At 48.1% G+C, this 57671-nt stretch carries 48 protein-coding genes and 1 tRNA gene (1 of these 49 running past the window's edge); 16 read left to right on the plus strand and 33 right to left on the minus strand.

Features of this window, described 5'->3' with window-relative positions:
• Positions 1–25: 25 nt before the first annotated feature.
• Positions 26–102 (minus strand) — tRNA-Arg (locus tag IYN85_RS06645).
• Between the two features lie 241 nt (positions 103–343).
• Between IYN85_RS06645 and IYN85_RS06650 the strand changes: the two genes are divergently transcribed.
• Positions 344–2977 carry an alpha-amylase family glycosyl hydrolase gene (locus IYN85_RS06650; protein ID WP_196158030.1) on the plus strand — a complete coding sequence of 878 codons (2634 nt, stop codon included), beginning with the start codon at positions 344–346 and terminating at the stop codon, positions 2975–2977.
• 89 nt (positions 2978–3066) lie between these two features.
• On the opposite strand, the gene IYN85_RS06655 is transcribed toward IYN85_RS06650, so the two are convergent.
• Positions 3067–3441 (minus strand): DoxX family protein, encoded by a 375-nt coding sequence (locus IYN85_RS06655; RefSeq protein ID WP_196158031.1) that lies wholly within the window; start codon positions 3439–3441, stop codon positions 3067–3069.
• A 109-nt stretch (positions 3442–3550) separates the two neighbouring features.
• On the opposite strand from IYN85_RS06655, the gene IYN85_RS06660 reads away from it, so the two are divergent.
• Positions 3551–4429, plus strand: coding sequence for a LysR family transcriptional regulator (locus tag IYN85_RS06660; RefSeq protein WP_196158032.1), 879 nt, complete (start codon positions 3551–3553; stop codon positions 4427–4429).
• Positions 4430–4559: 130 nt separating this feature from the next.
• Here the strand turns inward: IYN85_RS06660 and yghU are convergent, their stop codons facing one another.
• The 12 genes from yghU to groES all read right to left on the minus strand — a co-directional run bounded on the left by yghU (position 4560) and on the right by groES (position 21701).
• Positions 4560–5423 carry a glutathione-dependent disulfide-bond oxidoreductase gene (gene yghU, locus IYN85_RS06665; RefSeq protein ID WP_196158033.1) on the minus strand — a complete coding sequence of 288 codons (864 nt, stop codon included), beginning with the start codon at positions 5421–5423 and terminating at the stop codon, positions 4560–4562.
• Positions 5424–5561: 138 nt separating this feature from the next.
• Positions 5562–6896 carry a DUF1552 domain-containing protein gene (locus tag IYN85_RS06670; RefSeq protein WP_196158034.1) on the minus strand — a complete coding sequence of 445 codons (1335 nt, stop codon included), beginning with the start codon at positions 6894–6896 and terminating at the stop codon, positions 5562–5564.
• A 130-nt stretch (positions 6897–7026) separates the two neighbouring features.
• Complete coding sequence (locus tag IYN85_RS06675; protein WP_196158035.1) at positions 7027–8181, minus strand: DUF1592 domain-containing protein; 1155 nt, start codon at positions 8179–8181, stop codon at positions 7027–7029.
• Positions 8182–8204: 23 nt separating this feature from the next.
• Positions 8205–11003 (minus strand): c-type cytochrome, encoded by a 2799-nt coding sequence (locus tag IYN85_RS06680; RefSeq protein ID WP_196158036.1) that lies wholly within the window; start codon positions 11001–11003, stop codon positions 8205–8207.
• Positions 11004–11410: 407 nt separating this feature from the next.
• Complete coding sequence (adk, locus tag IYN85_RS06685; RefSeq protein ID WP_196158037.1) at positions 11411–12061, minus strand: adenylate kinase; 651 nt, start codon at positions 12059–12061, stop codon at positions 11411–11413.
• Positions 12062–12269: 208 nt separating this feature from the next.
• A complete protein-coding gene (gene ppc / locus IYN85_RS06690; protein ID WP_196158038.1) occupies positions 12270–14885 on the minus strand; it encodes a phosphoenolpyruvate carboxylase in 2616 nt (871 codons plus the stop codon).
• 96 nt (positions 14886–14981) lie between these two features.
• Positions 14982–15581 (minus strand): HAD family phosphatase, encoded by a 600-nt coding sequence (locus IYN85_RS06695; RefSeq protein ID WP_196158039.1) that lies wholly within the window; start codon positions 15579–15581, stop codon positions 14982–14984.
• 263 nt (positions 15582–15844) lie between these two features.
• A complete protein-coding gene (gene gspD / locus IYN85_RS06700) occupies positions 15845–17782 on the minus strand; it encodes a type II secretion system secretin GspD (protein WP_196158040.1) in 1938 nt (645 codons plus the stop codon).
• 13 nt (positions 17783–17795) lie between these two features.
• Positions 17796–18707: a type II secretion system protein N gene (locus IYN85_RS06705; RefSeq protein WP_255533668.1), complete on the minus strand. Its 912-nt coding sequence runs from the start codon at positions 18705–18707 to the stop codon at positions 17796–17798.
• Complete coding sequence (gene gspN / locus IYN85_RS06710; RefSeq protein WP_196158042.1) at positions 18707–19444, minus strand: type II secretion system protein N; 738 nt, start codon at positions 19442–19444, stop codon at positions 18707–18709. The genes IYN85_RS06705 and gspN overlap by 1 nt, the downstream gene beginning before the upstream one ends.
• A gap of 290 nt (positions 19445–19734) precedes the next feature.
• Complete coding sequence (gene groL, locus IYN85_RS06715) at positions 19735–21378, minus strand: chaperonin GroEL (RefSeq protein ID WP_196158043.1); 1644 nt, start codon at positions 21376–21378, stop codon at positions 19735–19737.
• Positions 21379–21413: 35 nt separating this feature from the next.
• On the minus strand, positions 21414–21701 hold the full coding sequence (groES, locus tag IYN85_RS06720; RefSeq protein ID WP_008047159.1) for a co-chaperone GroES: 288 nt from the start codon (positions 21699–21701) through the stop codon (positions 21414–21416).
• Positions 21702–22123: 422 nt separating this feature from the next.
• On the opposite strand from groES, the gene IYN85_RS06725 reads away from it, so the two are divergent.
• The 9 genes from IYN85_RS06725 to IYN85_RS06765 all read left to right on the plus strand — a co-directional run bounded on the left by IYN85_RS06725 (position 22124) and on the right by IYN85_RS06765 (position 32423).
• Positions 22124–23095: a response regulator gene (locus IYN85_RS06725; protein ID WP_196158044.1), complete on the plus strand. Its 972-nt coding sequence runs from the start codon at positions 22124–22126 to the stop codon at positions 23093–23095.
• A 184-nt stretch (positions 23096–23279) separates the two neighbouring features.
• Complete coding sequence (locus IYN85_RS06730; RefSeq protein WP_196158045.1) at positions 23280–24167, plus strand: ketopantoate reductase family protein; 888 nt, start codon at positions 23280–23282, stop codon at positions 24165–24167.
• Between the two features lie 38 nt (positions 24168–24205).
• The gene (locus tag IYN85_RS06735) at positions 24206–25846 is read left to right on the plus strand and encodes an ATP-binding protein (RefSeq protein WP_196158046.1); all 1641 of its coding nucleotides are present in this window, start codon (positions 24206–24208) and stop codon (positions 25844–25846) included.
• 71 nt (positions 25847–25917) lie between these two features.
• Positions 25918–26649, plus strand: a complete 732-nt coding sequence (locus IYN85_RS06740; protein WP_196158047.1) for an alpha/beta hydrolase — start codon at positions 25918–25920, stop codon at positions 26647–26649.
• A 200-nt stretch (positions 26650–26849) separates the two neighbouring features.
• Entirely contained in the window at positions 26850–27074 is a 225-nt protein-coding gene (locus IYN85_RS06745) for a hypothetical protein (protein WP_196158048.1), read from the plus strand.
• A gap of 323 nt (positions 27075–27397) precedes the next feature.
• Positions 27398–28489, plus strand: coding sequence for a glycine cleavage system aminomethyltransferase GcvT (gcvT, locus tag IYN85_RS06750; protein ID WP_196158049.1), 1092 nt, complete (start codon positions 27398–27400; stop codon positions 28487–28489).
• 30 nt (positions 28490–28519) lie between these two features.
• Positions 28520–28909, plus strand: a complete 390-nt coding sequence (gene gcvH, locus IYN85_RS06755; RefSeq protein WP_196158050.1) for a glycine cleavage system protein GcvH — start codon at positions 28520–28522, stop codon at positions 28907–28909.
• Between the two features lie 135 nt (positions 28910–29044).
• Positions 29045–31927: an aminomethyl-transferring glycine dehydrogenase gene (gcvP, locus tag IYN85_RS06760; protein WP_196158051.1), complete on the plus strand. Its 2883-nt coding sequence runs from the start codon at positions 29045–29047 to the stop codon at positions 31925–31927.
• A gap of 1 nt (position 31928) precedes the next feature.
• A complete protein-coding gene (locus IYN85_RS06765; protein WP_196158052.1) occupies positions 31929–32423 on the plus strand; it encodes a glycine cleavage system protein R in 495 nt (164 codons plus the stop codon).
• A 337-nt stretch (positions 32424–32760) separates the two neighbouring features.
• Here the strand turns inward: IYN85_RS06765 and IYN85_RS06770 are convergent, their stop codons facing one another.
• The 8 genes from IYN85_RS06770 to IYN85_RS26130 form a co-directional block, all read right to left on the minus strand.
• The gene (locus IYN85_RS06770; protein ID WP_196158053.1) at positions 32761–36213 is read right to left on the minus strand and encodes a PAS-domain containing protein; all 3453 of its coding nucleotides are present in this window, start codon (positions 36211–36213) and stop codon (positions 32761–32763) included.
• A complete protein-coding gene (locus IYN85_RS06775; RefSeq protein WP_196158054.1) occupies positions 36214–37851 on the minus strand; it encodes a long-chain fatty acid--CoA ligase in 1638 nt (545 codons plus the stop codon).
• A 176-nt stretch (positions 37852–38027) separates the two neighbouring features.
• Positions 38028–38474: a thioredoxin TrxC gene (gene trxC, locus IYN85_RS06780; protein WP_196158055.1), complete on the minus strand. Its 447-nt coding sequence runs from the start codon at positions 38472–38474 to the stop codon at positions 38028–38030.
• A 142-nt stretch (positions 38475–38616) separates the two neighbouring features.
• Positions 38617–39219 (minus strand): YitT family protein, encoded by a 603-nt coding sequence (locus IYN85_RS06785; protein WP_230390508.1) that lies wholly within the window; start codon positions 39217–39219, stop codon positions 38617–38619.
• Positions 39220–39355: 136 nt separating this feature from the next.
• Positions 39356–40459, minus strand: a complete 1104-nt coding sequence (locus IYN85_RS06790; protein ID WP_196158056.1) for an exo-alpha-sialidase — start codon at positions 40457–40459, stop codon at positions 39356–39358.
• A gap of 2 nt (positions 40460–40461) precedes the next feature.
• A complete protein-coding gene (locus tag IYN85_RS06795; protein ID WP_196158057.1) occupies positions 40462–40731 on the minus strand; it encodes a MoaD/ThiS family protein in 270 nt (89 codons plus the stop codon).
• 10 nt (positions 40732–40741) lie between these two features.
• Entirely contained in the window at positions 40742–41185 is a 444-nt protein-coding gene (locus IYN85_RS06800) for a methylglyoxal synthase (RefSeq protein ID WP_196158058.1), read from the minus strand.
• 16 nt (positions 41186–41201) lie between these two features.
• The gene (locus IYN85_RS26130) at positions 41202–41546 is read right to left on the minus strand and encodes a VanZ family protein (protein ID WP_196158059.1); all 345 of its coding nucleotides are present in this window, start codon (positions 41544–41546) and stop codon (positions 41202–41204) included.
• Positions 41547–41579: 33 nt separating this feature from the next.
• Here IYN85_RS26130 and IYN85_RS06810 point away from each other — a divergent pair, with 33 nt between their 5' ends.
• Positions 41580–43847 carry a CHASE2 domain-containing protein gene (locus tag IYN85_RS06810; protein ID WP_196158060.1) on the plus strand — a complete coding sequence of 756 codons (2268 nt, stop codon included), beginning with the start codon at positions 41580–41582 and terminating at the stop codon, positions 43845–43847.
• A gap of 17 nt (positions 43848–43864) precedes the next feature.
• Here the strand turns inward: IYN85_RS06810 and IYN85_RS06815 are convergent, their stop codons facing one another.
• Both IYN85_RS06815 and IYN85_RS06820 read right to left on the minus strand, forming a co-directional pair.
• Entirely contained in the window at positions 43865–44257 is a 393-nt protein-coding gene (locus IYN85_RS06815; protein WP_196158061.1) for a VOC family protein, read from the minus strand.
• Positions 44258–45370, minus strand: a complete 1113-nt coding sequence (locus IYN85_RS06820; RefSeq protein WP_196158062.1) for a 1-acyl-sn-glycerol-3-phosphate acyltransferase — start codon at positions 45368–45370, stop codon at positions 44258–44260.
• A 413-nt stretch (positions 45371–45783) separates the two neighbouring features.
• On the opposite strand from IYN85_RS06820, the gene IYN85_RS06825 reads away from it, so the two are divergent.
• Entirely contained in the window at positions 45784–46974 is a 1191-nt protein-coding gene (locus tag IYN85_RS06825) for an MFS transporter (RefSeq protein WP_196158063.1), read from the plus strand.
• A 62-nt stretch (positions 46975–47036) separates the two neighbouring features.
• Here IYN85_RS06825 and IYN85_RS06830 read toward each other — a convergent pair whose 3' ends face one another.
• The 4 genes from IYN85_RS06830 to IYN85_RS06845 are packed head-to-tail and all read right to left on the minus strand — an operon-like array spanning position 47037 to position 49145.
• Entirely contained in the window at positions 47037–47363 is a 327-nt protein-coding gene (locus tag IYN85_RS06830) for a hypothetical protein (RefSeq protein WP_196158064.1), read from the minus strand.
• Complete coding sequence (locus IYN85_RS06835; protein ID WP_196158065.1) at positions 47360–47761, minus strand: YiiD C-terminal domain-containing protein; 402 nt, start codon at positions 47759–47761, stop codon at positions 47360–47362. The genes IYN85_RS06830 and IYN85_RS06835 overlap by 4 nt, the downstream gene beginning before the upstream one ends.
• Positions 47758–48432: an HAD family phosphatase gene (locus IYN85_RS06840; protein WP_196158066.1), complete on the minus strand. Its 675-nt coding sequence runs from the start codon at positions 48430–48432 to the stop codon at positions 47758–47760. The genes IYN85_RS06835 and IYN85_RS06840 overlap by 4 nt, the downstream gene beginning before the upstream one ends.
• A gap of 17 nt (positions 48433–48449) precedes the next feature.
• On the minus strand, positions 48450–49145 hold the full coding sequence (locus tag IYN85_RS06845; protein WP_196158067.1) for an aspartate/glutamate racemase family protein: 696 nt from the start codon (positions 49143–49145) through the stop codon (positions 48450–48452).
• A 69-nt stretch (positions 49146–49214) separates the two neighbouring features.
• Between IYN85_RS06845 and pepQ the strand changes: the two genes are divergently transcribed.
• Positions 49215–50528 carry a Xaa-Pro dipeptidase gene (gene pepQ / locus IYN85_RS06850; RefSeq protein ID WP_196158068.1) on the plus strand — a complete coding sequence of 438 codons (1314 nt, stop codon included), beginning with the start codon at positions 49215–49217 and terminating at the stop codon, positions 50526–50528.
• A 76-nt stretch (positions 50529–50604) separates the two neighbouring features.
• Here pepQ and IYN85_RS06855 read toward each other — a convergent pair whose 3' ends face one another.
• The 5 genes from IYN85_RS06855 to IYN85_RS06875 form a co-directional block, all read right to left on the minus strand.
• Positions 50605–51546, minus strand: a complete 942-nt coding sequence (locus tag IYN85_RS06855) for a PEP-CTERM sorting domain-containing protein (protein ID WP_196158069.1) — start codon at positions 51544–51546, stop codon at positions 50605–50607.
• A gap of 165 nt (positions 51547–51711) precedes the next feature.
• Positions 51712–52506, minus strand: a complete 795-nt coding sequence (locus tag IYN85_RS06860) for a TSUP family transporter (RefSeq protein ID WP_196158070.1) — start codon at positions 52504–52506, stop codon at positions 51712–51714.
• 127 nt (positions 52507–52633) lie between these two features.
• Positions 52634–53848 (minus strand): DEAD/DEAH box helicase, encoded by a 1215-nt coding sequence (locus tag IYN85_RS06865; RefSeq protein ID WP_196158071.1) that lies wholly within the window; start codon positions 53846–53848, stop codon positions 52634–52636.
• 29 nt (positions 53849–53877) lie between these two features.
• Entirely contained in the window at positions 53878–54555 is a 678-nt protein-coding gene (locus IYN85_RS06870; RefSeq protein WP_196158072.1) for a hypothetical protein, read from the minus strand.
• Between the two features lie 198 nt (positions 54556–54753).
• Positions 54754–55629 (minus strand): hypothetical protein, encoded by an 876-nt coding sequence (locus IYN85_RS06875; RefSeq protein ID WP_196158073.1) that lies wholly within the window; start codon positions 55627–55629, stop codon positions 54754–54756.
• Positions 55630–55727: 98 nt separating this feature from the next.
• On the opposite strand from IYN85_RS06875, the gene IYN85_RS06880 reads away from it, so the two are divergent.
• Positions 55728–56456 carry a hypothetical protein gene (locus IYN85_RS06880; RefSeq protein WP_196158074.1) on the plus strand — a complete coding sequence of 243 codons (729 nt, stop codon included), beginning with the start codon at positions 55728–55730 and terminating at the stop codon, positions 56454–56456.
• A gap of 5 nt (positions 56457–56461) precedes the next feature.
• Positions 56462–57671, plus strand: partial view of a CHASE2 domain-containing protein gene (locus IYN85_RS06885; RefSeq protein ID WP_196158075.1) — the 5' portion only. 989 nt of this gene lie beyond the right edge of the window; only the first 1210 of its 2199 coding nucleotides appear in the window; its start codon is at positions 56462–56464; the stop codon falls past the right edge of the window.

Raw genomic sequence — 57671 nt, forward strand, 5'->3', positions numbered from 1 at the left:
AAATGAGATTTTACGAAATTCAAAATGGCGCGCCCGGAGAGATTCGAACTCCCGACCAAGTGGTTCGAAGCCACCTACTCTATCCAGCTGAGCTACGGGCGCACTAGGATTGTTCTGAACTGAACGGCGCACATTGTAATGTCGGCGCCACAATAATGTAAAGCAATTTACTGAAGAAATTCTCGCAAATATATGATTTAGCAGGTTTTTTTAGAGTGACTACTCCCAAGCGCTCAGGTTTGTATCCAGCGTCGTAAATTCCACCCGGCGTCAATATCACATCACAGGGGAGAAATATAAAGCGCCATAATGCCCCAAAATAACAAAACCAACAGGATGTACGATGCCTTTGAAAACTCAAAAGCAGGCTCTGTCTGCGTTTAAATTAGCCACACTTTCGGCAGCCATCACTCTTACCGGTTGCAGTCTGTTGCCTTTGGCGAACAGGGCCCCGGAGCCGGTACTGCATGTTCCTTCGCCAGACTGGAGTGAACAGATTATTTATTTTGTCATGCCGGACCGGTTTGACGACGGTGACCCAAGCAACAACGATCAGGGGGCTGGTGAATATGACCCGGCCGACCACCGTCGTTACAGCGGTGGCGATATTAAAGGTATCGAGAATCGTCTCGACTACATTGAAGGGCTGGGTGCGACCGCAATTTGGTCAACTCCCTTGGTTGCCAATCAGTGGTACGACAATTACGTTGATTACAGTGGCTATCACGGCTATTGGGCCCGTGATTTTAAAGCGGTCGATGAGCACTACGGTACATTGGCAGATTTACAATCTTTGTCCCGAAGCCTGCATGGCCGCGGTATGTATTTGATTCAAGACATCGTTTTGAATCACACCGGCAATTTCTTCAATTATGTGGATAACGACTACAACCCTGAAAACCCATGCGAGTTTTTTGAACTGAATATTGGGAATCCGCCGACGGATGCGCCAACCCAACCGTTGCTGACACTTAACGACGCCTGTAACCCAGAACATCGCGAAGCGGGTATTTATCATTTCACACCGGTCATTCGCGACTTTGAGAACGAACAGCAAGTGTTGAATTACCAGCTGTCGGATCTCGATGATTTAAACACTGATAACCCGGTCGTCAGAGACATGTTGAAAGACAGTTATGCGTACTGGATTAAAGAAGTCGGGGTAGATGCGTTCCGGGTCGATACCGCGAAATACGTCTCACACGACTTCTTCAATGATTTTTTTCATTCTGAAGACGGCATCAACGCCGCCGCCAAAGCAACCGGACGCGACGATTTCTTTTCCTTTGGTGAGATTTTCGATTATTCCGCGCCCTATTCCGATGCCGGTGATGTCAAAGTCGCTTCATTCAAAGGGTCTGAATCCAAACCTGAACTGTCCAGTGTGATCAATTTCCCGCTGCAAGGCTCTATGCGCGCCGTATTCGCTACGGGCTACCCAACGGCAGAACTGGGGTATCGATTGGAAACCATGGGCAAGATTCACGGTGACACCACGCGGCTGGTGAACTTTTTGGATAACCACGACATGGACCGTTTTGTGAAAGTGGGCTCGCCTGCTGCGTTCCGACAAGCGCTGACGTCGCTGATGACGTTACCAGGCATCCCGGTTATTTATCAGGGTACGGAGCATTTGTTTACGGGTCAGCGGGATTCCATGTTCGCCGGCGGTTACGGCAGTGATGGCATTAACCACTTTGATAACACCGATGGGATGTATCAGTTTATTGCGCGATTGTCGCAGTTGCGCAAACAGCATCCTGCCCTTACGCGCGGGGAATTGAAGGTTGTCGCCAAGAACACCGAACGGGCGGGTATTTTTGCCTATACCCGAACCTTTAAAAACGAAAACCTATTGGTTCTATTTAACACTGCCAGTCACGGGCTGCTCAGCACCGGCTTAGATCTGGGACTCGACAGCGGCCTTTCAATGCCGGTCCTGTTTTCAACCCACGATGCTGCTCAAGCCTATCAAACCGATAAGAACGGTAAGCTTGCCGTTGCATTGCCGGCGAATTCTGCGCTGGTGTTGGATATCTCTGGCAAGGGTGGTAAGAATTCTCTAGCCCTGGGCTTCGCCAGTTTCGGCTTTTTAGCCAACAAACCGATAACGGCTGACCTGGCGTTCAAAGGTACGATCGCGTCACCTGACATCAGCGAATTACTGCTGGTAATTGATGGTAATCTGGACAAAGCACTGCCCGTTAACATCGCACCTTCCGGTAAAAATTTCACGGCTACGTTACCCATTGACTATTTCCCAGTGGGCGAAACCAATCACACCTACTCTATTTATTCGCCGGAACTGGGCACAGCAACCAACGATTTGCCGTTTACGTCCTTCGTTGAAATCAGTGCTGAAGAAACCATTTCGCACGTTGATGATGCGGAAGGTGACGATACCGGTGCTGGCTACCCACTGGACACAACCTTTGCCGACCGGCAAATGGATATTCTGTCCGTCACCGTTGCCCGCAGTGATCTCTATGTAGACGTGACCATTCAACCGAAAGCGACAACTGTATATTGGTCCCCCACCAATAAATTTGACCACGTTCGCTTCCATTTAATGTTTGATCTGCCAAATATGGATTACAACGCGACTGTCATGCCGTTTGTACAGGCTGACATGCCCGCTGGCACCAGTTGGGACCTAATGGCTTCTGTGGATGGATGGAGTAATGCAGCCTATTGGGCAAAAGACAGCGGTCCTGAGGCTTTTGGTACGGCCGCCAGTCCGGCACCTGCGATTAAAGTCGATGCAAAAACCGGTGAAATAAAATTACGTTTTGATGCATCTCTTTTCGGCAAAACAAAGAATATTGCGGGTGGCAAGTTGTATGTGACGACTTGGGACTACGATGGCGTAGGTGGCCTTTATCGTTCCATTTCACCAGAAGGGGGTCAATACACCATGCAAGGCGATGACCCAAATGCACCGTTAATTATGGACGATGTAATACTGACGATTGACTAAATAGCCACTGCTACCGAGTCGATAGAAGTCAAACCAATCCATTTAAAGGTTTTATCCAAGATATACAAAGGGCTTAACTTAAGCCCTTTTTACTGCGCCACAAGTCCTTTTAAACCTGCGGTTTGCTTACGGTGACTGGCAGCAATCAGAGCTGCAAACACACCAAGAACCACGGCGGGAACCGCACTCGGCTGTTGGTAAACCAGATGGTAATAAGTCGCGCCGATCATAATGATCGAAAGACCCGCCCCGGCCCAAGTAGCCAGCTTTTTAAACCAAATCCCTATGCCTCCGGCAATCTCAGCCGCGCCGATGAAATAGCCAAACCAAACTGGCAATCCCATGGCCAGAAATGAAGCATGCATCATTTCATTACCCATTAATTTAAAGCTGCCTGCACTAACAAATGCGAAGGTTGTTAGCGCTATAATCACACGCAACCCCCAGATTTTTGCTCTATTCATGATTGACTCCAATGTGTTGTTTGATACTTCCAGTTTCGCCTGCGTTAAACTAAATTAATATTTAATATTTTTTCGCATCTTATAAATATTTATTTAACCTAGAGGCGACATGACGCTGGAACAACTTAAGATGGTGGTGACGGTTGCGGATCTGGGCTCATTAAAACTAGCCAGTGAGCGACTGTTCAAAACGCAGCCTGCGGTAAGCCAGTCAATTGCTAAACTAGAGAGCTTACTTAGGATATCCCTTTTTGACCGCTCATCTTATCGACTTGAACTGACACTAGAAGGCATGAAAGTCTATCAACAGGCGAAGCGGGTTTTGGCAGAAGCAGATCGCCTCCAGCAGGTGGCGCTCTATTTATCGGCGGGCAACGAAACCAAACTGACGCTGGCTTTCGAAGCTTCCTATAACCTGAACCATTTATTGCCCGTATTGGAACAAACACAGAAGACCTTTCCGGAAACCCAAATCGTACTAAAACAGGAATACGTCTCCGGCGCCATTGAATCAATCCAAAAGCAGAAAGCAGACATAGCTATTTCCCCTATTCCTTCGCAGATCCGAGAACAATTGGCGATTAATTCCATTCCCGTTTACCAGGGAGGTCTGGTCTGCGTAGCAGCACCGAAACTGATCGACCGACACCCTGAATTAACGGCTTTGGATGAGCTGCTCAATGAGTATCAGATAGTTGTTCAGGACTCCGGTAGCCATACCGGTAACCGGGATATGGGGGTCAAAGAGGGGCAACGGCGATGGTATGCCAATGATTTTTCCACTAAGAAAATGCTGATCCTCAGCGGGATGGGCTGGGGCAAGATACCCGATTTTCTGGCAGAAAAAGAACTCGCCAATGGCGAGCTAGTTCTGCTTGAATTACCTGGAATGAATGCCCAAGAAACCCTCACGTACCACGCAATAACCGCTTCCAACAAGGTGTTAGGCCCGGTGGCGCAGTTCTTATGGCAATTGCTTAAAACCTGACAGAGATATTCAAAACGGGCCGTTCATTTTGGAATACCCGATGCCTAACCTTCTGGATCCCATCAGATCGATGACTGAGCATTGCTGTGTGTTTTGAAAAGGGCTCTGGCCTTTCCTAACAAACACACGCTTACCTCCTTCTTCGATCTGTCACTTGTCGGATGAAATCGCGATCATCGTGGCGTTCGCGCAGCTGATCTTCCGGTTCACCCCAAGTCCGATTAACTCGACATCCGCGCTGAACAGCCGGCCGCTCGGCAATCTGTCGCGCCCAGCGCACAACATGCGTATAGCTGGCGACATCGAGGAATTCAGCAGCATTATATTGATTATTGATCACCAGCCCGCCGTACCAGGGCCAGATGGCCATATCGGCAATGGTGTATTCATCACCCACCATGTAGTCATGTTCCTCCAGATGTCGGTTGAGTACATCCAATTGGCGTTTCACTTCCATGGCGTATCGGTTAATCGGGTACTCTAGCTTTTCCGGTGCGTACGCATAAAAATGCCCAAAACCACCGCCGAGAAAAGGTGCGCTTCCCATCTGCCAGAACAGCCAGTTCAGGCATTCCGTTCGTTTGTGGTCCTGAGGAATAAAGCGTTGAAATTTCTCCGCCAGATACAACAACATCGATCCGGATTCAAACAAACGGATTGGTTCTTTTCCAGAGCGATCCATCATCGCCGGAATTTTTGAATTTGGGTTAATGGCCACAAAACCGGAACTGAATTGGTCACCTTCATTGATGTCAATAAAGAAGGCATCGTATTGGGCACCCTGCTCTCCCACGGCCAATAACTCTTCCAGCATAATGGTGACTTTGACACCGTTAGGTGTCGCCAGTGAGTAGAGCTGAATGGGCTGTTTTCCAACAGGCAGCTCTTTGTCATGGGTAGGTCCGGCAATGGGCCGGTTTATCTTGGCAAAAGCACCGCCATTTTCAGAATCCCATTGCCATACCTTGGGGGGTACATAGGTTTGATCACTCATGGTTAATTTCAGCTGCCCTGTATACGATTAAATGACACAGATTCGCTGCGTTTTACGGCAACAAAGCTATATGACAGTTTGACCTTAGCAAAACACAGTTAACGGATGGATTTCAACCTGGCGGCGCTTATTGCGAGTTCACACATTACCAAACACATTCGGGATAGTTGAAATATCCCCACTGTAAGGCACGTCGGTTCCCGCCGCCCGCGCTAAGGTAGCCCATACCCGCTGAACATCAACCGCGGTGCCCATTTTCCAATGCGACCGTTCGCCTAACGGGGTCAGATCATAAAAACGACCGTTTCCTGAACCCGACTTTAACAAGCCTGAAGCGCCGCCTACCAATAGCATAGGCATGTCCTGCATGTGTTCGGGTGCACCGTCGGCCATTTCACTGGTAAACACGACTAACGTGTGCTGTAACAGGTTATCACCAGGGACGTCTGGGTCTGGGTATCGGGCCAGCTGGTCAAGCAGATATCTGGCTCGCTGAACATACCAACGACGGCTTTCACGCCACTCCGCAACATCGCCATAGCGGTGCGCGCAATCATGAGGATTACGGCTCGCCGATACGGATTTGAGCACGACCTGGTCAGCAGAGCGGCCAATCTGTAACGTTGCCACACGCGATGCGCCACAACTCATTCCGCCCACCAGGACATCAATGTGGGCATGGGTAACCTCATCACGGTAGTCCGCTGAATTGATCACGTTAGTATTGAATGCTGGCACCTCCGCGATACAACCACTGGCAACAGGTACCTGCTGCTCCAGGTCGTATTTCACTTGCTCAACCGCATCAAGATGCGTATCCAGTTTGGCTCGTTCTGCGGTACCCAATACGGAACGCAGTGCCTGTATCTGAGTATTGGCGGGGTCAAACAAATGCGCTCTTGATATTGACCCTCCACTGCTGCCACCGTTTGTGTTGATCCCGCTGTAAACCTGTTCAAATAAGAGGTTAGGATTAATTTCAGGAATTAATTTTGTGTTCCCTGAATAGGAAATGTTCCACTGCGCGCCCACGGTGGCATGTGGCCCTGCATAGATACGTTTTAGCGTCGTATTGGAACCGCGTAGTTGCTCTCCGAGAATAAGGTCAATACTGGTCTTGCTGCCAGCGCTATCGCGCAGAATATATTGCCAGGCGTTATGACCACCAGTGCCACTGGATAACAACAAACCCTTTAAGTAAAGTGACTGACTTCGATATGCTGCCAGCTCTTTACTCAGCTCATTCAGCGTAAATTGATCCGTATCCAACGCGTTGGCCTGAGGGAACCAAAGCCCGTTGGTGTAGCCTGCGTAAGCGTCTACCGCGAGCCCATCCGGAATCACCGCAAAGACAACTTTGAGTTTGGGATTACCAGTGGCGTATGCCAATCTTGCCATGCCACCCAGGCTCAACGGTGCGGCGATACCCGTTGCCATTAAACTTTTTAAGATTTGTCTTCGTGTGGTCGTCATTCTCGTAACCAGTTTCAATGAAATTAATGACAGTTTGCCGAGGTCAAGGCGCCAAACATAGGACATTTCAGTTCAGGGTTCAGACCAAGAGGACCGAAGAAAGAAGGAGGCCTGTCGCCTCCCATGTGTATCAATCTCGATCAGCACGAAACAAAAATGCTTCTGAATTCACGGTATCCGCAATCATGTTCCAGATCTTTCCGTCAGTTCGGAAATTTGCCGCTATCTGATCAACATTGACCTGCACATCACCATCCACTTCGTGGCCCGTCGTAAAGCGAAAGTAATTATCGACGAAGCAATCCATACCGACGTCACTGTTGGCCAGATATTCACTGAGATCCCGCGTATCTTTATAGGCGAGTAGCTCGATGCTCGCATCATTGCTGCGCAATACTCCAGAGGTATCCAGAGTCAATGTGACAGTAGCATCGTTATACGCCGCTTCCCTTGCCCGCAGGCGACCTGCTGCATCATAGGCCTCTAGCACCGAGCCCGGTTCATTCATCAGCTGGTGACATGCCCAACACTGCCCTTCACTTGCGTCGGGTCCGGTGATTACGTCCCATCGTTCACGCGTTGTGATCGGCTCGTGCGGCAAGTCTATTGCTGACGGATCAACTCCACTGGGAACACCCATCATGTGGCACATCATATTTTCACGGATCAGCTTTCCGCGTTTTACCAGCGATGTAGCTGTAAAATCAGAATTGTGAACCTGCAGAATGCCCTGATGCAACAAGCCACCCCGACTTGGAAGGGTTGCCACTTTTGTCATCGATGAACCACCCGGCGTTGAAAGGCCATACTGTTGTGCGAGGTCATCGTTAATAAAGGTGTATCCAGGGTTAAACAACTCGTCCAACGTCGCCTCACCTTGTGTCAAGGCGTACCGAACCGCCTCATTACGCTCTTGGTTCATGGCTTGAATCACTGAATGAGTGAGGTTAGGTTTTTCGGACAAATTGGCGGTGGTATTGGTGTAATACCGGACAAACTCAATTAAATGGTTCACCGCACGCGGGTCCTGCATCATCTTAGTCGCTTGTGCGTCGATTTGTGCCTGTGTCGATAACTGACCGGTGCCTGATTTTGATAACAGCTCAGCGTCTGGTGTTGTACCCCAAATCTGAAATGCCAGAGCAGTGGCGACTTCATAGTCAGTCAACTGATAGGCTTCTTTGTTTGCATTCCATTCGCCGAGTTCAGATCGATACAGAAACAAGGGCGACAACAACATGGCTGCGACCGTATCTTCGCGTCCATAGTTGCTTTGAAAAACCATAAAATCATTCAACGCTTGAGTGGTTACTGCTGTACGCGCGTTTTCTCCAACAAGATTTGCATTTGCGCAGTACTACATTCAGTGTCGCAACCAAAGTTGTTCGCATTAGCCGCGATATACTCTGCCAACAATAAGTATTCATTCTGACGGTCATACACCACGACGCCGGCATTGGCCTCAGATGCGTATTTGAATTCACTGCCATGACGGTCGGCGGGCAATCGTTCCTGCGCAATAGTCACACCAAAAATATCAAACACCGCATTGGCGTATTCATAAGATGTGAGCAAGCGAAGCCCCCTGACACCACGACCTTCCTCAGCCACAACCAACTCTGTCTCATACCCCCACGTTTCCGCCCAAACATAGATCGCCGCATTTTGTTTGCACTGCGCATCGCAATTGGCGGTATTCATCGTGTTCACTTTCGCCGTAAAATCATTCCAATCACTATCTGCCCACGATTGTTTGGTAAATTCCGTCGTCAGATTAATGCCGACACCACCGTCGCGATGACATGCCAAACAGTTGCTTTCAAACGCAACCTGATTTTCAACGTCAGTGAGATCAATACTCACTTCCTCAGACCAAGGTGAGTCGCCGACATTGTTGGTGGCCAACACTCGATAATCGAACACATTTCCGAAGGCTGCATTATTATCGATAAACTGGTTACTGTTGGCAGCCAACAGGATATCGCTTTGCCAAGTTCCTTTGTTTTGTCGCCGCTGTAAAACATATTGAGTTTCATTGGTCGCATTATCGATCCAGGTTAACCGGACGGCTTGACCGGATAAAACCGCGCTGAGATTAGTTGGTTTGAATGGCGTTGTTTCATCCGCTTCCAACAAGAATATTGCGCTGAGAACCGTGGTCGATACATCGGTTGCGTTGAATGCGGTGATACGATATTGATAGGTGGACCCTATCACGATCTGCGAATCGGTTAAGGTGGTTGTATTTTCAGCAGCATTAGTTAGAAAATTAAAGCCGCCGCCGTTCACAGATTTTTCAATTTTGTAACCTGTCTCATTGTCCGCATTGTCCGTCCAACTGATGTTTATCAGCGTTTTTGAGGTATTGGCGCCCACAAAAATATTCGACACGGCTGCGGGCGTGCTTGAAGCAGTCATAAACTCGGTAAAGATAAACTCAGCCAAGCGTGTTGCACACTCGCCCGAACAATCTGAAGCGTTGCCGTAAGGCATGGTGTTTTCAATAGCCAATGCCATGTCATTTTGTGAAAGAGAACTCGATGCAAAGCTGGCAATCTGTAAACCCGAGCTCGTCCCTTCACCACGGGCACCATGGCAAGCGGCGCAATCGCTGGCATAATAAGTGGACGCATTGAAGATTTCAGCAACCGCAATGGTGATCGCTTGTGTGGTTGTTTTCGCCCCGATTGCCGTCTCGGTTTGCGCATAAATTCGATATTTCACTGACGTTCCGCCAGTGTTAGCAGAATCGGTATAACCCTCGGAATTCGCGGGCAAGTTTGCCAAAACAAACCATGCGCCATCATCAAGAGCCTTTTCAATCACGTAAGCGGTTTCACCAGTAGCATTGTCCAACCAGGTTAAAGTAACCCGAGTATCACTGACATTGGCGGACGACAACGTTGGCGATGTCAAAACAATCTCAGGCTCGGTCATTCCCGAGGTGTCGACTTCGGTCCAAGCATCCATCCAATACAAACCGACTCCTGGTTCGTACGCCCAGGCAGCGGTACTGGAACACCAGGCTGCTACGCCAGGCATACACTGATAATAAGAACCTGCATTAGCGACAATTTGCCCGGATATGTATTGAGTACCGGCAACAAAAGCGGGTGCCAAACAATCAGTGCAATTGTTATCAGGGCTTAAATCCCATTCAACGGTTGATGATAATTCACTGCTACCATGATTGTTGCTGGCGGCGACGCGATAATAAACCTTGGCGACTGGTACCGCGCTATCCTGAAAACGAACTGAATCCATACTTAAGGTTTGATAGATACTCCAAGAACCATTACCCACTCTACGCCAGATTAAAAAAGACGTTTCGTTCAAACTGGTATCGTCCCAGGTGAGCACAATAGATTCTTCCGAGTATTCAATGGTGAGGTTTGCCGGTGCCGAAGGAGACGTCACTTCCGGTTCGATTTGCCCGTTTGAACTGTTACCCGCTGCCACATCCAGCAGCGCATGAATGTATTCAGCGTTTTCCAGCGCGCAAGTGCCGGTGCATTGGGTGACGTTACCAAACGGCATGGTCGATTCAATATAGTTTGCCAATGTTTCGGTGTTACTTAAGCGCCAGGATATAAAATCTCGCTCGATGTCAGCGGCAGTGTGGCAACTGGCACATTGCGCCGCGAAACTGTCAGGCATCTCTATGTTCAGACCGGCATCGTCCGAATCCTCAGGCACTGTTGATGTTGCACCACCATCACTGTTAATGATGGTATTGCCTTTCAAAGTTGCCTGTAGGTACCGGGCTGTTTCAACCGCGCATTCATCAACGCATGCACCGGGGTTGGCATAAGGCATGGTTGTGGTGATGTAGTCCGCAAGAGTTTTCTCAGAACGTGACCCCCAATATCGCAAAGATCCGTCATCAGCAACTTTATCCGTTGCGTGACAGGACTCGCATTGACGCGCCCAAAACTCGACATTGATCACAACAGCCGAATCGTCCTGCGCAATAGCGAAGGCATTCGTATCGTCAAAACTCTGCGTACAGGATTGCAATAACACCGCAATTGGAATGACTAGCAATAGTCGCCAGTTCACCGAATTGAGCATCCATTTAGTTATGGTTTGTTGATTGAATTCAGTCATTACTCTGCTCTGCCGGTTCCTGTTTTCAGGTGTTCTGACGTTGATCGTTGAGGCGTAATCAATGTCTATTGTGTCCTGAGTCTGAAGTTCGCATCGTTTCAGAGCTCAGGACACTAGAACACACAGTTGGAATTAAGTCCGGCGAGTATAGAAAGGCAGTGATTTCAGAGTAGGTTATTCAAGGTCTTCACCCTGACAATTCAGTTCATCTGACTTGTCTCGGCCAGATTGACGCATTAACCAACCAATAGAGTTTGGTTTTGATGACGAGATAGAACCGGACCAAACCATAGGCCAAGTAGGACAACTTCGCGGAGACCAATCTGCACAAACAGTGATCAGGAAGAAAGTGACAAACGAAAAAAAAGCGCCGAATGGCGCTTTTAAAATGCTTGATAAGGCAGCGATTAAAGTGAACCCAAAACCTTAGCTTTGATGTCTTCAACACTGCCAACACCGGCGATGTAAACATATTTCGGTGCAGATTCTGGATCGGCTTCAGCCCATTTACTGTAATACTCAACCAGCGGTTTGGTTTGCTCATGGTAAACATCCAAACGCTTGCGCACAGTACTTTCTTTATCATCTTCACGCTGCACCAGTGGCTCACCAGTTTCATCGTCCAACCCTTCCTGCTTTGGTGGGTTGTGCTGAACATGATAAACACGACCAGAGGCTTCATGGACACGCCGACCGCTTAAACGCGCAATAATTTCGGCATCTGCAACGTCAAAATTAATGACGGCATCAATGACAATCCCTTCGTTTTTAAGCGCATCCGCTTGTGGAATTGTCCGCGGAAAACCGTCAAACAAACAACCGTTTGCGCAATCTGGATCCTGCACACGTTCTTTGATTAATCCAATAATAATATCGTCAGAGACCAAACCGCCCTGATCCATAATCTGTTTTGCCTGAACGCCTAACGGGGTCCCAGCCTTTACCGCTGCACGCAGCATATCACCGGTTGAAATCTGCGGAATGTCATACTTCTCGCAAATAAACTTGGCTTGTGTACCTTTACCGGCACCAGGTGCCCCGAGCAAAATAATACGCATTGAATACGTACTCCTATCTTTATTTTCGTTTTGGTCGATCGGCTCAACTGTACAATTATTGAGCAAATAGCCACCAAAATTTGAGGAAGCCGCTACTGTACCGTCGCCTCATGCGAGATACAACTGCGATTTAAGTCGAATAACGCCTTGGGCCCTGACGGCACCTTGTGTCTTCCGCGATATCCGACTCAGTAATGTTGACTATCCATTAACCAGTGTTGCGCATCCCCGCCGAAATGCCCGCCATTGTCACCTTCAGAGCTTGCTCCAGTTCAGGATCGATCTGGCCCGCCTTGCGTTCTCGCTTCAGCAATTCTGCCTGCAAGTAATTCAATGGGTCGGTATAGGGCGCGCGAACCTGAATGGACTGCAAAAGTAAAGGATCCGAAGCCAACACTTCTTTCTGCCCCTTCAAATCATTCAAAATCGACTCGCAACGCAATAAATCAGCACGCAATAGTTCGCCCAAAGGACGATATTGCGGGTCGACCAACTGCTCTTCGTAATAGGCAGCTATGGTGAGGTCTGCTTTTCCGACGACCATTTCCAATAGATCCAGATACGCGGAAAAAAACGGCCACTGCTGAATCATATCGTTTAACACATCGGGGTGATTTTCGACGGCGTATTGCAATGCTTGTGGTGCGCCCAACCAGGCCGGCAAATTCAAACGAACCTGCATCCAAGCAAAGACCCACGGAATTGCGCGAAGACTTTCGACACCACCGGTTGCCTTGCGCTTTGCCGGACGACTGCCGAGAGCCAGTTTGCCTAGCTCCTGTTCAGGCGTTAATGAACGAAAGTACGGAACGAATCGCTCGTCTTCCCGAACAATTTGGCGATAGTGATTTAAACTTTGCTGAGACATTTGCTCGATCAGCTCGCGCCATTCTGCTTTCGGTGCAGGGTTAGGCTCCAGCGTTGCCCGCAATGTGGCGGCGACATACACCGCCAAACTGCGAATTGCCACACGCGGCAGTCCAAACTTATAGCGGATCATTTCCCCCTGCTCTGTCACCCGGATTTCACCGGGCACAGAACCGGGTGGCTGCGAAGCCATCGCTTTTTCCACTGGACCACCACCTCGGCCAACAGTGCCGCCACGCCCATGAAACAACATCAGGGAAATGGAGTGTTTGGTGGCCAAATCAACCAGGGTCTCCTGCGCCTTATATTGCGCCCAAGTTGCGGTAATTTTGCCGGCATCTTTCGCAGAATCAGAATACCCAATCATGACGGTCTGATGCCCATGACTGTATTCGCTATACCAATGGTTTGACCAGAGTTGCTGCATCACGCTAGGCGCGCGATCCAGATCATCCAATGTCTCAAACAACGGTACGATCGGAACATTCCAACGCACGCCAGATTCTTTCAGCAATAAAGCGACGGCCAATACATCAGAAGGCTGTTGAGCCATGGAAATGATGTAGTGAGAAATGGTTTCTTCCGGTTCGCTCGCGATCACGCAGCAGGTGTCTAAAACTTCCTGCGTGTCTGCACTGGGTTGCCAGGAACGTGGGACCAACGGACGTCGGCTTTGTAACTGTTCCAGAAGAAACGCTTGACGCTGTGATTCATCCCAGCTTTCATAGTCGCCCAAACCTACATAACGGGTTATTTCGTCTATTGCCTTAACGTGCCGTTCACTGTCTTGGCGAATATCCAGTGGAACCAGGTTGATTCCGAAACAATGCACTCTGCGAATCGTGTCCAGCAGATCGCCATTGGCTATTCGCTTCAAGCCAATCTTTTTCAAAGAGTCATAGCAGGCTGTTAATGGTTCCAGTAGCTCTTGCTTCGAGATCAGCGGCACATCACTGACCGAACTCTCACCATTTAACTGAGCTTCCGTCCAGTTAATGGTGGCCAACAGTTTGTCGCGAATACTGTGCATACAGGCGCGATACGGGGTCTTATCACCCTGACCATATTGTGCGACGAAATCGCTGTCGGCGTACTCCATGCTCAAACTTGCTGCCAAACTCTGGATATCACGTAAATAGAGATCGGCGGCCATCCATCGACCCAGTAAAATCACTTCCTTGGTAACCTTATGGGTGACGTTTGGATTCCCATCACGATCGCCTCCCATCCAGGAATAAAAGTGAAATGGGCTCGCATCGAAAGGCAATCCTTGTCCAATCTTACGACGGGCAATTGCGTCCAATTCACGCATGAAATCGGGTACCGCACTCCACAAGGAGTTCTCTATCACCGCGAAACCCCACTTAGCCTCGTCAACGGCAGAAGGCCGTTCATCACGAACTTCATCGGTGTACCAGATTTCATCGACTGTGGAACGGAGACTTTCTTTAATCTGATCCAATTCATACCGGTACAGATCGGTACGGGATAAATCTCTCAGCGAGTTGGAAATATGTTCATATTTGCGTATTAAAGTGCGACGAGTGACTTCGGTTGGGTGAGCGGTCAAGACCAGTTCAATATTCAGCTTAGCCAATGCATCCGCCAGTTGGTCTTTGCCCAACTTTTTGGCTAAATGATCGATGGAATCTTCAAGCACATCGCGGTTTCCAGCTTCTGCGCTACTGAAATATTGTTGCTCCGCAATATTGGCCAGATTGAGAAATTGATTAAACGCTCGGGCTATCGGCAAAATGTCTTTATCTTCCAGTTCCGACAGTGCTTTGGTCAAAGGCGTGGCGTCAGTAACCCCATCTTTATTTACCTCTTTCCCCAGTCGCCGTATTTCCTCAACTTTCCGAAATAATTCAGGTCCGTGATTTTCAAGTAATGTATCACCCAACAGTTCGCCCAGCATGCGGACATTTAACCTAAGGGTATCTGGTATCACAGTCATCTTTTTACTCCCTGCCACATCGACAACCAAGGCTGCCATGCGCGTTATTTAAATTCTTTCAACGATTAATTCAAAGTGGTGGTACGACGGGTAAAATCAAGTAACTATTAAACGGACATCAATGGCTATCATTCCTGCCGATTCGATAGCTTGCAAGCCGATATCCGTATCTTCGAAAGCGACACACTGCGCTGGTGCAATGCCTAATGCAGAAGCGGCCTTAAGGAAGACATCGGGTGCGGGCTTATGGTTTTCGACATCATCGGCGGTTAACACAGCCGCAAAAAAGTCAAGTAAACCCAAATGCCCCAGTACCTTCTCGGCACCGGTTTTACTGCTGCCTGTCGCGATCGCCATTGGTTTGTGTCCGTGAAACCGGTGGACCAACTCAAAAATTTGCGGAATGACCTCGACCTTGTCCAATTGGGAACGATATAAGGATTCTTTCAGTTTTTTTGCTTGCGCAATATCAATTGAAATGTTGGCTTCACGGGAGAGGATTTCGAGCGTTTCGTAGGTTGGTACGCCACCTAACTGATAGAAACGTTCTTTTGAAAACGGTAGCTGGTAGGTATTTGCAACCTCAGACCAAGCTTGATAATGCAACGGCATACTGTCAATCAGCGTACCATCCATATCAAAAATGAGTGCATCAGCTTGTTCTATTTTTTTTAGTTCTTGAGCGGAAAAAGTCATTTATGCCACACCAGAGAAAGTGCTGCAAAGAATAACACGGAATACAGATATTAGAATTGAACGAAGTGCATTGATGTGTTGCAGGCAGTTTGGCATGCAGCAGGCGAAAAAAAGCCCCAAACCAAACAGTTTGAGGCGAGCAACTTAATGCAAGAGAGTCAAAATCAGGGCCTATTTTACTGTCCTGCCCAGGCCTGTAAAGATAGAGCACCTATACTGCAACTTTGTGAAAATCGACCCTCTTGTAAACTTATAATTACACTCTATTCGATTTCAAAGGTTTGAGGCGAACCGTTAATGTAATTGCCTTCAAACATCTCATCAATGGTTGGCTGTACCAAGTTTTTGGAACCATCCAAGGTTTGAATTCGCAATTCCCATATGCCACTCATGCGATTATCTCGAATAGTCTCAAAGTTATCTTGAACGATCGTTGGACGCAAAATGATCATCAGATTGGTCTTTTCTTTTTGAGTTGATTTGGCTTTAAACAGAACACCGATGATTGGTAATTTGCCAAGTATTGGAATACGGCTCTCAGTTTCCCGGACTCGATCAGAGATCAAACCGCCCAACACGATCGTCTGACCATCCTGCACCAAAACTTCAGTTTTCACTTGCCGCTTACTGGTGGTATCACCAAAATCATTCTGCCCTATTACCGATTCAACAACCTGGTCAACTTCCAAGCGCACGGACTTATTTTGTTGTATATGTGGAATAACGGTCAGCGTAGTACCCACATCTTGCCTAGCGATAAACGGATTGCCACTATCGCCATCACTTCCGGTTTGAAATGGCACTGTACTACCCACCGTAATAAAGGCTTCACTGTTATCCAGTGTCATGACGCTCGGTGTCGACAGTAAATTGGTATTGGACTGAGATTCAATGGCTTGAATAATTGCGCCGAAATTTGCCGGACTGCCAAATGGGTCCGCGACACCAATCAATAGGCCAGACGGCAAATTAGATAATGCTGTAGCTGCAGCTTCAGGAGATGCTGCCGCCGCAATCGCGGAACCAACGCCAATCTGTCCCTCTGTTGATAAGTTCGAGGTAACCACAGGGACACCATTGGACGCTTCTTCCACGTTCGAAGCCCACTGTACGCCAAGTGAATTTCCAACATTGCCGGTTACTTCAACAATAGCTGCCTCGATCAATACCTGTTCACGAGGAATGTCCAATTGCGAAATGATCGACTCAAGCTCTTTCAACTCATTTGGCTCAGCTCGAACGATGAGCGCATTCTGTTCTTCATCCGCTAAAATGGATATCGGCTGGCTTGGGGGGGCATTCTGGCCGCTTTGCTGCTGAGTTGCGCCGGCAATACCTTTGAGAATCTCGGCCATCTTCTTTGCGTCTGCATTGTTCAAGAAAATAACTTTGTAGGAAGCGTTTTCCTGGGCAGGCGTGTCCAGCTTCTTAATCAGTTCTATAATTTGCGCTCGAGCTTCTTTTTCACCCTTAACGATAATCCGATTGCTGCGTTCGTCCCCGACCAAGGTCACCGTGCGGTTTGAACCGGATCGAGCCGCTTGATTACCGGCTGCAACAGCAGTGGGTGAAATCCTCTCCAGCAGCGTAATCATGCCACCGACCCAAGCGTACTCCAGATTCACAACTTCAATTTCTTCACTACCAGCTTTATCGAGCAGGTGAACGATCTCTGACAGACGGTCAATATTGGTCGCCCGGTCGGCCACAATTAACACGTTAGCAGAAGGTACCCCAGCCAAATGGCCGTACTTAGCCACCATTGGCCGCAGAATGGGCACCAGCTCCATGGCGGAAGCGTTTTGGATAGGAAAAACGCGGGTTATGATGTCTTCACCAACGCGGCCACCACTTGTCTCTACCTCGATGCCGGCAGATTTAATATCGGCCTGACCAATAATCTTAGTGACTTCACCTGCTTCAACAGCAGAAAAACCATACACTTCTAGGGTTGCCAGGAAAGTTTCATAAATCTGTTTTTTTGTCATCTGTCGATCAGACACCACGGTTACTTTGCCACGGACACGCGGATCGATAATGAACGTTTTACCCGTCACCTTGGCGACTAAATCAATGACTTCTTTGATTTCTGCATCCTGCATGTTCAAGGTATATTTTTGCTCGTCAGCGGCAAACAGCATTGCGGACAACGCTAAGCACAACGCAAGACCTATAGAACGTATCTTGATAGACACTGTCATAACGACATTCCCTCTAGTAACTCGGTATCGATTGATAGATTGTGAAAGATCGCGAACCCCGGCGAATCTGGATTTTCAATTCCCCACCGGTCTGCAAAACCTGGTTTAACAGCATTTGATCGGATTGAATGTTGCCAACCTGCATATCATTTACCGAAGTGATCACATCACCCGGGCGCAAACCAACCATCTGCAGTTGACGGGCTCGCCGAGTCACCTGATAACCTCCATCGGTAGGTTCAAGCCCCATCTCTTGAACAAAACCTTCAGGGTCTTCATTTGCCCGTCGCGTAACGTAGTCAACCATACCCTGCACCTGCGTTTGCAAGTCGCCCCCGCTGGCGACTTCAGCGTTTGCTTGCGCTAAAGCTTCTTGAAAGGTTTCAGATGAGTCGTCATCAACTGGATCATCAACTACTGATTGGAGGATACTGGACTGCAGCTTTTCATAACGTAACGTTTCCAGCTGACCATTGCGGTCGATTATGACACGATCACCATAAACGGCCGACAACGTTGCCTGGCCAAATAAATCTTCACCGACGCCAAATACTTTACCAGCAGCACCTCGCTGCCCTATTACCGCAAAGCCAGTACCTTCACCCTGTGCAATGACCGCTTGTAAGGAGAAGTTCAATTTAGTTTCTGGCGCCTCTACCTGCTCAACAGGCGCACTTTCCTGAACAACAACTTCGCCGAAGAATTCTCTTCCAGCGACTTCCCGACTGATCTGCAACCAATTCGGACCAGACTGTCCTTGTGAAGAAATAGCAGGCTTTATTGACGGAACAGAGACAGGCGAAGAAGGGCTGAGGAAGAACCAGGTAATTTGTGCCATCCAAATACCACAAACAATGGTAACCAGTATGACCAAAACAGATTGAGCTGGGAGCCAAACCTTAAGTAATTGCGAGCGATAATCCATTAAAACACCTGCTGCGATATATCTAGAAGCGAAGAACCGTTACCGGGAACAGTTATCTTCATCTCTGTCGCCAGCTCACGTTTAACCGAGAGCGTTGCCACACCTGTTCCATTCAACTGCGCGGTAATATATTGCTGTTGATCTGCCCCGGCGATATTAACGTCCCACTGGTTATCACTGCTGGAAATTTGCCCAAACATGGTAGGCACTTCAAACGTTTGGGTTGAGCGACCCACCGGTAATGACACTGGTCCGCCTGACCAACTGAGTGCACCGCTGGCATCCCCAAGCGACTTATTCCAGGATAGTTTGGCGTGAACATTATCGAGTTGTAATCGGCCTTTGATGTCAGCACGGTAAGCTTGGTAGACAGGCTTGAACAAAACTTCATCAACATAACCTGTCAGGTTCTCGATTGACATACTGAATGGGGTCAAAGTCACTGTCGCATGGACATCAGCCGCACTGTTGCTCACCTGAAGATTGACAGGCAAGCGCAACAAAGGCACCTGGATTGCATTTACATCCCATTTAACCTGAGCAGATCCCACGTTCCTTTCCGTAAGAACCCCCTCACCTTGCCAAATACTGCCTTCCACGTCCGTCAGTTGCACCCCTACGGCCGACAACTGCGGTTGCGCATACGGCAACAGCCATGACAACGGAGTCATGACTACCAAGGCAATACTGTAGCTGATCACCAGAAGTGCCAGAATCTTGATATTTACTAACTTCATGAATTAAAACGCATTTCCGTCGCTCGAAGTAGCGCAACAGTGTATATGAGGCCTGACAACACGACAATTGGTTTACAAGCTACATACGCGCACATATCGCGGAGCGCGATGACTCATTCTGACCTTAAAACCGTGTGCACCAGTTCTGGGTAGATTGATTTTTGGAACTGTGATTGATGTCAGAAGATGAACCTCTGTTTGGAGCACCTAACTGGCTTTTATTTGCGCAAAAAAAAGCCCGCAAAAAGCGGGCTCGTAACAAAAATTGGAGCTAATGCAGGTGAGTTACCTTACATCATGCCGCCCATTCCACCCATGCCACCCATATCAGGCATCGCAGGTGCTGAACCAGCGTCTACTGGTTTGTCCGCAATCATGGCTTCTGTGGTAATCATCAGACCAGCTACAGAAGAAGCCGCCTGCAATGCAGTACGGGTCACTTTTGCTGGGTCAATAATACCGGCTTCAACCATATCCAGGTACTCGCCTGTCGCCGCGTTATAGCCAAAGTTGCCTGAACCTTTCTTAACTTCATTCAGCACAACTGACGCTTCATCGCCCGCGTTCTTCACGATTTGGCGCAAAGGCGCTTCCATCGCACGCAATGCCAGAGCAATACCCACGTTTTGATCTTCATTGTCACCTTTCAAGCCGCTGATGTTAGCCATGGCGCGAACCAAAGCCACACCGCCGCCGGCAACCACGCCTTCTTCAACCGCTGCACGGGTTGCATGAAGAGCATCGTCAACGCGAGCCTTTTTCTCTTTCATTTCAACTTCAGTTGCAGCACCGACCTTAATAACAGCCACACCGCCCGCTAACTTAGCAACACGTTCCTGCAGCTTTTCTTTGTCGTAATCGGAGCTGGACTGTTCAATCTCGGCGCGGATCTGTTCAACACGCGCTTTAATATCAGCTTCATCACCAGCGCCATCGACGACAACGGTATTTTCTTTTGTCGATGTTACGCGCTTAGCAGAACCGAGGTGTTCCAATGTTGCGGTTTCCAGACTCAGACCAATTTCTTCAGAAATGACGGTGCCGCCGGTCAAAATCGCCAGATCTTGCAGCATTGCCTTACGGCGATCGCCGAAACCAGGAGCCTTAGCAGCAGCCACTTTCACCGTACCGCGCATGTTGTTAACAACCAGAGTTGCCAGCGCTTCGCCTTCGATGTCTTCTGCAATGATCATCAGAGGACGACCAGATTTAGCGACAGATTCCAATACCGGGATCAGATCACGAATATTTGAGATTTTCTTGTCGACCAACAGGATGTATGGGTTTTCCTGCTCGGCAGTCATATTTTCCTGATTAGTCACAAAGTAAGGTGACAGGTAGCCACGATCAAACTGCATACCTTCAACAACGTCAAGCTCATCAACGAAGCCACTGCCTTCTTCGACAGTAATCACACCTTCTTTACCCACTCGCTCCATAGCGTCGGCAATCAACTGACCGATAGTAGCATCAGAGTTTGCAGAGATAGTACCGACCTGAGCAATTGACTTAGCATCCGTGCAAGGGATAGACAATTTCGCCAGCTCTTCCACAACAGCGGCAGAAGCCTTGTCGATTCCGCGCTTAAGGTCCATTGGGTTCATACCCGCTGCAACCGACTTCAACCCTTCGTTTACGAAAGCCTGGGCCAGCACAGTCGCCGTGGTAGTACCGTCACCCGCTTCATCGTTCGCCTTAGACGCTACTTCTTTAACCATCTGAGCGCCCATGTTTTCGAACTTGTCTTCAAGTTCAATTTCTTTCGCTACAGAAACACCATCTTTGGTGACGGTTGGTGAGCCGAAAGATTTTTCCAAAACAACATTGCGACCTTTTGGACCCAAGGTTACTTTAACAGCGTCAGCCAACAGGTTGACACCATTTTGCATTTTGTCTCTTGCCGAAAGACCGAATTTAACTTCTTTAGCAGCCATATTACTTACCTTGTTAAATCTGTGTTGAGATTTGATTATTCAATAACGCCGAAGATGTCGCTTTCGCTCATGATCAGCAATTCTTCACCGTCTACTTTTACGGTGCTACCTGAGTACTGACCGAAAACAACTGTATCACCAACTTTCACGTCAACAGCGCGCACTTCACCGTTGTCCAGTACACGGCCATTACCTACAGCAAGCACTTCACCCTGTGATGGCTTTTCTTTCGCGGAACCTGGCAACAAGATACCACCTGCGGTGGTTTCTTCTTCCTCTTTGCGGCGTACAACGACGCGATCATGCAAAGGACGAATTTTCATGAATAAATCTCCTAAAATATCGGTTGGGAGTATTGTTCTAATAGTTACAAATCAAACTGCATGATGGGTTATCAGCAACCTGATGCGAGTTTATCTGTTTGCAGGCGGTAAATTGGGGGCGGAAAAAACCATTTCAACAGTCTTTTCTGTTTTTTTTTGACTTTCTGAGCTTCGTCTAGCCTATTTACGTAATTGCGATGATCCAATTGACTCCACTGTTTGCCGGATATCCTAACTTCACTCAATGGCAGGGGAAAATCGCCACCCGGCAACGGATGAAACAGTGTTAGCCCAAAAGTATGGCAGCTGATCCCTGTAAATAGCCCTGAGGATTCCAAAGATAAGTATTGATCCGCAACTAGCTACCCCCCTATACTTGCAGAATTAGTCACGGATTTACTGATACCAGCAGGCAACGGATTATGCAGGCAAGCCCTACCTCGATAATGATCGTAGACGACACCAAGTTCAGCAGCGCTGTCGTCCGCAAAGCACTCCAGCTAGACGGATTCACCGATATTCGGGTCGCTGATAACGCGATCGACGCGCTTTCTATGCTAAAAGAACGCAATGCTGATGTCCTTATCGCCGACTGGTTAATGCCAGGCATGGACGGTCTAGAACTCACCCAACTGGTTCGTGAATTAAACCGTCGCAAGAACAAGTTTACCTACGTGGTACTGCTCACAGCCAAAGAAGAAAATGAAGATTTAAAAGAAGCCTTTGCCAAAGGTGTTGACGATTTTGTCGGCAAAACGAATCTCAAAAGCCACCTGTTGCCCCGAGTTCATGCCGCTCAACGTATCTCCAGGTTCCAGAACTCCCTGTTGCAGCGTGAACTATCGTTGAAAGAACAGTTCCGTGGATTGACGTTAATGAACCGCATTGATCCAGCTACAGGTATCGGTAATCTTCAGTTTATGGAGCAGCAGCTAAGCCGATACCTCAAGCAACACCAGGGGCGCAGTGGCTGCATCGGTATATTGATGTGTCGCCTGGATAATCTACCCGACCTGCGTCAGCAATTTGGTGAAGTGTTCAAAAATCAGATACTGAAACAAGCCAGTGAGCGTTTACAGGAAGCTGCGCGGCCAATGGACGATGTCGCCAGAATTAACGAAAACACACTGGTGCTCGCACTATACGGTCATGACTCTAATTTTATAACTCATAAACTTATACGCCGAATCCAGGAAGCCTTATTGGTTCGCGCCTATTCAACCAAAGATGGCTATACCCACTTACACGGCACTGTGCAGTATGAAGTTATTGATGCCAACAATTCAACACCGCAGACTGCAGCTGAAGTTATCGGAGCAGGCCTCGAGCGCTTGAATGACCTGGACAATGGCCAATCCATTCATTTCTGGGACGAGACTTCAAAACTGGCTTGAAGCACTATTAAGGTGTATACAGGACTGGGTTATCGCGCGTGTCTTGTACATTAAGTTGAGCATTGGCCTACTTGTTAGAATATTCATGCACCCCACAATTCTTTGGCCATCATTGACATCTAAGTGCATTGAACTCACTGCGGAATGGACATAGCATGGCCACTTGTTTCTGAATTATGCCGTGATGACAGAATTTACCTCCCTCATCGTAGGACCCGGTGCCATCGGTACCCTCACCTGCGCCCACTTACAAAACAGTTGCAAAGTGTTGGTCCACCCCCACCGACCAGAAATGACGTTAGCCACCGAACTGGCTATTCGCGATAAGAGGCACGCGCTGACTTGGACTTTCTGTGAAGAAGACGCGCCGATTGATCTCATCTGGGTTTGTTGTAAAGCAGGGAAAGTTCTCAACACCCTACGGCCACTGTTAATAAAGCACCCCAGAGCCTCCGTGATACTTTTGCACAATGGCATGGGACCACAACAGATGTTAGCCAAGCAATTCGGTGATCGAGTGATCATCGGTTCAACCACATGCGGTGCATTGCGAACTTCCAATTCGAGCTACAGACAAACCTCATTTGGGGAAACCCAACTCGGCTTGCAAGGCACCTCACCGACGCCCCCTGCGTTGGTTAGGTTGTTACAGCCGCAAGAAAACTCTGGCCCTATGCGGTTAAAAATCCAACCTGAAATTGAACCTGTACTGTGGAAAAAACTGCTGATTAATGCCTGCATTAACCCGATAACGGCGTATCACCAAATTCAAAATGGACAGATTCGGGGTTATGGCTACCAGGCTTCAATCATCGCCATTTGCAGTGAAGTCAACGCAATATTGGCTGCCTTGGGAATGCCCTCCATTGAAAACGGTCCTGAACTGGTCAATGAAGTAGCCGCCATTAGCGCCGAGAACTGGTCCTCCATGGCTGTCGATGTCAGGAATAATCAACCTACAGAAATTGAATTCATCAATGGCTTCCTGGTTCGCCAAGGAAACGAGCTAGCCGTGCCGACACCAGAGCTTGAAAAGTGGTATAAACGGATTGCGTTAACGCCCGATTCCTGACAGTCTAACGCAACTTTACGCCTGTCTGATTAAGTACCATGATTCATTTCACTTCTTTGAGCCAGCGACTTTTTTTTGGCTATATTTCAGCCACCATATCCCTGATTATCTTTTTAGCGCTGCTGGAACAAACCGAACTGAGTGCGCTTGCGCAGTTCTTCCTGTCAATTTTAGCTATTAGTCTGGTATTCCTAGTTTTACACCTCTTTTTCTACCGTAATTTTCTGCGTCCAGTTCACCATTTGATTCATATCGCCAAAGAACACGCAAACAGCAACAATTCACAGATTCGAGCGCAAAAATTAAATGAAGATGAATTGGGCGATCTGGTCGAATCGTTTAACGAAATGATCAACCAGATTCAACTGCGTGAGGAAATCATCATCTCTGAACGAGATCGGGTCGCTATTGCCCTGGAGCAAGCCGACGATTACGCGCAGGTTACGCAGGCCACCAACAAAAAACTGGAATTTGAAGTACAGGTCCGTAAACGCATAGAAAGCAAACTCACCGAATTCCAGCAGTTTTTAAATTCTATTATCAACTCCATGCCGTCGGCCCTGATCGCTATCGATGAAAATTTAAAAATCACCCAGTGGAATCAAGAAGCCTCGTTGATAAGCGGCACAGACAGTGCTGATGCCATCAACAGCTACGCCTACGATTCTTTTCCACTGCTGGCCGATCACATTGACTGGATCAAACAGGTTTGGCAGGAAAACCGAACGCGAACGCTGCATAACATTCGCCTGCCCATTGACGATCGGATCCATCAATTCGACATCATTGTCTACCCTCTTAAGAATACCGAAACATTGAGTGCAGTGATTCGGGTGGATGATGTGACTGAAAAAATCCAGATGGAAGAAGCCATCGTCCAATCTGAAAAAGTCATGTCTCTTGGAGGCATGGCCGCGGGAATGGCGCATGAGATCAACAACCCGATCAGTGCCATCATTCAGAATGTACAGAATATTCAGCGGCGGATTGACCCGAGGCTCAACGTCAATGTGGAACAAGCGGTCAAGAGCCACATTGATCTGGACGCCCTGAACCATTACCTCAAAGAAAGAAAAATTCTTTCATTTCTGAACAATATTTCTCATTCGGGTTTACGAGCGTCTAATCTAGTGGCCAATATGCTGCAATTTAGCCGCGCCAATGATTTAAGCTTACAACCCTGCCTGGTTGTAGAAGTGTTGGAAAAAGCAATCAACATCGCGCTCACAGACGATCAGCTACATGATGTCAAAGGAAACTTTGAACTGAATTTCGACCAAGATTTTCATGCGCCCAAGGCCGTGGTTGTGGGGGTATTCACCGAACTCGAACAGGTTATTCTGAACCTGATAAAAAACGCGGCTTACGCGATCAATGAACGGCGCCTGAGTTTGAATGACATTGATGAAGGCATTATCAATATCCACCAAACCATAAAAGATGACCATTGCATCATCCGTGTTGGAGATAACGGTATAGGCATGAACGCCAGTACCCGAAAACACATTTTTGAACCTTTTTTTACAACTAAGGAAGTCGGTGCAGGTACCGGTTTAGGCTTGTCAGTCAGCTATTTTATCATAAGCTCACACCATAAAGGTCACATGCAGGTTGAATCTGAATTTGGCAGCGGTTCCGTATTCGAGGTGTCATTACCGTTATATGTTGCGCAAGACTGAATCATCGCAGCGCGTAAGACAGTCGCTCAGCGGGTGTAATACATGATTCACGAAAAACAAAGAGCACCATCATGAAGAAACCAATGCAATTATTGCTGATGTTAACTGTTGCCATCAGTCTGTCATCATGCAGCCTACTGGCAACCAGTTATACGAACCTAAACCCTGAATCTCAGTGGGCTGGTTTTCAAGCCACGACCAGCGAATCCTCGGGCTGGTTGATATACAAGCATCAAGAATCACCTTCACGCGCCATCGTTTTTTACCCAGGAGGCAAAGTTGAACCTGAAGCTTATGGGGAGTTTGCCGATGCGCTGTCCAAACAAGTGCAGGCTCTGGTGATTATCGTGCCTATGCCGCTGGACCTGGCAGTTTTGGGATCGAAACGGGCTAACAAAGTCCGGCGAGCTTTTCCTAACATTGAGCAATGGTATATTGCCGGGCACTCATTGGGTGGAACGATGGCAGCAGACCTGGCCTACAAGCAACCCGGCTTCTGGCAAGGGCTCATATTGCTGGCCAGTTATGCGCAAGAAAAACAGGACTTTTCAGATAGAAATCTGCCTGTTGCATCAATCATCGGCACACGAGACGGACTCATCAGCCAAGACAAATGGGAAACCACATTAAAACGCCTACCAAACAACGCCTTAACCCTGGCAATAGAAGGTGGTAACCATGCAGGTTTTGGCACGTATGGCCCTCAAGAAGGTGACTCTGACGCGTTGATCAGCCCGTGGAAACAGCAGCAAATTACCATTGAGGCACTGGTCAACTGGATTCTTGGGCAATCCAACCCCTGACACATCCCCCTCAGTTATGACAACGTTGTATGAAACCAGGTAAATCAAACCGAATCCCGGCTAATATATTCTCTAAATGCCCTCACTGAGCAAACAGATTGTATTTTACTAATTGTGGTGCGCTTCACATTAAAACCTCTAAATAACACGCACTACCCGCCGATACCTTGGTTGACATTCAACAACATGAGGCCATTAACATGGCGGCCATAATTTTAGGAAAAAACCTGCTTTCAGATGAAGAGCTCATTGAACATGCGTTCAGCGAACTGAACACTAACAATCACAATCTTGTACAGCTGCGAACCATGGCAAACGATGCGGCCATACACTCCTCACTGTTGTTGATTCGAATGATGAAAGCGGATCGTATTTTTATCGAGACCGGTCGACGTCCGGTCATTCGCCCTTCCAATCTAACGTAAAAACAGAAATTCAAGGGAAGAGTCGCTTGGTTTTTCGGGAAAAATGGGAGTTACAAATGAATCACTCATAGCGACTCCCGCGTCCTAAACCAATTCCAAAAACAGTAGTGCAGACCCATTACGGTTAAAATCCCCAATACTTCACATGACAACTTTTCGCCACCCTTTACCCGAATATATACAGCACCTGCCGATCGCAAATCAATCAGTGTAAAAATGTCGAGACAGTTGACCTATCGATCAGGTAATGAAATGGGATATGACAAAGGCCTGCCAAATGCGATAGCCTTGCAACGTTTTTGACTCCGCTGATCAGGATAACTATGACGAAGCACACACCCCTTTACGAAGAGCACCTTTCATGTGGCGCGAAAATGGTTGATTTTGGCGGATGGGATATGCCAATCAATTACGGGTCCCAAATTTCAGAACATAATGCTGTCCGTGAAGACGCTGGTATGTTCGACGTTTCCCACATGACTATCGTGGATATCACGGGTGATGATGCTGTCCCCTTTTTACAACAGCTTCTCGCCAATGATGTGGCGAAGCTGATAACCCCTGGTAAGGCCCTGTACACCGCAATGCTGAATGACGCTGCCGGTGTCATCGACGACTTAATCGTCTACCGCATGGATAACGGTTTTAGAACCGTGGTCAATTGCGCAACCCGTGAAAAAGACCTCGCCTGGATGGCAAAACAAGCTCAAAACTTCACGGTTAGCTTGGTAGAACGAGACGATCTTGCCATGGTGGCCATTCAGGGGCCGAAAGCGATTGAGAAATCGGCTGTCGCACTCGGTAAGGTCCACGGGCCGATTGCTGCCCAGCTAAACCCTTTCCAAGGTTTACCGAGCGAGGACTGGTTTATCGCCCGCACCGGTTATACCGGTGAAGACGGGCTCGAAGTCATGGTACCCAACACCGAAATCGTTGCCTTCTGGCAGCGGTTGGTGGAAGCCGATATCAAACCTTGTGGTTTAGGCGCTCGTGACACGCTTCGCCTTGAAGCGGGTATGAACCTATATGGCAACGATATGACAGAGGAAACTCACCCTCTGGAATCTGCTATGGGTTGGACCATCGCCTGGAAACCAGAAGAACGCGATTTTATCGGACGTAACGCTTTGACCAACATCAAAACCGCTGGAGGTTATGGCAAGCTGGTCGGGCTCGTACTGGAACAGCGTGGAGTCATGCGTTCACACCAAACCGTTCACGCAGAGTTGGATGGCCCGGCAATCGGCGAAATCACCAGCGGTACGTTTTCACCAACCTTGAATCAATCTATTGCCATGGCTCGCATAAGCGGAGAAATCAAAGATTCCTGTTTTGTGGAAATGCGGGGTAAAATGCTGCCGGTAAAAATCGTATCATTACCGTTTGTTCGCAATGGTAAAAAGCAATTTGACTAATTAACAGATAACGCGCTAAAGGATAAATACATGAGCAACATTCCTGCCGACTTGAAATACGCTAATTCCCACGAATGGGTTCGCGAAGATGGTAATGATGTGGTCGTCGTTGGCATCAGTGACTTTGCACAAGAAAAACTCGGCGATGTCGTGTTTGTTGAATTACCGGAAGAAGGCGCAGAAGTTACCGCTGGCGACCCGGTCGCGGTTGTCGAATCAGTTAAAGCAGCCTCTGACATTTACTCGCCAGTTTCAGGCACCATTGTTGAAGTCAACAGCAGCTTGGAAGATGCCCCGGAACAAGTTAATGAAGATGCCTATGAAAATGGCTGGTTCTTCAAAGTTAAGATGACTGATCAGGGAGAATTAGGCGACCTGATGGACGCTGACTCTTACGCTGATCAATGCGCTGAAGACTGATTACTGCGAATAAACATCCAGCCAACTGCGCCACCGCAAGTTGGCTTTTTTAGTTTAAAACCATCTGTTTTTGGAAATGTCATACCATAATAAAAATAATCCCGGCAGCCGAGACACCTACCAGTTGAGAGAATCATGACTTCACTGAACGACCTTGAATTTAGAGATGCTTTTATCAATCGTCATATTGGTCCTAATGATAAACAGCAAACTCATATGCTCAGTACGGTAAAGGCCAAAAGCCTGGATGACCTGACCGATCAGATAGTACCCTCGTCCATTAAACTCAATGGTGCACTGGCACTGGAAAACGCCACACCTGAAAACGAAGCGTTAGCTTATCTACAGGCTATGGCTAACCAAAATGTCACCTACAAAAGTTATATCGGCATGGGTTACCACGATACGCTGGTACCAAACGTTATTTTACGCAATGTGCTGGAAAATCCGGGTTGGTACACCGCTTACACGCCTTATCAACCAGAAATTGCCCAAGGGCGACTGGAAGCGCTGATCAATTATCAGCAAATGGTCATCGACTTGACCGGAATGGAAATTGCCAACGCCTCGCTGCTCGATGAAGCGACTGCTGCCGCAGAAGCGATGGCCATGGCCAAACGCAGTATGCGCAAAAATAAATCCAACGCCTTCTTCGTAGACGAACTCGTACACCCACAGACACTGGATGTTTTGCGCACCCGTGCCGAATACTACGGCTATGACATTATTACCGGACCACTGGGCAGCCTGGAACAGCACGAAATATTTGGCGCGTTAATCCAATACCCTGGTACCGACGGCAGCATTACCGATCCAGAACCTGCTATCGCGCAACTGCACAGCAAAGACGCTTTCGCTATTGTCGCCACCGATTTAATGGCACTGTGTCTGCTGAAATCACCAGGCGAAATGGGCGCGGATATTGTGTTGGGTAACAGTCAGCGCTTTGGTGTGCCGATGGGTTTTGGCGGCCCCCATGCCGCGTTTTTTGCGACTCGTGAAACACACAAGCGTACCATTCCTGGCCGTATTATTGGGGTATCCAAAGATACGCACGACAAGCCCGCTTATCGCATGGCTTTGCAAACCCGTGAACAACATATTCGCCGTGAAAAAGCGACGTCCAATATCTGTACGGCACAGGTATTGCTCGCCAACATGGCGGGATTCTATGCGGTTTATCATGGGCCACAAGGTTTAAAACGCATTGCTCAGCGCATCCACCGATTAACCGGCATTCTGGCCGAAGGTCTGGAAGCGAAAGGCATCCGGGTCATGAATTCGCATTTCTTTGATACCTTGACCATTGATTCTCTGCACAATCTGGATTTCATTCTGGAACGGGCAAAGAACTACAAAGTCAATTTCCGCATTGATAAGAACAGCAATCTTGGCATTTCCATCAACGAAACCACCACAAGAGACGACATTGAAGAATTGTTCGATATTCTGCTGGGTGATCACGACCTAAATGTCGGCACAATAGATGCCAATTTAACCAGTCAGAACACGACATTCATTCAGGAAAACCTAGAGCGTACAGAGCCTTTCCTGACCCACCCGGTTTTTAACAGCCATCACAGCGAAACAGATATGTTGCGTTATCTGAAGCAATTGGAAAATCGTGACCTGGCGTTAAACCACAGCATGATCGCTTTGGGTTCCTGCACCATGAAGTTGAATGCAACTGCTCAGATGATCCCGGTGACCTGGGAAAAGTTCGGCCGCGTTCACCCCTTTGCACCAGCAATCCAAACCCATGGATATAACACCCTGGTCGAAGAACTGCAGAACATGCTCAAAGCCATCACCGGTTTTGACGCAATATCCCTGCAACCAAATTCCGGTGCCCAAGGTGAATATGCAGGCCTGCTGGCGATTCGGAAATATCAGGAATCTCTTGGTGAAGGCCACCGTGACATCTGCTTAATCCCTCAGTCGGCCCACGGAACAAACCCAGCATCAGCGCAAATGATGGGTCTTAAGGTTGTCGTGGTAAAAACCGATAATCTCGGCAATGTGGATCAGGAAGACCTGGCACAGAAAGCGGAACAGGCCGGCGACAAGCTGAGCTGTTTAATGATTACCTACCCATCTACTCACGGCGTTTACGAACAAGGCATTAAAGAAATTTGCCAGCTGATCCATGAAAATGGTGGCCAGGTATATATGGATGGCGCGAACCTCAATGCACAGGTTGGCTTAACCCGACCTGCGGATATTGGTGCCGATGTCTCGCATATGAACCTGCACAAAACATTTGCGATTCCTCACGGTGGCGGTGGTCCGGGTATGGGTCCCATAGGTGTTGCCTCTCACCTGGCGGCATTTTTGCCAAATCACGTAGTGTCTCCAGTGGAAGGTGGCAACCCATTGATGGGCGCTGTTTCCGCAAGCACCTTTGGGAGCGCCTCCATTCTGACTATATCGTGGATGTATATTCGTTTACTGGGCGCCAATGGTCTGCGTAAAGCGACTCAAATCGCGTTGTTAAATGCCAATTATCTGGTTGCGCGGCTTAAGGATTACTATCCCATTCTTTATACCGCAGCGAATGGTCGGGTCGCGCATGAATGCATTCTGGATTTACGCCCTCTGAAAGCAGAAACCGGTATTACCGAGGTGGATATTGCCAAACGGTTAATGGACTATGGCTTTCACGCACCGACCATGTCATTCCCAGTGGCAGGGACCTTCATGGTGGAACCGACCGAGTCGGAATCGCAAGCTGAACTAGACCGTTTCGCCGATGCCATGATTTCGATCTACCATGAAATTCAGCAAGTTAAGTCGGGTGTCTGGCCGGCCGATAACAATCCGCTGGTTAATGCTCCGCATACGCAGGCCGATATGATGTCTGCCTGGGACCACCCTTACGACCGACAAACCGCTGCATTCCCGCTTACCTGGGTTGCAGAAAATAAATTCTGGCCGTTTGTAAACCGCATTGATGATGTTTGGGGTGACCGCAATCTGTTTTGCGCCTGCCCGACCACCGACAGCTACACGGAGAATTGAGATGGAACTGATTCTGACCATTATGGCCAACGACCGACCGGGCATTGCTGAACGTCTCGCTCGTGAAATTGAAGCACACCACGGCAATTGGCTGGAAAGCCGAATGGCAACCATGGCGGGGAAATTCGCCGGGATTGTCCGTATCGATGTTCCCAGTGAGCACGCGGAAGCCGCGCAAAAAGCCCTGCAAAGGCTGCGCGATGACGGCTTGTCTGTGCAAATCGAACATGGGGAAACGGTAGACCAACAGGTGCAGGAACACTGCATTGAAGTGGTTGGCAATGACCGCCCAGGTATCGTTCGGGAAGTGACTCAGGCGCTGGCCTCGCTGAGTGTCAATGTGATCGACCTGCAAACTGAAATAGAACCAGCCTCGATGAGTGGTGGTTCGCTGTTCCGCGCGCACATCGAATTCGCCTTAACAGAATCACAGAGCATGGATGCCGTCATCCACGCCCTGGAAGCATTATCTCCTGATTTAATGGTGGATCGATAACAACCAATTCAGACAATAAAACGGGGCTGCATTGCCCCGTTTTATTTGATTTCTTGCATTGCCGTTAAAAGCTCAGCCTACTGCGACTAATACACCTCTGCGTTACCCAATTGCCTTTCTCGACATTTACCCACTAGAACATCGTCTGTACGACCCGGTTGAGTTGCTTTAACTCGCTTAAGTACGGCCTCATCTGCTTCAGTTTTGGTGCCTGGTCAACCCAGCCGCCAACATCTTTCGCCGGTAACCCAGCATTTTATAAATTTTTACAATCTAACCTGGCAAGCATTCCTCAACACTTTAATTGCAGGCTTTGAACTGAAAGGTCATACACACATTAAACACCCGACAAAGCTTGCTCAATTAAGCCTTTTAGTTGCAGCGGACGAACAGGTTTTTTTAATAGGTTGAAACCGCTGCTTTTGGTGGCCAATCGCACTTCATCGGTGTAATCAGCGGTTATGACAATCACTGGAATATCCGTTAACCAACTGTCCTGCCACGAGGACACAACATTGAGTCCGGTTTGAGAGTCGTTCAGGTGGTAATCAATAATCACCAAGTCTGGCTTGCAAGCCGCGATCAATTCATTGGCCGCGCGCTCGTCAAGAGCGACGTCGACTTCATAACCCCATTCGCTGATCAAACTTTCCATACCATCTATAATCAACTGTTCATTGTCCACGCACAGAATCCTGAAAGCCCGATTACGTTCGCCATCTTTTTCTGCTTCGGCTTTTTGCTCCTTCGGCTTACTTCCAACCGGAACCGTAACCGAAAAACGACTACCCTCGCCAACCCTGGAGTCAATTTCAATAGGGTGATCCAACAACTTAGACATGCGTTTCACAATAGCCAGTCCCAAGCCGAGACCCTTTTCGTTGCTGATGATTTCCGGAACCCGGTAGAATTCATCAAATATGGCCTTGCATTGAAATTCAGTTAAGCCCGGACCTGTGTCAAAGATATCAATCCGGCAACGGTCTCCTTTGCGTCGCACACCTAATAAAACCCGACCATTCTGGCAATACTTCAACGCATTGCTGATCAGATTTTGAAGAATCCTGCGCAATAAACGACCGTCTGTTTTCAAGTACAAGCTACTGGATACAACTTTAAATTCTACGTTGCGATCCTGCGCAATAACACCGAACTCTTCCTCGAGTGAATGCAGCAAATCATGCAGAGATATGGTTGATACCGATGGTCGAATAATATCCGAATCCAGCTTTGAGATTTCCAGTAATTCGTTGAGCAAATTTTCCGCCGAGTGCAAGGATTGCTCAATTTGCTGCCCGAGTCTTAACAAAGACTCGTCTCCACCCTGCCGTTTTAATTTGGCCTGTAAACTTGCGGCAAATAACGCCGCCGAGTTTAAAGGCTGCACCAGATCGTGTCCTGCCGCAGCGAGAAAACGGGTCTTATTCTTATTGGCTTTTTCTAATTCAACGTTTGATTGTTGCAGTGCCTGCGTTCTTTTGTTCACGGTTTCTTCCAACACTTCATTACTGCGCCGCAACTGATCTTCAATTTTTCGGCGTTCTGTAATATCGGTGTACACAGTGATGTAGCCACCGTCGGGCATTGGACGTCCTTGAATTTCCAAAAAGGATCCATCAACGCGTTGCCGCTCATAGCGATAGGACTCACCAGAGTAAAGATGTTCTAAACGTTTTCTGACCAGAATATCGACATCACCCGGACCACACTCCCCGATCTGCGCGTTGTGCCGGATCAAATCTTCTACCGGCCTTCCTATCGATAACATTTCATCGGGGTATTGAAACATCTGTTGATAAGTCTGATTCCAGGCAACAATGTTTAAATCCTGATCCACAATGCTCAAACCCTGATTAATAGATTGCAACGCGGAGTTTAGCAGGTCACGATTAAACTTAAGCACCTGAGAAGCTTCATCAACAATACTGCTGACGTCACGCCAAGTCATTCCCTGCCGTTCTTCAATTTGCTCAAATAGGAGTCGAGCGGCTGGCGCACCCAAAACTGAAGCTAATGTCCGTTCAGCCTTATGCAATAGTTCATTATCAGCAACCTCATCAGACAACAGACGGCCATTTAACGGATTCACATAGGTTTCAAACAGGCTCTGCAACTTCTCCTGTGTAATAAATTTTCCGATCAATGCATGTAGATCGCCAATGGAAATGTGTCGCGATTCCTGAGCCTGATCGTGTCGCGAATGGTGGACAAAACGCGAAGCTTGCAAACGATCTTTCAGAGACTCCTGCCCGTAGGCGGAACCCAGCAACAAACCAAGTACATTCATTGCCAGGCTCCAGGCGGTACCGTGTACGACCGGATCCATACCCTGCAAACCAAATAAGCCATAGGGGTGTAAAATACTGAGATTAAACAGCGCTTCATCGACACCGTTTGGCAGTAACCCGGATCTCGCAAAAAGCGGCAGCATCAGAGTATAGAACCAGGTAATAAAACCTAAGGTTAACCCCCAGATAGCGCCATTTCGGTTGACCCCGGTCCAGAACAAACCAAGTACCAGAGCTGGCATAAACTGAGATACAGCGACAAAGGACGTTAAGCCAATAGCAATGAGACCTTCAAATTCAACGATCAACCGGTAGTAAAAAAACGCGGCTAAAACAATCAACAGGATACCGACCCGGCGCAGATGCAATACGTTACGGCCCATGGTCTCTGAACTGGCTCGCCACCAACCCAGTTTGATCAGCAACGGCAGCATAATCTCATTTGATAACATCGTACTCAGTGCAACTGTAGCGACAATAACCATAGACGTTGCAGCGGACAGACCGCCTATAAATGCAAGCATAGCCAAGTCCGCTCGGCCCATGGCCAGCGGCAGTTTTAAAACCAGGTATTCGAGATCCAACGGGTTGGTTGAAAAATGCAGAAAACCGACTATCGCTAAGGGTGCGATAAAGAAATTTATGGCCGCAAGGTACACCGGGAAAACCCAGCGCGCTTTCAATAGGTCTCTTTCACTTTGGTACTCAACGACCGCAACATGAAATTGCCTTGGCAAAGCCACAATACCAATCACACCCAAAAATATTTGCGTGGTATAGATATAGGCATTATCGAAGCCGTTTAAAAAGTGTTGTGTTTCCGGAGCATTCAGCGCGCCTTTGATCACTTCCAGAAAGCCGTCACCCACTACGTTGACGGCCCACAGACCGATGACCAAAAACACAAACAACTTAACAACGGCTTCGAACGCAATGGCTAACATCATGCCCGGATGATGCTCGGAAGTATCCAGATGTCGAGTTCCAAACAAAATCGCAAAACAGCCCATAGCCAATGATACATACAAGGCGGAGTCGTTCAGCCAACTGTCGGCTTGCGCCTGAACCCCGGACACCAGATTAAAGCTAACTGAGACTGCTTTTAACTGCAGAGCGACATACGGAATAATACCAACAAGGCAAATAGTAGCGGCCAATACAGACACTGCACGGCTGTGCCCAAATCGGCTGGCAATAAAATCAGATATGGTGGTGACGTTCTCCTGCTTGGCTACGCGTATCAATTTTTTCCAAAAAGCAAAACCAAACACGAACAATAAGATGGTGCCGATATGCGACGGTGAAAAATACCAACCATTCACCGCAAATTGCTGAGTTGCGCCATAAAATGTCCAACTGGTACAGAAAATAGTCAGCGACAAACTGTAAACCCATGGGTGCCAGCGTTGCGATACCGGATGTCGATCACCCCATAACGCTATACCAAAGAGCAGCGCGATGTAAGCTAACGCAAAGGCGATAAAATAAGGCAAATTCAACATTTATTCAGACAGCTTCCCCAGATCAAGCAAATAGTTGCGATAAGTATCACGTACATCGACCTTACGCAATTTCCCGGTACCGGTATGAGGTAATTCATCGACAACGATAATGGCATCCGGCAACCACCATTTCGCAACTTTTTCCTGCAGAATACGCCGCAAGGCCTGTTCCTCGTAGGCGACATTGGCTCGTAATGTGATTAACATAATGGGACGTTCATCCCACTTTTCATGCGCCGCTCCGATGACGCAAGCTTCATTGACGGCCTCATAGTGCAGCGCTGCGTTTTCTAATTCAACGGAGCTGATCCATTCACCACCGGATTTAATGACATCTTTACTGCGATCCACGACCCGCAAATACCCTTCGCTGGTAATCACCGCCACGTCGCCCGTTTCAAACCAGCCGTCAATGAACTTATCTTGCCCTTCACCTTTGAAGTAAGAAGACAAGATCCACGGTCCACGCACCCGGAGATTGCCTCTGGTTTCGCCATCGTGCGGCAATGGTCGTCCTGCGGCATCAAAGATGTCGATCTCGACACCAAACATCGGCTTTCCAGCGCTGGATTGTAATTCGTAGCGCTCATCTCTAGTCAAACTCGTCATCGCAGGCGTCATGTTGGCAGCGGTTGCCAATGGCGATGTTTCGGTCATACCCCAGATGCCCATCCAATACACGTCGTAAAGTTCCGCGTAGGTTTTTACCAAGGCTTTTGGCGAAGCAGCGCCCCCAACCCCAACCATTTTCAGGGAGTCAATCGTTAAACCCGTCTGCTGCAAATAGTTATGCAAGGTTAACCAAATGGTAGGGACTGCGTAAGCCTGAGTTATTTTTTCGGCATCAATCAAACGATGAATGTTTTCACCGGTTAATGCGCAACCAGGCAACACCAATTTCGCACCGAATAACGGCGCCGAAAATGGAACGCCCCAAGCAACAACGTGGTACATGGGGACAATCGGCATGGCCACAGACCATTCGTCGAAATTGAGATATTGACTGCTGCCACTCATCATCGCATGCAGCACCGTGGAACCTTGCTCATACATGACGCCTTTGGGGTTCCCGGTCGTACCACTGGTGTAACAAAGTCCACAAGGCGCTTTACTGTCCAATCGTGGCCAATCGAAACTATCGGGCTCTGCTGCGATCAGTGTCTCGTAGCAGTCTAATAAGAGCGAGCTGGATGACGGCATATCCTGTTCTTCGCAAAGAACAACAACGCGTTTCACAGTAGGTATTTTACCGGCGAGAGCTTCTATTTGAGGCAACAGTTCAGGGTCGACAAAAAGCCACTGATCTTCCGCATGATTAATGATGTAGTCCAATTGCTCTACAAACAGCCGAGCATTCAGTGTATGAACAACACAGCCCATGCCGGAAATGCCGTAATACAACTCGAAATGTCGATAGTGGTTCACGGCCAGTGTCGCAATTCGACTGCCCTGGGCAAAGCCCTGTTTGGATAACAGGTTAGCAACCTTGCAGCTGCGACGGTAAGCATCAATGTAGTGATAACGATGTACCGAGTTATTTGGCATGGCAGAAACAATTTCTTGCTGCGGGAACCTTAATGCTGCGGACTTAAGAATATCGCTGGTATTGAGGGGGTAATCCATCATGTGGGCCGACATAGAGACTCCTAGCTTATTTTTATTTTAACAGCAGTCTAACGAGCCTGTTTAAGCCGGCCTATCAGTCGTTAGCAGGAGAATCGCGACAATCGGCTTTAAAGCGGCCTAATGAGCCCATCGCCTTACCGGATAATCATATCAGGCTTAATAAACGACAGGCCCATATCCTTGCAACGTTAAACACCCAATTGAGAAACCTGATTTTCAAGCCACTGATCAAACATCTGGGCAGGCATTGCACCTGCCCGACGCTCAATTTCCTTGCCCTTATAAAACAACAATAAACTCGGGATGCTACGTATCCCCAAACGCTGAGACAGGGCTGGGGTGGCATCCGCATCGATTTTCACAAACCGGACCCGAGGCTCCCATCCGGTCGCAGCTTGTTCGAATACGGGTGAAAACTGAACACAGGGCGCACACCAGGACGCCCAAAAATCTACGATCACGGGTAAATCGGTGTTTAACACGAATTTATCGAAGTTTTGTTCGCTGACGGTTACCGGTTTATAACTGATAACCGGTTGTTTGCATTTACCACAAATGGGCTTATCCCATAGCTTTCCGGCCGGCACCCGATTTGCAGTACCACAATGGCTGCAGGTTGCTTTTAGCATATCCATAAAAACGCCCCTTTAAATTAGACTTATCTAATAATAGCGATTATTGATATTACAAGCCTTGATCTGAACCGGTATCGATTAATACAGCACACTGACGCAACCGCGAAACAGTCAATACCCCGTCGTTTTGTTGCGGATACAATCAGGTAATCTGATATCGGCCCGGCTTGTGATTGATCGTCACAACCAGATTCAGGGCAATAGCCCCCAAAACAGACCACGCCAATATCTCATAAGACACCAGGAAAAAACCGATACAGACAATCGAAACATCCACCGCCATTTGGAATTTACCAGCACTGAAACTGAAACGATCCTGCACATATTTCGCTAAAACGCCTAACCCGCCAAGACTGGAAACATGTCGAAACATAATCAAAATTCCCATGCCGACTAGAAAACCACCCAAAATGGCGGCAAACGCGGGATGTACGAAATCAATATGGATGACCCGATGCAGATTGTCTGATAACAAAGATACTATGGTGACAGATATGAAGGTATTTATCGTGAAGCGCTTACCCATGCGAGTCCAGGCGAGATAGTAAAACGGCAGATTGATCACAAAGAATATTGTACCGAAGGAGAAAGGCGTTAACTGCGTCAATATTAGCGCAATTCCGGCAGTGCCACCGGTTAAAAAGCCGCTCAGTTTGAACAGATAGACCCCGAGCGACACCAACAGCGACGCCGTAAACATGGCAAAGATATCTTCAATGATTGAGTGATGAGTTTGAGGTTTCAATAGAATCTCCAAAGGGTAAAACGGTGTTAAACTCAATGACAGCGAGTATTGAGCCGCCTATCCTACTCATCGAAACCGTACAGTATAGCTTACACCTAAACCTGCTTTTTCAAAAAACGCAGTCAAATGTAAACAATTAAATACGCCAATTGAGATCTTGAGCAAACCAACGCACAGCGTAGATTGGTGGCAGATGGTTGCTGACAGTCTGCCACTGCGCCCCGCAATCCATACTGTGCCACAGGTTTCCGGTGGTGGAACCGAACGTCAGCGAATGACCCTGATTATCAACTGTTAAGGCGTGTCGATAAACGAGGTCGTAACAGGCCTCCTGAGGCAGACCCTGCGTTAATACCTGAAAAGACTGGCCGCCATCAGTCGTTTTTAGTACTTTGAGCTGGCCATTTTCCGGGTAGCGGCTTTCATCCTTGATCGCGGGAATAAACCAAGCGGTGTCCATTTGAGTGGGGTGCACCGCAACGGCAAAACCAAAGCTGGATTTCTGCTCGTGCAAGCATTCCCGCCAATGTTTACCCGCGTCATCTGACACAAATATGCCGCAATGATGTTGCACCCACATACGTTTGAAGTCCGACGGTGCCGCGATCAAGCGATGCGGGTCCTGCAGTTCTTCAGAATCGGCCATGTCGTCTGGCATGTAGGCTGCATTCATACCAGAGCACTTTAAGATCCAGGTATCACCAGCATCATAAGTATGCCAAACACCGCCCACAGACACGGCAATAGTCCAATGTTGGTGGTCATCCGGATTGATGGCAATAGAATGCAGCCCACTGTCATCAAAGCCTCCGCCAAACCATTTCTCCCGTTGGGGTGAATACCAGAGACTTTCACTTAACTGCCAACTTTGTGCGCCGTCCCGGCTGACAAATAGAGCACCTGGGTTGGTTCCAGCAAGCAGGTAGCCGGGCGATTCTGGCACAGGTTCGAGGATCCAGACTTGTTTGATTTGCCATTCAGAGGTATCTGAGGAATCCGCCGGTTTTTTGGGTAATGCCGGGCAACCAATCTCTCGCCAAGACTTTCCTTGATCTTCTGACTTATGCATTTTCGGGCCGAAATGCCCCAGATTCAACGCTACATACCAACAACCCGACGCATCAACGCAAGCACTGGTCACCGGATCACCGAGAAAGTGTTGACTGTGAGATTTCAATCCATGTTCGAGCTGCTCGAACACAAACAATCCTTTGCGGGTACAAACAAACACTGTTGACATCGCTAACCTCCTGATAAGGCCTGCATAATGTGCAGCCGATTCACCTCAGTTCGCATTAAATATGGCGCGACGTCACCCTGCACCAACTCCTGATCGATCGCCAGCATGATATGTTTGCGCAGGTTTCCCTGCTCATCAACAATGTAAGGTTTTAATTGTGGATGTATGGAATATAGCTGGTCCAGAATGTCTTTCAATGTCTGGCCGGCAATGTCGATTGTGCTGACGTCAACATGCCTGGCCAAATTAGCCGTAAATGAGATTCTGGCCATCGCCCGCCCTTCAACCTGCTGGTGTTGATCTGGAAGTATAGTCGGTGAAATCCGGGTCGTCGGGCAGATAATCACTGTGTAACAGCGGAGAGTGGATCATATAGTCGGCACTGGCTTTGTTGCAGGCAACCGGAATATTGTACAAGGCAGCTATGCGCAGCAATGCTTTAATATCAGGATCGTGTGGCTGTGGTTCAAGCGGATCCCAGAAGAAAATCAACAGATCAATTTCTCCCTCTGCGATTTTTGCGCCTAGTTGTTGATCGCCACCCAATGGTCCACTGAGTAAACGCGTCACCGGTCGCTGCATGGCTTCCTGAATCAAACGACCGGTCGTACCTGTCGCGTAAATACCCAGATTTTCCATCAAACTTGCTTTGTCGATGGCCCAGGCCACCAGTTCTTTTTTCTTGTTATCGTGCGCTACCAGGGCAATGTTTTTCTTTTTGGTCATACTGCGTATACCTTGTCTAGTGATGTTGTATCTGTCGGAATTTTTGAAAAATGACAATAGCAGCACAACCCAATACCACACCAGCGCTATTTGCCAAAACGTCGGCATAGCTCAACATTCGGTAACTGGTTTGCCCCTGCAGAATTTCGATCATAATGCCCCAGCCAATCACACCCACCGTCACAAACCGGTATCGTTTATAAGCGAGATAACCCAACACCATTAAGGAGAAATACGCGATCAGATGATTAACCTTGTCGTTAGGGGAAACATCTGGGTGCTCGATTGGTAAGAGTGACAACACCAAAACAGTCACCAATGCAGCATAAAACAGGACTTTAAAAATAGAATCTTTGTTCACCATAGCTTCCTTTGAAAATGGGCTAGTCTTAGTTTGAGTATCCGACGAACCCGCACCATTATGCCGTTACTACGACTTTTGCAAAAACATGTGCTGCGCTGGAGCGTGGTTTCCATCAGTGTGCTAATCACCTTGTCACTGGCGAGCTACCATTTCTTTCAAGCTCAGTCCGATCAAAACTCATTTATCAAACGTCTCGATTATCTCTTTTATGACTGGCGTTACAACCTGGCGCTGAACGACAATCGTTTTCCGCGCGCCGAAGAAAACATAGTCATTGTCGATATTGATGAGCCCAGCCTTGAACAGATTGGTCGCTGGCCCTGGTCCCGCGACAAAATTGCCTTGATGGTTGAGAACCTGGCCGCTGCGGGTACCGTGGTAATTGGCTTCGACGTACTGATGACGGAACCTCAGCGCAATCCAACGCGGGATTTACAACAAAAAGCAAGAGACAAAGGCCGAGAAGACTTAGCCAACCAACTGGATTCGTTTGTTGCAGAAACCGAATACGATCAGATTCTGGCCAATAGCTTTAGCCAAACCGACATTGTGTTGCCGTTTCTATTTCACAGTAATGCAGACATTCAGGTAGGGCAATTACCCCCGCCGGTGTACTCACTAACGGCAGATCAGGCGAACAACCTGATCGCCATTCAGGCTGATGGTTACACATCCAATGTCGACTTGTTGCAAGAAGCCGCCATCGGCGCAGGCTTCATTGTGCCCAGCATTGACGGTGATGGTGTGTTGCGAAGTGCCCCCATTGTTCAGCGTTTTGGAACAGAGATTTACCCCTCCCTGTCACTGGCCATGGGCATGGCCTACATGTTTCTGGATAATATCGACTTAACCATTCGCCCATTCGGAGAAGGCTTCGATATGATCTCCAAAGTAGGCTTTGTCGATAAAACCATCTTTACCGATTTCAAAGGCCGAGTGCTCGTTCCTTATTTAGGACCACAGGGCGAATTTCCCTATGTGTCGGCGAGCTCGATACTGGACAACAGTTTTGACAAATCAGTTTTCGAAAATGCGCTGGTGTTGGTCGGGACTTCATCGGTTGGTTTGGCCGATCTGCGCTCAACACCGGTGGGGACACAATACCCTGGTGTAGAAGTGCATGCGAATCTGCTAAACGGTCTGTTGGAAGGAATCTTTCCGGTTGAACCATCGGACGCTAATATTTTCATGGCTGGTGTGTTGTTAATCTTGGGTTTTATGTTCACGGTTTTTTCAAACCGCCTTGGACCGTTTCAACTCACCATCGCAACCATACTGCTACTGACCACACTGGTCGCAATTAATTTGTTTATCTGGTTCACCTACAATGCATCACTCCCCTTAGCGAGCAGTTTTTTGCTAACACTAGCCTTGGGAACGTTGCACCTATTGGAAGGTTTTTTATCCGAACGACGGGCAAAGCAACATGTCACCAGCGTTTTTGGTCAGTATGTGCCCAGCGCCCATATTTCCCAAATGCTGACAGAACCCGACAAGTATGGATTTGAAGGTGAAACCCGGGAGATGACCGTTCTGTTCTCCGACATCCGCTCCTTCACATCGATGTCCGAAAATCTGTCGGCAACAGAGTTAAAGGATCTGTTAAATCGCTATTTCACCCCGATCACAGAGACCATTTTCAATCATCAGGGCACCATCGATAAATATGTTGGCGATATGGTCATGGCGTTCTGGGGTGCACCGTTAGATGACCCAAAACATGCCAGTCACGCCCTTGAAGCATCTGTCGAGATGCTCGCTGTCCTGTCTCGTTTGAATCCACAACTGGAGCAATTAGGGTATCCGCAGATTAAAGTGGGCATTGGTTTAAACACTGGCCAGATGAATGTCGGTGATATGGGCTCGAGCTTTCGTAAAGCCTACACCGTTCTGGGGGATGCCGTGAATCTCGGTTCACGATTAGAAAGTCTGACCAAATATTACGGCGTGGATATTTTGGTTGGCCCCATGACTATGTCTCAGTGCCCGGAGTGGACGTTCCGTGTGATTGATAAAATTCAGGTTAAAGGCAAACAGGAACCGGTCCTGGTGTATGAGCCCATTGGTAAGACCAACCACCTGAGCAAAGCGCGACGGGCAGAAATGGCCCGACATGAGAAAGCATTCGAGCTATATCGCCAACAACAATGGGAAGAAGCAAAAGCTCTATTCACGGAGCTACATTTGCAATCGCAACAGGTTGAGATCTATCAAATATATCTGGACCGAATTGAATTGCTGAGCTGGCAAGAATTACCAGCAAGCTGGGACGGCACCTTTACTCACACTCAAAAATAGACCGACACTGGAATCAATCAAGTTTCAACCAATTCCAACGGCAAGCCATCTGGATCGGCGAAAAACGTAAACCGATTATCGGTCAACTCATCGACTCGCACCGGTTCAACCAGGATGCCGTTCTGTTCCAGATAGGCAATCGCGGCATCCAAATCCGTCACATTCATGGCCAAATGCCGCAACCCCTGAGCTTCGGGTCGAGAAGGCCGAGCGGGCGGGCTCGGAAAACTGAACAGCTCAATCTGAAAGCCTTGGAAGGCAATATCCAATTTATAACTGTCGCGTTGTTCACGGAAAGTTTCCGCTATCACTTCACCGCCCAACACATCACAATAAAAACGCTTGGATCGCGCATAGTCAGAACAGATAATCGCAACATGATTGAGTCCAGTCAGGCCAGGCAACGTCATTTACAACGGCTCCTCACCGCGGCGCATACGCATACCATTCGCATATTGTTTAAGAATATAGGGTCGAATTTCTTCGCGAGCGGAATCAACACGTGCCTTTAACTTATCGACATTATCGTTAGCCGAAGGAAGTTCCGTTCCGTTTAAGCGGGCCTCGGCCCATTCATTGGTTTCAAATGGCCGATAGATCCGATGAATCTGCTCATCGATAACCGCAGCGACGTCATCATCGTTCTGAAAATCGCCTTTTAACACATTGCCAAATTCCAGATGAACACGCCCTTTCCACCCTGTCATGCCGCGCGCAATAGACGTCATATCTTCATTCTTTCGCTTGGTATACGAGCCTTTGGTGTGTTGTGCGTGTAACTCTCTGGCTTTGGCAACGTCCAGCGGATCTAACTCATAGCTGATCGCAACCGGGACAATATTCAGTTCATTGATGTAGTCAGCGTAAAGTCGATCTTTAGGCTTAGACAAACTGAACATACCGATAACGGCAGGGTTGGTTCGATCATAACCGTCCTTCGCTCGCCCTTCACGTTGGGCGATCCACACATTGGCGCACTCTTCTAATATTGAATAATGAATGTATTTGGACAACTCCTGAGCCGCTTTGAATCGAGCCTTCATTCCCTTCACGCCACGCTTCACAATGAAACTTTTATTTAATCGCATCAGGTTAGACGAAAAAGGTTGCGACAACAGATTGTCACCAATGGCGATTCGCACGGTTTGAAAACCATTTTGATGCAACGCCCAATTGACCATGGCCGGATCCATGACAATATCACGATGATTGGAAACGAAAAGATATGCTTTGTTTTTGTCCAAATTTTCCAATCCGTGAACGGAAAACTGCTCGACCGATCGCTTTAATAACCGAGCCACAAAGGGCGCTAATTTTTGCTGAAAGCCATCAACCGAATCTATACGCCACAAGTAGGCTTTCAACAACAACCGAATAATTGGCCGGATTAGCCAGGGCGTTTTACGGTTCATATCCGGCAGCAACCAAGAGCCAATTGCCTTGGCTAATGCCGGGTCATTCAGCGTTTCAGTGAGTACTGTTTTGACTTCGTCATCATTAAAAGGTCGAATATCGTCAAACACAACAGGTCGCTACCTAACAATTAAAGTGGCGCAAGATTACTCTAAAACCCGCTATTTTTCAGCCATTTAGCCGATCTTTGGCCTGTTTCAACGCAGTTATTCATTTGAATCACAAACCAATCAGCAAGGTTGCTGTTGCGCCAGAAGAGAAGTTGTGTTGTTATTCAGGCAATAAATTCATAAATAACTCAGAACTTTTATGCGTACAAACACCGTCCTGGTCTCACAAACTCTTATGCTGGCGATTTCTTATTCGTGCGGCGGGTTCGTGTGTTTGACATAGTCAAAAATCAGTTTCCACGAAACCCGCCAATCGAAAGATTCGCGGGTTTTTTTATGCCTCCCTTTCTTCAGACTTCGGCGGCTAAAAAGCAAAGGTCACACATGTGACTTTTAAAACCAGGAGCAACACCATGACAAAGGCCAGCCATTGGCAACGCAACCTGACACTGTTGAACGCGACTTCGTTTGCACGAACATTCATGATTATCATGCCCATTTTTGTACCGCTGATGCACAGCTACGGTTTGGATATGCGTGAAATCATGTTGCTGCAATCGATCTTTGCAGCGGTCTCATTGCTGATGGAACTGCCCTCAGGATATGTCGCGGATCTGTTTGGCCGTAAACGAACGCTGATACTGGGTTATGCTTTAGCGGGCGCTGGATTTACGCAAGTTTTGTGGGCTGACACGTTCTGGTCTCTGGCTGTTTTCGAAGTCACGCTGGGTTTTGCCATGTCCTTTGTGAGTGGTTGCGACACAGCTTTGGCGTATGAAAGTGAAAAAGCACTGGCAACCGGGAACTCACAACCCGCCATATCCAGGCTTCTGAGCTGGATGAACTTTGGCGAAGGGGTTGCCGCTTTGTGCGCCTTCGTATTGATTAAATTCGATATCCGGCTGGTTTTATGGACACAGGCCATCGTCGGTTGGATACCCTTTGCATTAAGCTTCTGGCTAGTGGAAGCACCTCGCATTGCGGACCCGACATCACCGAGAAAAACAGTATCTGCTGCATTACAAACCGTTCGTCAATCAGCCACAATCATTGTGTTGACCGGTGTGTTTGTATTAACCATGAGCGTAACGTATCTCGTTGCTTGGCTAAACCAGAGTTTATGGCTCGAAAACGGCTTACCACTTGCCTACTTCGGCTTGGTTTGGGGTTTGTTCAGTCTGACTATCGGCTTGGTTGCCCGGTACAGCACTCATTTACCGGAGCGCATCGGTCCGGTAAAACAGTTCTCTGTACTGGCTGCTTTGTTGTTGATCGGATTTGTCGCGTTAAACGGTACGTCGATCGCTTGGATATTAACCGGTGGAGCACTCATCTGCGTATTCCGCGGAATTGCGGCGCCCTTGATTAAACTCAAGGTAAACAATGCTATTGATGACGATTACCGGGCGACCATAAATTCTGTCGTTGGCGCCAGCTTCAGAATAGCAACGCTGGTTTTGGGTCCTTTGATGGGATTAATGGTAGATAGACAAGGACCAGCCAGCGCCACATTGTATCTGGGCATGTTGGTCATACCTGCCGTCATCGGTTTGCTGCTGTTAGATTCCAAACTGACAAACCGAAAAACCAAGCAATTTGCCTGATCTGACAATAACCCATGCATCGTCATGGGGTTTTTCTTAACCTTAGGGGGTCCACACGTAACCTAAATAGATCTCTCATCGATAGACCAAACCAGATTCGGCCTGTTCAACGATTGCCAAAAAACAGCAAATTCCCGACGCATCGCGTCGGCCCCTACCATTAATGCAAAAATCTGATCACACTCATGAAGTGCCAGCGCAGAAGCTGCGTCGCTGTTCAGGTAATCGTGCAAAGACGGATAGCCGGTGTCTTGATATTGCTGCCAAATCTGCCAATACGTTTGCTGAACTGACAAAGGAAGAACGAACTCTATGGTGCGATGCTGTAAAATCCACTTTCGCTGTACCGTCGGTTGAATCAGCAAGCGGTTTTCCGGTACAACTCTCACGAGGTTAAGATCCGGTAATCGCCAATCAATGTTGCTGTCACTTGATTGGTCTCATCCCTCGCTTCAACACGAATTTGTGCACGCCAATGTCCACTGGGCCTGCGGTCTGGCCTCTCAATAAAACGGGCGGTGACGGTTAAATCCGACATAGCTGCAGCCGGATACGAAACCTGACAATCTTTTATGGCGACTTTTTCCCCCTGCTGTTGTGATTGCGCCCAATGACTGGCGAGGTACCAACCAGCAATAACCAAACCAGAGTACTGACTCCCGGCGAATACTGTTCCTTTGTCATTGAAATTGCCTTGGGCAGGCACGCGAAACTGGACCTCAGTATCGGTCGCGGTGAGCAACTGGATGCCCAGTGCTTGTAATGGCTCAATAGCGTCTAGATTCAAACCCAGTCTCCTCCCCTTTGCTGCTCGAACCATTCAGGGAAAGATTCCAGCGAATCGAGAGCATCGTATATTTGATCCTGCCATTGCGGATCGGTTTCGATGAGGTCGGGAACATGAATTACCGCGGTACCGGCCGCTAAAGCCGCGACGACACCATTTGGGCTGTCTTCAATCACCAGTGCCCGGGAGGGCTCTATCGCCAATTTCTGACAGGCCAGCAGGTACGGTTCAGGGTTCGGCTTCCCCTTATTGACTTGATCGCCACCAACGATATCGCAGAAGTAAGAGCGAATATCAAAGTGGGAGAGTTTAAGATTGGCGGTCTCTGTTCGGGTACTGGTCACGATCATTTGTGGCAGCCCTGCTTCGGCTACCGCCTGCAGTGCTTCATCAACCCCGGGCTTGAGCAAAAGGTCGGATGCCAACCGCGATTTGTACACCTCACCGACTTTGTCAAAGTAGTAAGAAGCGCGTTCAGCAGAGCCCATTGTTCGCTGGTAAAGTTCCAATATGGACGCCTGATTCAACCCTATGGATTGCAAATAAACCTCTTCCGGATTGGTCATCACACCATCGGCGACCATTAACTCAACGAAAATATCGCGTACCAGCCGCTCTGAATCGAGCAATACGCCATCCATGTCCCATAAAACCGCTTCTATAATCGCCAAAATAACAACCTATTAAATTAGTTACGCAACATCCACTCAACTGCCGCTTGAGCGTGGACCAAGGTTGTATCAATTAATGGCACCTCTGTCACGGATTCTGTCAACAACATACCAATTTCCGTACACCCGAGGATAACCCCTTGTGCCCCATCTCGCTGCAATTGCTCAGCGATATCAATGTAGACACGCCGTGATAGCTCATTAACCTGCCCAAGGCAAAGTTCTTGGTAAATAATGTCATGTACGTTCTTTCGCGCTGCAGCGTCTGGCACGATAACGTCAATACCGAACTTTTTAGTCAACCGATCGCGATAAAACGCCTGCTCCATAGTAAAGGATGTTGCCATCAACCCAACCTTTGACATACCACGGTTCACCAAGACCTCACCGGTACAATCGGCTATGTGGATTAGCTCAAGTCCACAGGCTTCAACAATGCCATTTGCGACTTTGTGCATAGTATTGGTGGCTATGACCAAGCCCTGCGCGCCTGCTGCGGCTAACGATTGCGCACAGTGCGCTAAATAGCGTTCTGCCGCTAACCAATTTCCTTCTGATTGCCAACGCGCGATCTGTTCAAAATCCACCGATCGCATCAGAAGATCAGCCGAATGCAGGCCGCCCAGTTGCTGCTTAACACCTTCGTTCAATAATTGGTAATAATGTGCGGTACTTTCCCAACTCATACCGCCTAAGATTCCTAAGCACTTCACGCTTGTTTCCCCTTTTACCTACCCGCTACACTGGAGGCACATAATTCAAAACACATCAGGCTCCCTACCATGTCACTTTACCATCAACATCTGCAAACTCTGGTTGCGCGGCACAACGACGCTTGTGACCAGTTCCAGTTGAACTCCATTGTTCTGCACAGCGGTTCGCTAACCTACTATGCCGGTGACGATAACAGCCACCCGTTTCGTGCACTGCCCGCAGCTCAACAATGGCTACCCTACAACCTACCACCGGAAACCTGGATTGTCTTTTCGAAAGAAACCGGTCTGTCGCTTTATTGGCCGGCAAAACAGGATTTTTGGCATGTTATGCCGGTCGAACCTCAGGGAGACTGGACGAAAGACTGGCGGGTCATCGCGGCAAAAGACGCATCTTGGCTTAAACAACTAGAGGGAAACGTTGCTTTATTTTCTAACCAAGTGAATCCGTCCAGCTTACCTGACCACATTCAACTAAACCCCGAACCGCTGATGAAGTGGCTCGACTACGATCGCGCTTACAAGACCGAATGGGAAATCGAAAACACGCGTCTCGCGAATCAAATTGCCGCGCAAGGTCATTTCGCTGCTCAAGAGGCTTTTCTGACTGGACTGTCTGAATACGACATTCACATGGCCTACCTCAGAGCGACCGACCAACAGCAAATCGATGAACCTTATGGCTCTATTGTTGCCCTGAATGAGGCAGCTGCCGTACTACACTATGAAAACAAACGAATCGAACCTCTACACCCAGCGCTTACACTGTTGATAGACGCGGGCGCGAAGGTTAACGGTTATGCCAGTGACATCACGCGCACATTTACCGCACCGGGGACGTTATTTGATCAACTGAGACAAGAAGTAGAGATTTATCAAAAACGTCTTGTCGCCGCCTGTACCATAGGAACACCCTACCCCAACATACACGATATGGCGCTACAGTTTGCGGCAGAAACATTGCAAAAAACAGGCATCTGTATGCTGTCTACCGAGGAACAACTCAGTAAAAAAATTCCTCAGGCCTTTTTCCCTCATGGAATCGGTCATTTATTGGGTCTGCAGGTTCATGATGTCGGCGGATTCCAGGAATCACGGCTGGGTAACAATATCCCACGCCCGGAGCATGCACCCTTTCTACGACTTATGCGGCCATTAGATGACGGCATGATCGTCACCATCGAACCCGGGCTGTATTTCATTCCCATGCTGTTGGAAAATCTGGTAGCAAGCACACCAGATCACGGCTGCGACCTGAAACTAATTAACGAATTGAAACCTTATGGCGGCATTCGTATTGAAGACAATGTGGTTATTCGCAAAGAAGGACCAATAAACCTTACCCGGTCCAGTTTTGCGGAAATTGGACGAACAATCGAATAAGTTTTTATACCCGGATGAAGATAATCAGACATAAAAAAACCCGCATTTGCGGGTTTTTATGTGATCCAATTTCGGATTAAGAAACCGTTTTACGACGTGCGGCGCCTAAGCCGATCAGCCCCAATGTTAACAAAGCGATTGTGCCCGGCTCTGGAACATCACCGATCAGGATATCATCAATTCCAAAACCGTCATTACCTGCATTGTTGTTAAAAATGAGAGATGCGGTTGAAATTGTACTGTCAGCAATAAGTGAGATGTATGCAACATTTCCGTTCGTCAGCGGTGAATCAATCACAACGTTTTCAGTGGTACCGTCAGTAAACGAAAGAACCAGATTCGCACCGGCATCGTTTGCGTCCGCTAAATAGAAACCGATTGAGTTTGCATTTGGAAAAGAACCACTGAAGTCCCAAACAACCTGACGTGCGTCGTTGCTGTCCAGCCAGTAATCGTTGGCATCTGTAATATATCCTTGGCGACCAAACTCACCTGTGGCATTGCTTTCGATCATTAGCTTGTCGTTTGCAACGTCATCACGATTCAACGTGCCCTGTGCAGTCAGTGTAAAACCACCGGCTTCAGAGGTCATGATAGTGCTGTCGGCATAGATCCAGTCTGCTTGTTGATTACCGCTAACAGGCCCACCGAGATTAGCAGCATCGTAATTAGAAAACGTTGTTGGATCGTTGAAATCTTCTAACGTGTACTCGTTCATTACTCCTAAAAGCCATGCTTCAGCGGCAGCCGCTTCTGCTTCTCCGTAGGCGATGTTGGCTGAAATCAGGCCCGCTTGTGATGTTGTTGCAACCATTAGTGCGCTAGCAACCAGTGAACCCATAACCAATTTGTTCTTCATTGAACATTCCTTTTTACGTATTAAAATAAAACTCCTGCCGACTCCAATAGCAAACATCATGCCAGCAATAACCCCCGCTAATTTAGGGCGGTACAGAAACCACAGCGATAAGGAATGTAAATTAATTCGACACATGAGAGATGCATCACAATTTTTCATGATGCGCTTTAGATGAATTGAACAGAGTTTGTACAACAAAGGCCCGAACAGCGCTTAACCCTAGAATTTCACTGTAAAATTATCCAACACCCAACACTAAATTTACCGCGAATAACCATCTAAAACCAAACTAACAGAGTAAGAACTGTGTCTAAAAAACAGGCCTTAATTAACAATCCACTGACTGAAAAAACCCGTTAAACAGACGACCAGCAACGCAATTCCGATGACACGATAAAACATCACATTACCTTGAGTCTGGATATAGTCATGGAACTTCAGACCCAACATATGACCCAACCAAGCGCAAGGGAACAGCCAAATCTGATTCATCAACTGCAAATTAACGCCAGCAATGATGAAGGAGGTCATTTTGATTGAAACAAGAATAAACCAGAGGACAAACAACGTATCCCGCAGTTGATGGCGAGGAACGTGGCTGACGTAAACAGCCACAATGAGCGGCGCGCCAATAAGCGAGGTTCCGCTAAAATAGCCCCCTAAGGTCAGAAAGAAAATATCCGTCCACCGGCTTTTGCTTTTAAACGGCTTATTAACAATATAAGAGACCGCAAACACACTGATCATGGCAAATATCAGTGCCGTCACGACTTGGGAAGGCAAGGTCAATAACCCCAGGACGCCAAGCAACTTGGGCACAATGATGATCACCATGGATTTTTTCAGGTACGACCAATCGATATTGCTGCTCGGAGACGCTTCTGCATGCGTTTGGATCATGGCTCTCGAACGTCTGTGACCCTGCCAGGCAATCCAACTTGAAAACACCATCAATTGAATAGAGATAATAGGTAAAAAGATCAGCGGATCATTTTTCAGCAACAAGAGCAATGGCAGTGCCAGTGCGGCACCCCCAAATCCAAGTCCGCTGCGGACGAAACCGCTCCAGACAAAGACCAACGCCATGATAATCAGTTGCCAGATTGCTAAGTCCGCCAATAAGTCACCCTCAAATCAATATGAAAATCAAAACAAAGCAGGGTTGACCCCTAATCCGTTTAAGAAGCGAGTTTGACCTGTTGCCAGCCATTGATTCGCCAGTCAAACAACACTCAATGAGCCATGATCAACTTCGAGGTTTGCCTCGATAGCGTTTGCGGCTTGCCTTGCGCGGGCGTGCGGGCGGTGTGAAATCCTGGGTTAAATCCGGCTCAAAGCCCGGCAACCACTGTTGCAGTAAACGCGTATCAATGATTTTATGAATGGCATCGAGCAGCCAGCTTTCATCGGCGCTTAACAATGTTACCGCTAATCCATTCTCCCCTGCTCTACCGGTTCGCCCTATACGGTGAATATAGTCTTCGGCGTTATGTGGCAGCTCGTAATTAATGACGTACTTCAACTGCTGAATATCCAGCCCGCGTGAGGCGACATCGGTAGCAACCAAGGCTCGAATCTTCCCTTCTTTGAATTCAGCTAATGCTCGTTCACGCGCACCCTGTGATTTGTCACCATGAATCGCAACGGCATCTATACCATCTTTTTTTAGTTCTGCGCTCAGGGAATCAGCCGCTTTTTTTGACCGAACAAAAATCAAGACCTGATGCCAATTTCTGGACCCGATCAGGTATGACGTCACCTCTCGTTTACGAGACTTATCAACCTCGTAAGCAATTTGTTCCACACTGCCGGCAGCTGCGTTACGTTGATTCACTTCAATGAGCTGGGGTTCAATTAACAAACGCCGGCTCAATGCAAATAAACTGTCGTCAAAGGTCGCCGAAAACATCAGCGTCTGACGTTCTTTTGGTAATGACTTCAGTATTTGATTGATATCATCGAGGAAACCCATATCCAACATCCGATCAGCCTCGTCAAAAACCAGGCTGGTGACATCAGATAGAATGACCGTTTTACGCGCTAGATGATCGAGTAATCGACCCGGAGTGGCCACCAAAACATCAACTCCGTCTCTCAGCTCTTTGATTTGGATGTTCAGGCTGACCCCGCCGTAAACCACCCCAACGCTTATACCGGAGTATGCACCATATTGGCGGAAGCTTTCGCCTACCTGTTGAGCTAATTCCCTTGTGGGGCAAAGGACCAAAATAGCAACCGATCTATTTGTTCGGTTTAGCTTTTGCTCTGACAACCGATGAAGCAAAGGCAACGCAAAAGCCGCAGTTTTGCCGGTTCCGGTTTGCGCGCCGGCCAAAACATCTTGCCCGGTTAAAACAACAGGTATTGTTGCCTCCTGTATGGGGGTCGGCAGCTGATACCCTTGTTCATCCACGGCTTTCAATAGAACTGGATTCAATCCAAACGACGAAAATGATTTCATGAAGTTAATTTCCTGCCTAAAGGCATCGGTTATTTGGGTAGCGCGTCTGACTGAACCACTGGGTACGCGATGTCGCCCCAGTCCTGGGTATTCTGTTGCATCATAATTTCAATGATGATTGGCATTAAAGTGCCCAACAGACCTGCACCATCAACAACTTGCTCACGATTAATACGGCCCTGGTAGGTTGCGCCTCCGTAGATCAACTGATTACGCAACACAAACAACCGATCCAGCACAATGGAACATAAATCGGACACTCGTCCTCGGGACAAAGCATTTAACGCGGCGATCGATGAGCGATCAAACTCAGCCTGCCAGGCGTCATTGCCTTGCCGTTTAGAAACCCAAAAGGCATGAAAGACATAAGGGTTACGGATCAACGCTTTGACATGTCCGGAATATTGCTCCCACAAACAGCTGTATATCTTTTTGTCCTGATCATGTACCACCAGCAAATCGACAAACCGAATAAACTGGTCATGATTCTGCAATGGGTGATCCCCTTGCTGATCAATGGAACAGCAAGCGCTGAACGCGATCCACAAGGCAATAAACTCAATATCAACACTGTCGGCATCTTCAGCACACTTCAACCAACTGATGGCACGATGCAAACGTGTTGCTGTCTGGTTATCAATGGATTCCTGTAACTGATGCAGTTTATTTTTTAGTTCCGAGGCAGTGTTTAACGTAAAGGCAGGCATGTTCCAGTGTCCACATGTTTAGTCGCGTAAGGATCCGTTTTTTTAAGGAATAACGCAACAAAGGGCTATACGACTCCTCAATGAAATATCTGGATGACGCCTCTTTGGAGACGATTCTTAATATATCGACTCACTTTAAAGCACGATATACAAATCAAAATAGATAACGGTATAAATAGAGATGGCAGATACGTAATGTCAAAACAGATTTGACCACCGATAAATCAATCCCGCTCGCCAAATATGCCGGTCATATACCAACTCAGCGCCTGACATGCGCCAGTATCGGTAGTCGACATCAAGTGCCAACGCCTGATACAACCGAACATTTCCGCCTAGTTGAGCATTGATAAACGGGCTGCGTAAGCGATAGGTATACCATTCGTCTCCGGTCAAAGCGTAGAGATCATCATCCCAAAACCAATCATCATTCACCGGATCCGCTGGCACCCACCGGGTTAGACTGCCAAAATAAGAACTGGCAAAGTCACCCTCTCCGACTGAGAGTTGAGCCGAGATCAACCAACGAGGGCTTGCTTGCCAGGTAACAGCCATTCCGGCATCAAAGCGACTGCCATCCAAGACTGGCTGACGGCTATACGTTTGATCTTGAGCGGACATGGTCGCGGACCAGGTGATTTTGTCGGTCAGGTGCTGAAATCGCGCAAGACTGATGCGTTTCTGGTTTGCACGGAAATTCTCAAACGCCTGCCAGTGGTAATTCCCTGCAACTGAAAACCGATACCAACCGGCTAGAAACCCTTGCGATGGTTGTACCATGACTGAGAATGCCCCCCCCATCTCCGCACTGGCCAACGCATCATATTCAACGGGACGCCTGTAACTTCCTTGCAGCGAAGCGATTAGTCCAACTCTAGGTTTTAACAACCAGAGGTTTTGCGCCGCAAGGCTCGCAGAGAGAACAGAATCAGAAAGGTTTTCATTGTTAACCGGAGTATTCAGCAGGTTACTGTCGTAACCACCGTCCAAAGACAGCGTAACGGAACTATTGGCCGTTACGATTGGCAGCACGTTGACAACCAACGTCGCCATCAGCAGAGGCAAAACACGCATAGCCACTCCTCAATGCCTGCGGAAGATTAAGAGTAGCTCAAAACTCAGATTAAACTATGCTGTACGGTGACGCTTTATAAATTCAGGCAGGTTCCATTATGTTAAGTCGTCGTCGGTTAATGAGCACTGCTCTGCACGCCAGCCTAAAAGTTTTGGCGATCCAAGCCGGTTTACTACCGCTGATATCTCGACCTGCTCGCGCCGAACTGTTGGGCCGTATTCCAAAAGACATGCCTTTTGATCGTTCGATTTACCGGCTAAGCGGCAACGTCTGGGTCAATGGTAACGCTGCGACACTTACCACCTTTATTTCCGCCAATTCAACAGTAGAGACCGGGCCCGCCAGCGAAATCATTTTTGTCGTCGGCAAAGATGCGCACATTCTCCGGGAAAATTCCAAACTCACGCTGAACGGCACTGGCGTCATTGAAACCGGCCTGAATGTTATTACCGGAAAACTACTGTCCGTCTTTGGCAAGCGAGAAACCCGCGAATCGATATCCGTGTCGACATCCACCTCGACGATCGGCATTCGTGGGACCGGTTTATATACCGAGAGTTACCCCGATTTCAGCTATGTCTGCACTTGCTACGGTAAGACAGATATCGTGACTTCAGACGGTAGCGAGAGAAAACAGATAACCGCCATACACCATGACGCGCCACAATACATTTACGCGAAACCTATCGATGGTGGCCGGTTCAAATCGGCACCCTTGATTAACCACACGGATCAGGAACTGGCAATCATTGAAGCACTTGTGGGTCGCGCCCTACCCTTTGCCAACTTTCTGGACAGTTATCAAAGCCCTCAACGGCCTTATTAGCGGGTATGCAACGACTGCTCCTCGCCCTTCAGTGCTTGATAATTGCTTTTTTCTGCGCACTCTCATTGCACTGGGTGACAATTTCACCTTTTTCCGATCTGGAACTACTGTTGGATGATCTGCGTACTGAGTGGTTTGTCCCGGAATCTGTTCATCCATCGATTGTGATTATTGATATCGACGAAAAAAGCCTGCAACAAATCGGTCAATGGCCATGGTCCCGTAACACGCTGGCAAACCTGCTCGAAACACTCCACGAACACTACAATGTAAAAGTTACGGGTCTTGATTTTGTGATCGCCGAAAGTACCCGACACGACCAAAGCTACCTTGAGTTTCTGCAATCATCGGGCTTCGCAACCTTCAACCAACCTATTGATCAACTCAGTCAGTTGCATCCAGAAGATGATCGTCTTGCCGAGGTCATGCAAGGGAAAGCGATTGTTCCTGGCTTTGTGTTTAAAAACGATTCCACGCTAAATTTAAATCAACTCCCAGAGTCGATTGCGAAACTCGATCGTGATACTGCACTTACATTCGACTTGATCCAGGCCAAAGGCTTTACCGGAAATATTGAAGCCGTCAATTCAGCGGCGCCAGTTCAGGGGTTTTTCGATAACCCGATTGTTGATCGCGATGGCGTGTATCGCCGGGCCGCACTATTGCAACTCAGTCAACAGGCTGTTTACCCTGCGTTAAGTTTACGAGTCGCGCAACTGGCAATCTCCGCAGATCTCGATCATCTTGCCCCCATAGCCTTCGAACCTGAACCTATGGGAAATGCACTATCGGTTAACTTTATACAACTCGGTCGCTTTATCATCCCCACGGCAGAACATGCTTCGGTCCGCGTCCCTTTTATGTCTTCACAAAGTGGCTTTCACTATTTTTCAGCGGTGGATGTTCTTAATCGAGACATCGCGTTTGAAAAGCTGCAACAAAAAATTGTATTGATCGGGACAACAGCTCCCGGCTTGAAAGACATCCGTTCTACCGCAGTTAACCCAAACATGCCCGGCGTAGAAATTCATGCCAATATCATTGCGGGCATTCTGAGCAACTCGATTCCTTTCCAACCCAGTTGGGGGCCGGCTGCCACTCTGCTTCAGCTGACTTTCGTGTCGATACTGCTATTGTGGTTGTATCAATCTCGTACACCGTGGTTGCGCATGGCAGGAACACTTCTCATCCTGGCGCTATCCATAGCCGGCAATC

This window comes from Reinekea sp. G2M2-21 (assembly GCF_015687175.1).
GTDB lineage: Bacteria > Pseudomonadota > Gammaproteobacteria > Pseudomonadales > Natronospirillaceae > Reinekea.

What these genes read in the sequence shown, in the direction of transcription:
- IYN85_RS06650 (WP_196158030.1), top strand. Translation starts at nt 344, where the DNA reads ATGCCTTTGAAAACTCAAAAGCAGGCTCTGTCTGCGTTTAAATTAGCC.
- IYN85_RS06655 (WP_196158031.1), bottom strand. Translation starts at nt 3,441, where the DNA reads ATGAATAGAGCAAAAATCTGGGGGTTGCGTGTGATTATAGCGCTAACA.
- IYN85_RS06660 (WP_196158032.1), top strand. Translation starts at nt 3,551, where the DNA reads ATGACGCTGGAACAACTTAAGATGGTGGTGACGGTTGCGGATCTGGGC.
- yghU (WP_196158033.1), bottom strand. Translation starts at nt 5,423, where the DNA reads ATGAGTGATCAAACCTATGTACCCCCCAAGGTATGGCAATGGGATTCT.
- IYN85_RS06670 (WP_196158034.1), bottom strand. Translation starts at nt 6,896, where the DNA reads ATGACGACCACACGAAGACAAATCTTAAAAAGTTTAATGGCAACGGGT.
- IYN85_RS06675 (WP_196158035.1), bottom strand. Translation starts at nt 8,181, where the DNA reads ATGGTTTTTCAAAGCAACTATGGACGCGAAGATACGGTCGCAGCCATG.
- IYN85_RS06680 (WP_196158036.1), bottom strand. Translation starts at nt 11,003, where the DNA reads ATGACTGAATTCAATCAACAAACCATAACTAAATGGATGCTCAATTCG.
- adk (WP_196158037.1), bottom strand. Translation starts at nt 12,061, where the DNA reads ATGCGTATTATTTTGCTCGGGGCACCTGGTGCCGGTAAAGGTACACAA.
- ppc (WP_196158038.1), bottom strand. Translation starts at nt 14,885, where the DNA reads ATGACTGTGATACCAGATACCCTTAGGTTAAATGTCCGCATGCTGGGC.
- IYN85_RS06695 (WP_196158039.1), bottom strand. Translation starts at nt 15,581, where the DNA reads ATGACTTTTTCCGCTCAAGAACTAAAAAAAATAGAACAAGCTGATGCA.
- gspD (WP_196158040.1), bottom strand. Translation starts at nt 17,782, where the DNA reads ATGACAGTGTCTATCAAGATACGTTCTATAGGTCTTGCGTTGTGCTTA.
- IYN85_RS06705 (WP_255533668.1), bottom strand. Translation starts at nt 18,707, where the DNA reads ATGGATTATCGCTCGCAATTACTTAAGGTTTGGCTCCCAGCTCAATCT.
- gspN (WP_196158042.1), bottom strand. Translation starts at nt 19,444, where the DNA reads ATGAAGTTAGTAAATATCAAGATTCTGGCACTTCTGGTGATCAGCTAC.
- groL (WP_196158043.1), bottom strand. Translation starts at nt 21,378, where the DNA reads ATGGCTGCTAAAGAAGTTAAATTCGGTCTTTCGGCAAGAGACAAAATG.
- groES (WP_008047159.1), bottom strand. Translation starts at nt 21,701, where the DNA reads ATGAAAATTCGTCCTTTGCATGATCGCGTCGTTGTACGCCGCAAAGAG.
- IYN85_RS06725 (WP_196158044.1), top strand. Translation starts at nt 22,124, where the DNA reads ATGCAGGCAAGCCCTACCTCGATAATGATCGTAGACGACACCAAGTTC.
- IYN85_RS06730 (WP_196158045.1), top strand. Translation starts at nt 23,280, where the DNA reads ATGACAGAATTTACCTCCCTCATCGTAGGACCCGGTGCCATCGGTACC.
- IYN85_RS06735 (WP_196158046.1), top strand. Translation starts at nt 24,206, where the DNA reads ATGATTCATTTCACTTCTTTGAGCCAGCGACTTTTTTTTGGCTATATT.
- IYN85_RS06740 (WP_196158047.1), top strand. Translation starts at nt 25,918, where the DNA reads ATGAAGAAACCAATGCAATTATTGCTGATGTTAACTGTTGCCATCAGT.
- IYN85_RS06745 (WP_196158048.1), top strand. Translation starts at nt 26,850, where the DNA reads ATGGCGGCCATAATTTTAGGAAAAAACCTGCTTTCAGATGAAGAGCTC.
- gcvT (WP_196158049.1), top strand. Translation starts at nt 27,398, where the DNA reads ATGACGAAGCACACACCCCTTTACGAAGAGCACCTTTCATGTGGCGCG.
- gcvH (WP_196158050.1), top strand. Translation starts at nt 28,520, where the DNA reads ATGAGCAACATTCCTGCCGACTTGAAATACGCTAATTCCCACGAATGG.
- gcvP (WP_196158051.1), top strand. Translation starts at nt 29,045, where the DNA reads ATGACTTCACTGAACGACCTTGAATTTAGAGATGCTTTTATCAATCGT.
- IYN85_RS06765 (WP_196158052.1), top strand. Translation starts at nt 31,929, where the DNA reads ATGGAACTGATTCTGACCATTATGGCCAACGACCGACCGGGCATTGCT.
- IYN85_RS06770 (WP_196158053.1), bottom strand. Translation starts at nt 36,213, where the DNA reads ATGTTGAATTTGCCTTATTTTATCGCCTTTGCGTTAGCTTACATCGCG.
- IYN85_RS06775 (WP_196158054.1), bottom strand. Translation starts at nt 37,851, where the DNA reads ATGTCGGCCCACATGATGGATTACCCCCTCAATACCAGCGATATTCTT.
- trxC (WP_196158055.1), bottom strand. Translation starts at nt 38,474, where the DNA reads ATGGATATGCTAAAAGCAACCTGCAGCCATTGTGGTACTGCAAATCGG.
- IYN85_RS06790 (WP_196158056.1), bottom strand. Translation starts at nt 40,459, where the DNA reads ATGTCAACAGTGTTTGTTTGTACCCGCAAAGGATTGTTTGTGTTCGAG.
- IYN85_RS06795 (WP_196158057.1), bottom strand. Translation starts at nt 40,731, where the DNA reads ATGGCCAGAATCTCATTTACGGCTAATTTGGCCAGGCATGTTGACGTC.
- IYN85_RS06800 (WP_196158058.1), bottom strand. Translation starts at nt 41,185, where the DNA reads ATGACCAAAAAGAAAAACATTGCCCTGGTAGCGCACGATAACAAGAAA.
- IYN85_RS06815 (WP_196158061.1), bottom strand. Translation starts at nt 44,257, where the DNA reads ATGACGTTGCCTGGCCTGACTGGACTCAATCATGTTGCGATTATCTGT.
- IYN85_RS06825 (WP_196158063.1), top strand. Translation starts at nt 45,784, where the DNA reads ATGACAAAGGCCAGCCATTGGCAACGCAACCTGACACTGTTGAACGCG.
- pepQ (WP_196158068.1), top strand. Translation starts at nt 49,215, where the DNA reads ATGTCACTTTACCATCAACATCTGCAAACTCTGGTTGCGCGGCACAAC.
- IYN85_RS06855 (WP_196158069.1), bottom strand. Translation starts at nt 51,546, where the DNA reads ATGAAAAATTGTGATGCATCTCTCATGTGTCGAATTAATTTACATTCC.
- IYN85_RS06865 (WP_196158071.1), bottom strand. Translation starts at nt 53,848, where the DNA reads ATGAAATCATTTTCGTCGTTTGGATTGAATCCAGTTCTATTGAAAGCC.
- IYN85_RS06870 (WP_196158072.1), bottom strand. Translation starts at nt 54,555, where the DNA reads ATGCCTGCCTTTACGTTAAACACTGCCTCGGAACTAAAAAATAAACTG.
- IYN85_RS06875 (WP_196158073.1), bottom strand. Translation starts at nt 55,629, where the DNA reads ATGCGTGTTTTGCCTCTGCTGATGGCGACGTTGGTTGTCAACGTGCTG.
- IYN85_RS06880 (WP_196158074.1), top strand. Translation starts at nt 55,728, where the DNA reads ATGTTAAGTCGTCGTCGGTTAATGAGCACTGCTCTGCACGCCAGCCTA.